This is a genomic window from Natronocella acetinitrilica (assembly GCF_024170285.1).
In the GTDB taxonomy this organism is placed as follows: Bacteria; Pseudomonadota; Gammaproteobacteria; order Nitrococcales; family Aquisalimonadaceae; genus Natronocella; species Natronocella acetinitrilica.
On record NZ_JALJXV010000010.1, the window covers coordinates 112,611 to 169,866 of the forward strand.

52 protein-coding genes (2 of these 52 only partly in view) are annotated in these 57,256 nt (G+C 63.1%); 25 read left to right on the plus strand and 27 right to left on the minus strand.

Going from position 1 to position 57,256, the window contains the following annotated elements; translation table 11 throughout:
• From J2T57_RS18850 to J2T57_RS18860, 3 genes are all read right to left on the minus strand, one after another.
• Positions 1-399, minus strand: partial view of a type II toxin-antitoxin system VapC family toxin gene (locus J2T57_RS18850; protein ID WP_253483392.1) — the 5' portion only. It extends 24 nt beyond the left edge of the window; the window shows 399 of its 423 coding nt (coding positions 1-399); its start codon is at positions 397-399; its stop codon lies off the left edge, out of view.
• Positions 396-638: a DUF6364 family protein gene (locus tag J2T57_RS18855; protein WP_253483395.1), complete on the minus strand. Its 243-nt coding sequence runs from the start codon at positions 636-638 to the stop codon at positions 396-398. Before J2T57_RS18855 ends, J2T57_RS18850 begins: the two co-directional genes overlap by 4 nt.
• Before the next feature lie 400 nt (positions 639-1,038).
• Positions 1,039-2,442 (minus strand): hypothetical protein, encoded by a 1,404-nt coding sequence (locus J2T57_RS18860; RefSeq protein WP_253483397.1) that lies wholly within the window; start codon positions 2,440-2,442, stop codon positions 1,039-1,041.
• Between the two features lie 389 nt (positions 2,443-2,831).
• On the opposite strand from J2T57_RS18860, the gene J2T57_RS18865 reads away from it, so the two are divergent.
• The 5 genes from J2T57_RS18865 to J2T57_RS18885 all read left to right on the plus strand — a co-directional run bounded on the left by J2T57_RS18865 (position 2,832) and on the right by J2T57_RS18885 (position 10,105).
• Positions 2,832-4,970 (plus strand): glycosyltransferase, encoded by a 2,139-nt coding sequence (locus J2T57_RS18865; RefSeq protein ID WP_253483400.1) that lies wholly within the window; start codon positions 2,832-2,834, stop codon positions 4,968-4,970.
• A complete protein-coding gene (gene bcsS / locus J2T57_RS18870) occupies positions 4,949-5,665 on the plus strand; it encodes a cellulose biosynthesis protein BcsS (RefSeq protein ID WP_253483404.1) in 717 nt (238 codons plus the stop codon). The genes J2T57_RS18865 and bcsS overlap by 22 nt, the downstream gene beginning before the upstream one ends.
• A 168-nt stretch (positions 5,666-5,833) precedes the next feature.
• Positions 5,834-8,680 (plus strand): FAD-binding and (Fe-S)-binding domain-containing protein, encoded by a 2,847-nt coding sequence (locus J2T57_RS18875; protein WP_253483407.1) that lies wholly within the window; start codon positions 5,834-5,836, stop codon positions 8,678-8,680.
• A gap of 211 nt (positions 8,681-8,891) precedes the next feature.
• Complete coding sequence (locus tag J2T57_RS18880) at positions 8,892-9,209, plus strand: zinc-binding domain-containing protein (RefSeq protein ID WP_253483410.1); 318 nt, start codon at positions 8,892-8,894, stop codon at positions 9,207-9,209.
• Positions 9,206-10,105, plus strand: coding sequence for an HDOD domain-containing protein (locus J2T57_RS18885; RefSeq protein ID WP_253483413.1), 900 nt, complete (start codon positions 9,206-9,208; stop codon positions 10,103-10,105). The genes J2T57_RS18880 and J2T57_RS18885 overlap by 4 nt, the downstream gene beginning before the upstream one ends.
• Here the strand turns inward: J2T57_RS18885 and nadC are convergent.
• The 9 genes from nadC to J2T57_RS18930 all read right to left on the minus strand — a co-directional run bounded on the left by nadC (position 10,076) and on the right by J2T57_RS18930 (position 18,414).
• The gene (gene nadC, locus J2T57_RS18890; RefSeq protein WP_253483416.1) at positions 10,076-10,924 is read right to left on the minus strand and encodes a carboxylating nicotinate-nucleotide diphosphorylase; all 849 of its coding nucleotides are present in this window, start codon (positions 10,922-10,924) and stop codon (positions 10,076-10,078) included. The genes J2T57_RS18885 and nadC overlap by 30 nt on opposite strands.
• A complete protein-coding gene (mnhG, locus tag J2T57_RS18895) occupies positions 10,924-11,319 on the minus strand; it encodes a monovalent cation/H(+) antiporter subunit G (protein WP_253483419.1) in 396 nt (131 codons plus the stop codon). The genes nadC and mnhG overlap by 1 nt, the downstream gene beginning before the upstream one ends.
• Positions 11,312-11,584, minus strand: coding sequence for an MrpF/PhaF family protein (locus J2T57_RS18900; protein ID WP_253483422.1), 273 nt, complete (start codon positions 11,582-11,584; stop codon positions 11,312-11,314). Before J2T57_RS18900 ends, mnhG begins: the two co-directional genes overlap by 8 nt.
• A 10-nt stretch (positions 11,585-11,594) precedes the next feature.
• On the minus strand, positions 11,595-12,068 hold the full coding sequence (locus J2T57_RS18905) for a Na+/H+ antiporter subunit E (RefSeq protein ID WP_253483425.1): 474 nt from the start codon (positions 12,066-12,068) through the stop codon (positions 11,595-11,597).
• Positions 12,065-13,579 carry a Na+/H+ antiporter subunit D gene (locus J2T57_RS18910; RefSeq protein ID WP_253483427.1) on the minus strand — a complete coding sequence of 505 codons (1,515 nt, stop codon included), beginning with the start codon at positions 13,577-13,579 and terminating at the stop codon, positions 12,065-12,067. The genes J2T57_RS18905 and J2T57_RS18910 overlap by 4 nt, the downstream gene beginning before the upstream one ends.
• Positions 13,576-13,923: a Na+/H+ antiporter subunit C gene (locus J2T57_RS18915; RefSeq protein WP_253483430.1), complete on the minus strand. Its 348-nt coding sequence runs from the start codon at positions 13,921-13,923 to the stop codon at positions 13,576-13,578. The genes J2T57_RS18910 and J2T57_RS18915 overlap by 4 nt, the downstream gene beginning before the upstream one ends.
• Position 13,924: 1 nt before the next feature.
• Entirely contained in the window at positions 13,925-14,353 is a 429-nt protein-coding gene (locus tag J2T57_RS18920) for a Na+/H+ antiporter subunit B (RefSeq protein ID WP_253483433.1), read from the minus strand.
• A complete protein-coding gene (locus J2T57_RS18925; protein WP_253483436.1) occupies positions 14,350-16,650 on the minus strand; it encodes a putative monovalent cation/H+ antiporter subunit A in 2,301 nt (766 codons plus the stop codon). The genes J2T57_RS18920 and J2T57_RS18925 overlap by 4 nt, the downstream gene beginning before the upstream one ends.
• A gap of 714 nt (positions 16,651-17,364) precedes the next feature.
• Entirely contained in the window at positions 17,365-18,414 is a 1,050-nt protein-coding gene (locus J2T57_RS18930) for a class I fructose-bisphosphate aldolase (RefSeq protein WP_253483439.1), read from the minus strand.
• A 286-nt stretch (positions 18,415-18,700) separates the two neighbouring features.
• On the opposite strand from J2T57_RS18930, the gene J2T57_RS18935 reads away from it, so the two are divergent.
• From J2T57_RS18935 to J2T57_RS18980, 10 genes are all read left to right on the plus strand, one after another.
• Positions 18,701-20,878 carry a DUF1631 domain-containing protein gene (locus tag J2T57_RS18935; protein ID WP_253483442.1) on the plus strand — a complete coding sequence of 726 codons (2,178 nt, stop codon included), beginning with the start codon at positions 18,701-18,703 and terminating at the stop codon, positions 20,876-20,878.
• Between the two features lie 113 nt (positions 20,879-20,991).
• A complete protein-coding gene (locus J2T57_RS18940) occupies positions 20,992-21,762 on the plus strand; it encodes a lysophospholipid acyltransferase family protein (protein ID WP_253483445.1) in 771 nt (256 codons plus the stop codon).
• A 203-nt stretch (positions 21,763-21,965) separates the two neighbouring features.
• Positions 21,966-22,655 carry a phosphate regulon transcriptional regulator PhoB gene (gene phoB, locus J2T57_RS18945; protein ID WP_253483448.1) on the plus strand — a complete coding sequence of 230 codons (690 nt, stop codon included), beginning with the start codon at positions 21,966-21,968 and terminating at the stop codon, positions 22,653-22,655.
• Complete coding sequence (phoR, locus tag J2T57_RS18950; protein WP_253483451.1) at positions 22,652-23,989, plus strand: phosphate regulon sensor histidine kinase PhoR; 1,338 nt, start codon at positions 22,652-22,654, stop codon at positions 23,987-23,989. Before phoB ends, phoR begins: the two co-directional genes overlap by 4 nt.
• A gap of 149 nt (positions 23,990-24,138) precedes the next feature.
• The gene (locus J2T57_RS18955; RefSeq protein WP_253483453.1) at positions 24,139-25,125 is read left to right on the plus strand and encodes a PstS family phosphate ABC transporter substrate-binding protein; all 987 of its coding nucleotides are present in this window, start codon (positions 24,139-24,141) and stop codon (positions 25,123-25,125) included.
• Between the two features lie 239 nt (positions 25,126-25,364).
• Positions 25,365-27,686, plus strand: coding sequence for an ABC transporter permease subunit (locus tag J2T57_RS18960; RefSeq protein WP_253483469.1), 2,322 nt, complete (start codon positions 25,365-25,367; stop codon positions 27,684-27,686).
• Positions 27,687-27,720: 34 nt separating this feature from the next.
• Positions 27,721-29,385, plus strand: coding sequence for a phosphate ABC transporter permease PstA (gene pstA, locus J2T57_RS18965; RefSeq protein WP_253483472.1), 1,665 nt, complete (start codon positions 27,721-27,723; stop codon positions 29,383-29,385).
• Between the two features lie 82 nt (positions 29,386-29,467).
• The gene (gene pstB, locus J2T57_RS18970) at positions 29,468-30,277 is read left to right on the plus strand and encodes a phosphate ABC transporter ATP-binding protein PstB (protein ID WP_436262720.1); all 810 of its coding nucleotides are present in this window, start codon (positions 29,468-29,470) and stop codon (positions 30,275-30,277) included.
• Between the two features lie 8 nt (positions 30,278-30,285).
• Positions 30,286-31,008 (plus strand): phosphate signaling complex protein PhoU, encoded by a 723-nt coding sequence (gene phoU / locus J2T57_RS18975; protein WP_253483493.1) that lies wholly within the window; start codon positions 30,286-30,288, stop codon positions 31,006-31,008.
• A gap of 567 nt (positions 31,009-31,575) precedes the next feature.
• Positions 31,576-32,790 carry an MFS transporter gene (locus J2T57_RS18980; protein ID WP_253483496.1) on the plus strand — a complete coding sequence of 405 codons (1,215 nt, stop codon included), beginning with the start codon at positions 31,576-31,578 and terminating at the stop codon, positions 32,788-32,790.
• Positions 32,791-32,909: 119 nt separating this feature from the next.
• Here J2T57_RS18980 and phnE (J2T57_RS18985) read toward each other — a convergent pair whose 3' ends face one another.
• The 4 genes from phnE (J2T57_RS18985) to phnC are packed head-to-tail and all read right to left on the minus strand — an operon-like array spanning position 32,910 to position 36,540.
• The gene (phnE, locus tag J2T57_RS18985; RefSeq protein WP_253483499.1) at positions 32,910-33,806 is read right to left on the minus strand and encodes a phosphonate ABC transporter, permease protein PhnE; all 897 of its coding nucleotides are present in this window, start codon (positions 33,804-33,806) and stop codon (positions 32,910-32,912) included.
• Entirely contained in the window at positions 33,806-34,678 is an 873-nt protein-coding gene (gene phnE, locus J2T57_RS18990; protein ID WP_253483502.1) for a phosphonate ABC transporter, permease protein PhnE, read from the minus strand. The genes phnE (J2T57_RS18985) and phnE (J2T57_RS18990) overlap by 1 nt, the downstream gene beginning before the upstream one ends.
• A gap of 60 nt (positions 34,679-34,738) precedes the next feature.
• Positions 34,739-35,671: a phosphate/phosphite/phosphonate ABC transporter substrate-binding protein gene (gene phnD / locus J2T57_RS18995; RefSeq protein ID WP_253483505.1), complete on the minus strand. Its 933-nt coding sequence runs from the start codon at positions 35,669-35,671 to the stop codon at positions 34,739-34,741.
• 50 nt (positions 35,672-35,721) lie between these two features.
• Positions 35,722-36,540 carry a phosphonate ABC transporter ATP-binding protein gene (gene phnC, locus J2T57_RS19000; RefSeq protein WP_253483509.1) on the minus strand — a complete coding sequence of 273 codons (819 nt, stop codon included), beginning with the start codon at positions 36,538-36,540 and terminating at the stop codon, positions 35,722-35,724.
• A 158-nt stretch (positions 36,541-36,698) separates the two neighbouring features.
• Between phnC and J2T57_RS19005 the strand changes: the two genes are divergently transcribed.
• Positions 36,699-37,547 (plus strand): HAD-IIA family hydrolase, encoded by an 849-nt coding sequence (locus J2T57_RS19005; RefSeq protein WP_253483512.1) that lies wholly within the window; start codon positions 36,699-36,701, stop codon positions 37,545-37,547.
• On the opposite strand, the gene J2T57_RS19010 is transcribed toward J2T57_RS19005, so the two are convergent.
• The 3 genes from J2T57_RS19010 to J2T57_RS19020 all read right to left on the minus strand — a co-directional run bounded on the left by J2T57_RS19010 (position 37,534) and on the right by J2T57_RS19020 (position 39,940).
• Positions 37,534-38,364, minus strand: coding sequence for a MurR/RpiR family transcriptional regulator (locus tag J2T57_RS19010; protein ID WP_253483515.1), 831 nt, complete (start codon positions 38,362-38,364; stop codon positions 37,534-37,536). The genes J2T57_RS19005 and J2T57_RS19010 overlap by 14 nt on opposite strands.
• A 59-nt stretch (positions 38,365-38,423) precedes the next feature.
• Entirely contained in the window at positions 38,424-38,750 is a 327-nt protein-coding gene (locus tag J2T57_RS19015) for a hypothetical protein (RefSeq protein ID WP_253483518.1), read from the minus strand.
• A 116-nt stretch (positions 38,751-38,866) separates the two neighbouring features.
• Entirely contained in the window at positions 38,867-39,940 is a 1,074-nt protein-coding gene (locus J2T57_RS19020) for a porin (RefSeq protein ID WP_253483521.1), read from the minus strand.
• Positions 39,941-40,171: 231 nt separating this feature from the next.
• On the opposite strand from J2T57_RS19020, the gene J2T57_RS19025 reads away from it, so the two are divergent.
• Genes J2T57_RS19025 through arsH form a run of 6 tightly spaced genes read left to right on the plus strand, consistent with a single transcriptional unit; the run spans position 40,172 to position 43,890 of the window.
• Positions 40,172-40,507 carry a metalloregulator ArsR/SmtB family transcription factor gene (locus tag J2T57_RS19025; RefSeq protein ID WP_253483524.1) on the plus strand — a complete coding sequence of 112 codons (336 nt, stop codon included), beginning with the start codon at positions 40,172-40,174 and terminating at the stop codon, positions 40,505-40,507.
• A 6-nt stretch (positions 40,508-40,513) separates the two neighbouring features.
• The gene (gene arsC / locus J2T57_RS19030; RefSeq protein ID WP_253483527.1) at positions 40,514-40,945 is read left to right on the plus strand and encodes an arsenate reductase (thioredoxin); all 432 of its coding nucleotides are present in this window, start codon (positions 40,514-40,516) and stop codon (positions 40,943-40,945) included.
• Complete coding sequence (arsB, locus tag J2T57_RS19035) at positions 40,942-42,048, plus strand: ACR3 family arsenite efflux transporter (RefSeq protein WP_253483530.1); 1,107 nt, start codon at positions 40,942-40,944, stop codon at positions 42,046-42,048. The genes arsC and arsB overlap by 4 nt, the downstream gene beginning before the upstream one ends.
• 3 nt (positions 42,049-42,051) lie before the next feature.
• Complete coding sequence (locus tag J2T57_RS22285; protein WP_264175394.1) at positions 42,052-42,354, plus strand: CC/Se motif family (seleno)protein; 303 nt, start codon at positions 42,052-42,054, stop codon at positions 42,352-42,354.
• Between the two features lie 4 nt (positions 42,355-42,358).
• Positions 42,359-43,171, plus strand: coding sequence for a universal stress protein (locus J2T57_RS19045; protein ID WP_253483536.1), 813 nt, complete (start codon positions 42,359-42,361; stop codon positions 43,169-43,171).
• The gene (gene arsH / locus J2T57_RS19050) at positions 43,168-43,890 is read left to right on the plus strand and encodes an arsenical resistance protein ArsH (protein WP_253483540.1); all 723 of its coding nucleotides are present in this window, start codon (positions 43,168-43,170) and stop codon (positions 43,888-43,890) included. The genes J2T57_RS19045 and arsH overlap by 4 nt, the downstream gene beginning before the upstream one ends.
• Positions 43,891-43,974: 84 nt before the next feature.
• Here arsH and J2T57_RS19055 read toward each other — a convergent pair whose 3' ends face one another.
• The 6 genes from J2T57_RS19055 to J2T57_RS19080 form a co-directional block, all read right to left on the minus strand.
• Positions 43,975-45,156, minus strand: a complete 1,182-nt coding sequence (locus J2T57_RS19055; RefSeq protein ID WP_253483543.1) for an acetyl-CoA C-acetyltransferase — start codon at positions 45,154-45,156, stop codon at positions 43,975-43,977.
• Positions 45,157-45,284: 128 nt separating this feature from the next.
• A complete protein-coding gene (locus J2T57_RS19060) occupies positions 45,285-46,181 on the minus strand; it encodes a TorD/DmsD family molecular chaperone (RefSeq protein WP_253483546.1) in 897 nt (298 codons plus the stop codon).
• A gap of 12 nt (positions 46,182-46,193) precedes the next feature.
• Complete coding sequence (gene nrfD, locus J2T57_RS19065) at positions 46,194-47,369, minus strand: NrfD/PsrC family molybdoenzyme membrane anchor subunit (RefSeq protein ID WP_253483562.1); 1,176 nt, start codon at positions 47,367-47,369, stop codon at positions 46,194-46,196.
• Between the two features lie 15 nt (positions 47,370-47,384).
• A complete protein-coding gene (locus tag J2T57_RS19070; RefSeq protein ID WP_366519133.1) occupies positions 47,385-48,137 on the minus strand; it encodes a 4Fe-4S dicluster domain-containing protein in 753 nt (250 codons plus the stop codon).
• Between the two features lie 31 nt (positions 48,138-48,168).
• Complete coding sequence (locus J2T57_RS19075) at positions 48,169-50,655, minus strand: molybdopterin-dependent oxidoreductase (RefSeq protein ID WP_253483565.1); 2,487 nt, start codon at positions 50,653-50,655, stop codon at positions 48,169-48,171.
• On the minus strand, positions 50,652-51,863 hold the full coding sequence (locus tag J2T57_RS19080; protein ID WP_253483568.1) for a 4Fe-4S dicluster domain-containing protein: 1,212 nt from the start codon (positions 51,861-51,863) through the stop codon (positions 50,652-50,654). Before J2T57_RS19080 ends, J2T57_RS19075 begins: the two co-directional genes overlap by 4 nt.
• Before the next feature lie 118 nt (positions 51,864-51,981).
• Between J2T57_RS19080 and J2T57_RS19085 the strand changes: the two genes are divergently transcribed.
• Genes J2T57_RS19085 through J2T57_RS19095 form a run of 3 tightly spaced genes read left to right on the plus strand, consistent with a single transcriptional unit; the run spans position 51,982 to position 55,686 of the window.
• A complete protein-coding gene (locus J2T57_RS19085; RefSeq protein WP_253483571.1) occupies positions 51,982-52,893 on the plus strand; it encodes a substrate-binding domain-containing protein in 912 nt (303 codons plus the stop codon).
• Positions 52,894-52,895: 2 nt separating this feature from the next.
• Positions 52,896-54,377, plus strand: a complete 1,482-nt coding sequence (locus J2T57_RS19090; protein WP_253483574.1) for a sensor histidine kinase — start codon at positions 52,896-52,898, stop codon at positions 54,375-54,377.
• Positions 54,349-55,686: a sigma-54-dependent transcriptional regulator gene (locus J2T57_RS19095; RefSeq protein ID WP_253483578.1), complete on the plus strand. Its 1,338-nt coding sequence runs from the start codon at positions 54,349-54,351 to the stop codon at positions 55,684-55,686. The genes J2T57_RS19090 and J2T57_RS19095 overlap by 29 nt, the downstream gene beginning before the upstream one ends.
• Here the strand turns inward: J2T57_RS19095 and J2T57_RS22505 are convergent.
• The gene (locus J2T57_RS22505; RefSeq protein WP_253483581.1) at positions 55,678-56,280 is read right to left on the minus strand and encodes a tetratricopeptide repeat protein; all 603 of its coding nucleotides are present in this window, start codon (positions 56,278-56,280) and stop codon (positions 55,678-55,680) included. The genes J2T57_RS19095 and J2T57_RS22505 overlap by 9 nt on opposite strands.
• A 57-nt stretch (positions 56,281-56,337) precedes the next feature.
• On the minus strand, positions 56,338-57,256 hold the 3' portion of the coding sequence (gene chrA / locus J2T57_RS19105; protein ID WP_253483585.1) for a chromate efflux transporter. 281 nt of this gene lie beyond the right edge of the window; only the last 919 of its 1,200 coding nucleotides appear in the window; its start codon lies beyond the right edge, outside the window — the gene reads right to left on this strand; its stop codon occupies positions 56,338-56,340.

Here is a 57,256-nt window from a genome sequence, read left to right on the forward strand (position 1 = left end):
TCCGAGCAAGTATTCCTCAGGTGTTAGCGCTGTAACCGGAGAGGCCCTGAAGTCTTGAACTTTACGCGTGATAATCGTATCGCAGTCTGATGTCTCAGCCGCGGCTGCCACAACCGCGTCTTCAAAATCTGTCCATCTCAGGGCCTGCGCTCGCCTCAGTTCCGGCTTCCCGACGGTTGCTATCGAAAAACGGCCAAGCAACCATTCGACCACTCGGGATGCTGTATCCGCGCTCTGATGGCGACTGACAAGAAAGTGAATCGTGGTGACCACGTGTGCTGGAAGTGCACCCATGACCTCTTTGCGGAGCACCCTGTCCAGCACTAAAGCCGATGCCCGGTAGTGAGGATTACGTTTTTGTACGACATCGAGCACAACATTCGTGTCGAGGAGAATCATGTGTGCTTATTGGTGAGATGGCGCCGATATTCATCTTCAGCATCAAGATCGGCGGGTATCAGACCGGTTATGAAATCCAGATCTGGCGACGGTTGATGTGTTTCCAGGGCACGCATCCGGCGCAGGTACCGATCAATCACCTCAGTCACAGTCAAGCCGTGGGCTTTGGCATAGGTTTTCGCAAACTCCACGTCTTGTCGCGGGAGGCGAATGGTGAGTTTGGTCGTCTCGGTGTCCACGCAATAATCCTTATCGTACGGCAAATGTAGCGACAGTATTCGGCTGTCCAGGGATGGAACAAAGGGATGAACTTCCCGAAGACATTCGTCCATACGATTACACTCTTTACAAGGGCATCTGGGAGTGCGTCCCCCAAATGCTGAATTGTGTAACCTATGTCTCCGGTATACTCCGTTACCTATGTGTCAGGTAGCACAAGGGGTTAGGCTGAATGCCTGCCCCCTTCCTTTTCGAACTCCGGTCACTTGGTGCAAGTTTGGGTGCACATGAGGTGCATACCCTTGGGGCGCGCACGGCCCCAAGGTTGCCATCGCAGGCTGAGCCACGACTACAGAGTAGTGTCGAGGAAGGTTCCTTGTTGAAGCGGGAAATGATCCCAAGGCGGGGGTTCGACTCCCATTACTGCAACAACTCGTCGGTTAACAGTCGACCATGATTCAGGAACCGGTCGTAGAGCCGTTCACTCCGCTCGGCCAACTTTTCGTCGTCCTCCCAGGAGCCGGGACGATCAAACGCAGTCCCGGTGCGGTATCCATTCCCAACCCCTCGGATGAAGGCAGTGACAGCCTGCGTTGTCGCCCGATCGTCCCGCACCGAGCCATCCGTTGCGTCGAGTTCAGCAACCACGATCCCGTCGACAAGCTGATGGTCCAGCGCGCCTGACAGCAAGTCATCGATGCCACCCCCAATGGTCGACGTCAGATTCGGAGACCGCTCGTCCAGGAAGGCGGTTGTACCTTCACGCTCGCGCAAGATTGAGAAACCACCGGTCACCTGATGCACGAGCCGCCACTGAGCGGCCACATCGATACGATCGGATGCAGCAACGGCAGCACCTTCTTCAAATCGTACCTCTGCTGGAAGGCCCCAGGGCGTCGCAGGACCGTCCTCACCCAGCAGTGCATCGCTCATCGCTGCTGCGCGATCGAAGAGTTGCGCGGCCACTTGCCGATCCGATTCTTCACCGAATATATGAAGAATCTCGTAGAGACCCTTATGACCTCGAACCAGGGCGCCCAAGTCATCAATCGCCCAAGTGGTGCCGCCGTCGTCGAAACGGTACACACCCGCGTCTTCGTCCCAGTGCTCATCAAGCGTGGTCGCGACGGCGCGGGCCACACCAAGCAGCTCGCCCCGGTCATGACCCATCCACGCTTCCATGGTTGCTTCATCAAGTTGGCCCATGTCAGACGCCCCGCCGGGTTTGTGCCAGCGCACCCAGGCGTAAGCTGTTGCGTGAAACGCGTCCAGCCCATGCGCCATGGCCGAGGCATCCGGAGCGTTATCCGTCTGACCCGGCTGATGGAATCGGCCGTCAGTGTATCGCTCGCGCAGCAATTGTTGTCCGATTTGACTGAGAAACGGCGAAGGCTCGTGGGTCAGTTCATCAAACAGACCGTGGGCCTCAAAGCGACCGGCACTGTGATGCATGTGGTAGATGTACGCAGCGTCCGCATGTATTCGCATTGCCGCTGGTTCCTCCGGTGACGCCGCATCCCGGAGATCACCGTTGTCGACGTGGCGGTCTCGGGCATCCCGGAGCAGCTCCAGCCATGTTTGACCAATACTGCCCATAGGGTCGCCGGCGAGTGTCGGCTGATAAGCCTCGTGCCCAAGTTCGCTCGAGCGCATGAGTCGCCCTTTCACTGTCAGCGCACCCAGGGCCGCAAAGGTGTCGGCAGCGGAGCCTTCGTACGAATCAACTCCACGCTCTGGTGCGACGGCGGCGGCAAGTGGTACTGCAATGGCGCCCGCACAGGTACCGATGGCGATGGCAAGTGCACGCACGTTAATTCCAGACATTCATTACTCCAGTTCGATGCAAATGGCACCAGGATGAGGTTTCGCCGGCGCAGAGTGGACGTAGACCGTACGTGGAGTCTTCAAGTGGCCGGTTGACCTGAATCAATCAAGCGATGACTGCGCCTCTTACCCGATTGTGGGCGAGACGTAGACCAAGGACGCCAGTACCGCGCGGAGAGAGGGGGAGCTTGCATACAGACGTGTCTACTGGGACTAGAGTCTTAGGGGACGAGCCCATTCGAGCCAAGGGCCTGACGAGGCGGGGGTCAGCGAGGCAGAGCCGACGCTGATATCAAGGCGGCGACATGCAGGTGGATCCGATAACAGGTAATAGGGAAGCTCTGACTGCCAGTAAACCGAAATATCTAGTCGTCGCGATCTATACGATTGTGGCGTTGTCCTATGTGGTGTGGCGTTCCGGCACGCTCAACCCTGACGCAATACTGTTTTCCGCCTCGGTCTTCGCGGCCGAACTCTTTGGCATCGGCACCATGCTGCTGCTGCTGCACATGTGCTGGCGGCTGCCCGACCGGAAAGCGCCTCCGCCACCTCCCGGACTCACCGTGGACGTGTTCATCACCACGTACAATGAACCCGTGGATGTGGTCAGACGGACCCTGCTAGCCGCTGTGGGCATGAAATATCCCCACATGACCTGGCTGCTCGATGACGGGGACCGGGAAGAAATGCGCGCGCTTGCACAGCGGCTCGGCTGCCTTTATCTGGGGCGCTCGGAAAACACGGACGCAAAAGCCGGTAACCTGAACAACGGACTCAAATACGGTACAGGTTCGATTGTGGCCCTGTTCGATGCCGACCACGCACCGCACAAGCGTTTTCTGCTGGAAACGCTGGGCTACTTCCGGGACAGCCAGGTTGCGTTCGTGCAGACGCCGCAGGAGTTCTACAATCTCGACTCCTACCAGCATCGCGTCACGCGCAGGAAAAGAAACCTCTGGACCGAACAGTCACTGTTTTTCAACATCATCCAGCGTGGAAAGGATTACTGGAACGCGGCCTTTTTCTGCGGCAGCTGCGCCGTGTTGCGCCGCCGGGCCCTGGATGAAATCGGCGGCTTTGCAACCGGCTCGGTGACGGAGGATCTCCACACATCGTTGCGGCTTCATGAGAAAGGCTACGAATCGGTCTATCACCCGCACCCCCTGGCCTATGGCATTGCCGTCATCGACGTTGCCGAGTACATGCGTCAGCGGTTGCGTTGGGGCCAGGGGGCCATGCAGGTCTGGCGCCGTGAGCGCCTGTTGAGCAACACAAACCTCACCCTCCCGCAGCGACTGAATTACTTCTCCAGCATCATCACGTACTTCGATGGCTGGCAACGCGCGATCTTCTATACGGTGCCCGCGTTCGCGCTTTTATCGGGCAAGTTGCCGATCAATATCACCGTGCTTGAATTCCTTCTGATCTTTCTGCCTTATCTGGCGGTGACATTCTGGACCTTTGGCGTCATTACGCGGGGCCACAGTCACCTTTTTCTGGGTGAAGAGTACAATTTCGCCCGTTTTGCGGTTTTCTGCCAGTCCACTTTGGCCTTTTTCCGCCGACGCCTGCGCTTCGTGGTTTCCGCGAAGAAACGCAACCCGAGTCCGTCGACGCTCGCCCCGCTGTACCCGCAGATTTTCATCCTCCTGCTCAGTGCCGTAGCGATACCAGTGGGCATTTTCGTGCATTACCGAAGCGGGAATCTTGCGCTGGATGCACTGATCGCCAACATTTTCTGGTGCGGACTGGTCATGAGCATCGCATTCAGCCTTCTGCGCTTTACCCGTGTTAACGCTCGTCATCGCAGGCAGGAGTATCGCTTCAGCATACCGACCTGTGCCCTGATCAAGCTGGAGGGCCATTCCGAAAAGCTTGTGACCGTGGAAGACCTGTCCGCCCAGGGGTTCAGCTTTCATGGGGACTTGTCCGGGCCGGTGGAATCCGGCAAGAAGCTGACCGGATACCTCCACGTGCCCAGTGGGCCAATGCCGTTTCGCGGCTGGATTCGCAGCATTCGGCAGGCACCAACGGACTCGCGGCGGATAGCAGCGACATACGGCTGCGAGTTCGAAGCCCTGCCCGAGGAAGTCGTCAAGCAACTGGAGGCTTTTCTGCATGGCAATGATCTGCAGTGGCATTTCCTCAGGATTTCAGATCACACGCACAAGCTGCTGCGCCCCAACGGGCCGGATGCGCTGGAAGAGAGCAAAGGGGCGCTGTTTGCCAATGTAGGACATTGGCAATGCTGCACTTATTCCCGACCCGTCGAGTTAACTTTGCGCGAATTCCAGGGGGTTGTCTCGTCCGCCGGTGTGGGCCCCGATGAAGACAGGAAAATGGTGCTGATGCAGGAGGTTCCCGAAGGCACCAGCGTCATGATCACAGTAGGAGGCAGCGACGACACGCAGGAACTCTTCGGCGAAGTCACGGAAGACGGGAGAGTCGAGACCGCGGATGGCCCGGTTTATCTCTACACGCTTCAAAACGTCCGGAGCATGACGACATGGAAACGTTCTTCCGCATGACACTGTGCCGAGGGCTTGCCTGTGCACTCGCCGCAGTGGCCGCTCTGGAGGCTAGCCCAGTCAAGGCCGACTGGATGTTGCTTGGTGGAGCGGAGGAGGTGTTCGATGGCCGCTTTGCCCAGGTAACCGCATTGTTTCCGTTCTCGGGGCAGTTGGGAAACGGGTTCGTTCACCGCTACAGCGTCAGCTATATCGGCTACGAGTATCCGGTGGAAGACGACGTCGTAGAGGCGGATAGCTGGGGTGGCTCCGTGGCAATCGGTTACCAAATTCCGGTGCCCAACGGCTGGCTGGGCTTTGGCGCGGGGGCCGCCTACCGCAATACGCATTACACCCCGTCCCAGCCGGACAATCCGCAGGAGGGCTCGAGCATCGTCGCCCAGGTCGATATTGATGCAGGCCTGCTGCACGCAAACCGTTTGCTGTACGCGACGAGTATCAGCTATACGCCGCGTTATCGCGCCTATTGGGGGCGTGCCAGGGTGCTTGTGAGAACCAGCCCGAGGACTTTGCTGGGCCCCGAATTCGTTGCCCATGGCGACCGCGACTATGACGCACGGCAATTCGGCCTTGCGCTGCAGCTCAACCGGGTTGTCGGACCACTGGAGCTCGTGATCAAAGCCGGCACCAAACGCATACGGGATGGCGAGAGTGGCGCTTACGGTGGGGTCGAGTTTCTCCGTCACTTCAATTGAAGTACGCGAAACGCTGTCCTGCCGGTCGGATGCGGCGGCGGGGCGAACGCCGGCGCCTGACGGTTGTCTCGAAGGGACGACAGGCGTCATGCTCAGTAGCGTAGGTTTTCATTTCAGGCCGGTGCCTCAGCGTCACCTCGCTGCGGCATGCACGGCAAGGAGTCGTTCATGCAAGCCCCTTATCCGGATCTGCTCGAAGCGCTCGCAGAAGTCATACCTTCCCAGAGACTGAGTACCGACCCGCTTCGGGTCCTTGCCTACGGCACGGATGCCAGCTTCTACCGCCTGATTCCTAAGGCCGTGGTGCATGTGAATACCGGCGAGGAAGTGCGGAGCGTGCTACGGGAGTGTCGCGAGCGACAGGTGCCGGTGACGTTTCGCGCGGCCGGGACGTCGCTGTCGGGGCAGGCGGTTACCGATTCGATACTGATCAAGCTCGGGCTCACCTGGCGCAGCGCAGACGTCCTCGAGGACGGGCAGGCCATTCGGCTTGACCCGGGTGTGATCGGTGCCGATGCCAATCGAATCCTGGCGCCTTACGGCCGCAAGATCGGACCGGATCCGGCCTCCATCGGTGCCTGCATGGTGGGTGGGATTGCCGCGAACAATGCATCCGGTATGTGCTGCGGAACATCGCAGAACAGCTACCGCACCGTGCGGGATATCCACGTCACCCTGGTGGACGGAACGGTACTCGATACGGCTGATCCGAACAGCGTCGCACGGTTTCGCCGTGACCGGGCCGAGCTGATCTCCGGCCTGGAGCAACTGGGTCGGGAAACGCGCGAGAACAGTGAGCTGGCGGACAGGATTCGTCACAAGTATCGCCTCAAGAACACGGTGGGCTATGCCCTCAACAGCCTGGTGGATTTCGAGGACGGTATCGAGATCCTGAAGCACCTGATGATCGGTTCCGAGGGAACGCTGGGTTTCATCAATTCCATCACCTACGACACCGTGCCGGACGAAGCGCTGAAGGCTGCCGCGCTGATCGTTTTCCCCGACATGGCCGCGGCCTGTCGGGCGACTGCGGCCCTGAAGCAACTGCAGGAGACCCCGGTGGCCGCCGTGGAGCTCATGGATCGGGCATCCATGCGCTCGGTGGAAAACATTCGCGGGCTGGAGAGCCTGCTGCAGGGGCTGCCGGAGGACGCGGCCGCCCTGCTGGTGGACGTGCGCGCCGAGGACGAGACAACGTTGAGCGGCCGGGTCGACGCCGTGAACCGCGCGCTGGCGCAGATCAGCACGATCAACAGCATCGAGTTCACCCGGGATGCCAAGACCTATGCCCTGTACTGGAACATGCGGAAAGGCATGTTTCCGGCCGTCGGTGCCGTGCGTGATGCTGGCACCACGGTGCTGATCGAGGATGTGGCCTTCCCCATGGACAGGCTGGAGGCCGGTGTTGGTGAGCTGATCGCCATGCTTCGCCGCCACGGTTACGACAACGCCATCCTGTTCGGGCATGCCCTTGAAGGTAACCTGCATTTCGTCTTTCCCCAGGGCTTCGACGACCCGGCTGAGGTCGCCCGCTACGACGGCATGATGCGTGATCTGGCGGAGCTGGTGGGGGTGAAGTACGGCGGCTCCCTCAAGGGCGAGCACGGCACCGGCCGGAACATGGCGCCCTTCGTGGAGCTGGAGTGGGGCGCCGACGCCTACGCGCTGATGTGGAAGATCAAGGAAGTGTTCGACCCGGAGAACCTGCTCAACCCCGACGTCATCCTCAGTCGCAATCCGACACTGCACCTGGAAAACCTGAAGCCGCTGCCGGCGGCAGATCCGCTGGTGGACAAGTGCATCGAATGCGGTTTCTGTGAGCCGGTCTGCCCATCGAAGGACCTGACTCTCACTCCACGCCAGCGGATCGTGATCCGCCGGGAGATTGCGCGCCTGGAGCGCAGTGGCGACGATCCGGACCGGCTGCGGGCGCTGTGGGACAGCTATGCCTACGATGGTATCGAGACTTGTGCGGCCACCGGGCTCTGCGCCATGCCGTGCCCCGTGGATATCAACACCGGCGACCTGATCCGCAAGCTGCGCGCCGAGGCTGGCGCCTCAAAGGCGGGCCGGGCCGCTTTTGCCGGCAAACACTTCGCTGGCATGACCGCCACCGCCCGGGGCGCACTGCGGACTGCGAACCTGGTGCATCGTGCGGTGGGAACCGGCGCCATGGGGCGAATCACGGGGATTGTCCGCCGAGTCTCCGGTCATCGCGTTCCCCAGTGGTTGCCGTCCATGCCCAATGCGCCGGCGGTTGGGGTGCTCGCTGGGAAGGGCGAATCCAGCCAATCTGAAGCGCATGCCGGTACCGTTGTCTACCTGCCGTCCTGCGCCACGCGGATGTTCGGCGCGTCGCGCCAGGAACCGGATGACCGCTCGACGCTGGATCTGACGCTCACGGTGCTGCACAAGGCGGGCTATCAGGTGGTCATCCCTGAGGGGGTACATGGCCTTTGCTGCGGCATGGCATTCGAGTCCAAGGGGCAGTTCGCCGAGGCCGACCGCAAGGCCGACGAACTGAACACGGCCCTGCTCAAGGCCTCTGATCAGGGCCGCCTGCCGATTCTCTGTGATACCAGCCCCTGCGCCATGCGCATGGGAAACACGCTGAGTGAAAAGCTGGATCTCCATGAGCCGGTGGTGTTCATCCACGACCACGTGCTGCCGCGACTGGAGATCACCCCGAAGCAGGAGCCCATCGCTGTTCATGTTACCTGCTCGAGCAGCAAGATGGGGCTCGGCCAGACCTTCGTGGCAGTCGCCAGGGCTTGCGCGAAAGAGGTGAGGTTGCCGCCGGATATCCAGTGCTGCGGATTCGCAGGTGACAAGGGCTTTCAGACGCCGGCGTTGAATCAGTCAGCCCTGCGGACACTGGAGCAGCAGGTGCGCGGCTGCGTTGCCGGCTACTCCAACTCCCGGACCTGTGAGATCGGCCTGACGGCGAGCAGCGGGATCCCGTATCGATCCATACTGGCGCTGGTTGACGAGGTCAGTTCGGACCCCCCTCGATGATCGAGCTCTTGTCTCTCATGGGCGACAAGAGCGCATCTTTGTTTCTGATTTGAAACACATTTTGTTTGGCTTTCCGACAAACTTCCATGGGCCTTCCGCCACTGCCTTCGAAGTTGTGGACGGGTTCACGCTTGCCCGATGAAGCGCTGGTTACACTGCGGAGCATCCAAGAAAACATAAACCGCCTGTCGGTTGTTCCATGGAGAAACGGATGCTCAATCGTGTCGTCTACATGCCCCTCGAGTCGGTCTCCGTTGACGCTGCCCTGGCTCGACCGGTGCATGATCCCGCCGGGCATGTGTTGGCCGGCGAAGGGCAGGTACTTTCCAGCCGCCTACGCCAGCGTCTGCAGCAACGCGGCATCACCATGGTGCCGGTGTGTGAGTTGCTCTCCGACGAGGCAGTGGCCCGTCGCCGCGCCGCCCTCGAAGAGTCGTATGACCACCTATTCCGGCATTGGCGGACGACACCATGCATGCGGCAATTACGCCGCCTACTGACAGAGCATCGGGTCGGTAACACGCAGTGAGTCCCATCGTTCTCAGAGACCTCGACCGCGGACTGCGCCAGGTTCCCGCGCTGCCGACGTCGGCAGCGCGGATCATGGAACTCAATGCCGCCGGCGAGATTGATCTCGAGGCCTATGCCAGCGTGATCCGCATGGATTCTGGCCTCGCTGCCAGCGTCGTCCGTGTGGTCAATTCCCCGGCTCTCGGGCTTGATCACCCTGTGCAATCCATCCGGGAGGCGTGTTTCTGTCTCGGGATCAACGCGCTGCAGAGCATCGTCTCCGGTTGTGCGGTGATGGCCCAGTTCCCGCCGGATGCCCAGGGCCAGCGCCGGTTTGACCGTTATGCTTTCTGGGAGCACTGTGCCGCGACGGCCATCCTCTCAGCTGCCATTGCCGACGAGGTTGGTGCCGACAGCGAGGCGGCGTTCACCGCAGGGCTGTTGCATGACATTGGTCGGGTCGTGCTTGATATCCACTTTCCCCGCCAGTTTCGCGCCATTCTGCTGTACCGGGACCGGCACGATGTCTGGATTCGTGATGCGGAAGCCGGCGTGCTGGGGTTCGATCACTGTGTGGTCGGCGAGCGTGTGGCCGAACGCTGGGGGCTGCCCAGGCCGATCATCGAAGCCATTGCACATCACCACCAGCCAGAGATCTCCGGCCTGGAGTACGTGCATGCGGCCATTGTCCACGTTGCCGACATCCTCGCCCGGGGCATGCAGGTGGGTAACCCCGGTGACCACGCAATGCCGCTGCTATCGGAGTCTGCACTGCGTCAACTGGGCCTGAACTGGCCAAGGCTTCGCCTGTGTCTCGAACAGGCCGAGGGTCGCTTGGCGGATGTCGGTGCCCTGGTGGGCGACATGGTGGGAAACGCCCAGGCGTCAGGCCCCGGCGTCGCTGAATCGCATTGACAGGTCGAGCGCCCTGACGTGCTTGGTCAGGGCACCAACCGATATGAAATCCACGCCGGTCTCGGCGATCTCCCGTAGTACGCCCAGCTCCACGTTGCCGGATGCTTCCAGCTTTGCTCGACCACTGGTGCGTTTTACCGCCTGGCGCATGTCGGCAAGGCTGAAGTTATCCAGCATGATGACGTCAGCGCCCGCCGCCAGAGCCTGGTCGAGTTCCTCGAGATTTTCCGTTTCCACTTCCACGCTCACAGCCGGGTGTTGGCGGCGGGCAGCTTCGACAGCTGCGGCGATGGAGCCTGCCGCATGGATATGGTTTTCCTTGATCAGAATGGCGTCGAACAGGCCCTGCCGGTGATTGCTTGCCCCTCCGCAGCGGACTGCGTACTTCTGGGCATGGCGTAGCCCCGGCAAGGTCTTCCGGGTATCGAGTATGCGCGCGCTTGTGCCCTCAATGGCGGTGGCGTAACGGTGGGCCGAGCTTGCGGTGCCGGAGAGAGTCTGCAGGAAGTTGAGTGCGGTGCGTTCGCCCGTTAGCAGGCCACGAGCCGGCCCTTGTAGCGAACACAGTGTTTGCCCAGCCTTCAGGCGTTCTCCATCGCGCACCAGCCAGGAGATCTCGATTGCAGGGTCGATGGCCTTGAAGACCCCGTCGAACCAGGCGCGGCCGCACAATACACCGGACTCGCGGCTGATAACGTCAGCCACCATGCGTTGACCGGCAGGGACAAGCCCGGCGGTGAGGTCGCCGCTGCCCACGTCCTCCTGCAGCGCACGTCGGATATCAGCCTCAACCAGGGTGGCGTCCGGCCCGGAGACCATTAACTCTCCTTCCGCGCCGCGGCCTTTTCCTCGTCGGTCTCCAGCCCGGAGTAGAGCACGTGATTTTCCGTGTCGAGCTTTTCCTTGAGATCATCCTTGACCGTTCGGTCCCAGAGGGGCACGCCCTTGAAGTACCCGGCACGGCCGATGATATGCGCTGCCACAGGCGCAGTCAGCACCACGAAGGCCAGTATGGAGACTGCCCGCACCACCACGGCAGCATCGGCAAAGTGGAAGGCGGAGGCGACGGCAATCAGCCCTGCCCCCAGCGCGCCGGCCTTGGTTGTGGCATGCATGCGCAGCAGCAGATCGGGCATGCGTATCAGGCCAAGGGCGCCGATCAGCGTGAAGGCGCCCCCGATCAGAAGAAAGAAGCCGGTGAGGAAGCTACTCATTGTCCTTGCCTCCACGCTCCAGGTAGCGGGCGAAGCCCACGGCAGCCATGAAACCGGTCAGCGCCAGCACCAGGGCGACATCAAGAAACTGTGGGCGATCCCAGGCAATTGCGTAGGTGACGATGAAGGCCACGGTGATTACTGCGATCAGCTCCAGCGCGACCACGCGGTCGGGGAGCGACGGCCCCTGCGCGAGACGCACGAAGGCGAGAATGATTGCCGCGGAGAGCAGCAAGAATGTCAGTGTGATGACCCAGGCAGACACGTTCGACCCCTCAGCTTAGCAGCTTGATGACGCGGCGTTCCATGTGTTTGAGATCGGCGACGAGCTGCTCCTCGTCGTCGATGTACATGGCGTGGATGAACAGCATACGGCGGTCATTGGACACATCCAGGCTCAGCGTGCCCGGCGTGAACGTCACCAGGTTGGCAAAGATGGTGATGGCAGCGTCGGATTGCGCGTCCAGTGGTAGCCCGATCACCCCCGGCTTCATCGAATGGGTGGGGGTCAGCACTTCGTAGGCGACGCGCATATTGGATTTCAGCAGTTCCCAGATGTAGTAGCACGTGAAGCTGATGATCTGGGGGATTTTCTGGATATAACCCATGCGGCGGCCTGTGCCGGCGGCCACCAGCCAGAGCACCATATAGCCGAAGATGAAGCCCGCGAGCATGCCGGGTGCCGAGAAGTTGCCCGTCAGCGTCAACCAGACCAGGGCCAGCATGATATTCCAGACGAACCAGATCATGGCGTCACCCCCAGCACAGCTTCAATATAGGCCGTTGGGTCAAGCAGTTGTTCCGCCGAGGCGTGGGCCAGCTCGTAGATTGGCTGCGCACCCAGGCCTATGAACAGTGTAATCACCGCCAGACAGAAAATCGGCACAACCATCAGCGCAAGGCTGCGATCGGTGAGTGTTTTCTCGAAGTTCGCCGCGCGTTCGGCGTGCTCCTCTGGTTGCGCCTTCCAGAAGGCCTCGGCCCAGATCTTGATCATGGAATACAGCGTGAGCAGGCCCACCACCAGCGCTACTGCGACGATACCCCAGCTCTCGGCCTCGACGCCGGCGCGGATGATGATGTACTTGCCGAAAAAGCCCGACAGCGGCGGCAGCCCCGCCAGGGATAGCGCCGGCACCAGGAACAGCAGGCCCAGCCACGGCTTGGTGCGCCACAGCCCGCCGATCTCCTTCAGTTCGTAGCTGCCACGCAGGAAGTACACCACGCCGCCCACGAGGAACAGATTCGCCTTCACGATGATGTGGTGCATGATGTAGAACACACCACCCACCAGGGCCAGCGGCGTGTAGATCGCGAGCCCCATGATCATGTAGCCGATCTGGCTGACAATGTGAAATGACAGGATGCGGCGGATCTCGTAGTGGGCCGCGGCACCCAGCACCCCGGTAATCATGGTGAAGCCCGCCATCCACAGCAGTAGTTCGTGGGTGTAGCCCACATCGTGGCTGAACAGCAGGGTGAAGAAGCGATACAGGGCGTAGACACCCACCTTGGTGAGCAGCCCGGCGAACAGGGCCGACACGGCGATGGGCGGCGTGTGGTAGGCCGCCGGCAGCCAGAAGAAAAGCGGGAAGGCCGCCGCCTTGATGCCGAATGACACCAGGTAGAGCATCGCGACCACGGTGACCAGCCCCTGGTTCTCAACCTCCGGCAGTTTCACCGCCAGGTCCGCCATGTTCAGCGTGCCGGTCATGCCGTAGGTCAGGCCCACTGCCACCAGCAACAGAATGGACGAGAGCAGGTTCAGGGTGACGTACTTGATCGCGCCTTCCATCTGGCCGCGCTCGCCACCCAGGATCAGCAGCGCGAATGACGCAACCAGCAGCACTTCCACCCAGACATAGAGGTTGAAGATGTCACCGGTGAGGAAGGCGCCGCAGACGCCGGCCAGCAGCAGGTGCATCAGCGGGTAGTAGCCAAAGGACTCGTGATCCTCGCTGATCGACGCCAGCGAATAGACGGCCACGGCAAAACCCATGATGCCGGCGAGTACCGTCATGATGGCGCCGAGCAGGTCCGACACCAGCACGATGCCGAAGGGTGCCGGCCAGTCGCCCATGGCCATCACCAGCACGCCCTGGGTGGCCGTGTTGTAGAGCAGGACGATGCTGGCCAGCAACAGCGCGCCCGTGCCCACCACACCGATCCAGCGCTGGGCGGTCAGGGACTTGTAGAAGACCAGCGACAGTGAGCCCGCGATGAACGGGATGATGACTGGTAGTGCGACCTCTGGATTCACGTGTCGGTACTCCGCATCTGGTCCAGATCGTCCTCTTTGATGATTTCGTAGGCCCGGTGGATAAGCACCACGGCAAAGGCCAGTACCCCGAAGCCGATGACGATGGCGGTGAGTATCAGCGCCTGGGGCAGCGGGTCAGCCCAGCCCCCTGCGGGCAGGTCCATCCCCTCTGGCACCAGGGGCGGCAGGCCGCGGCTCAGGCCCGAGACCGTGAAAATGAGCAGGTTCGCTGCGTTGCTGAGCAGGATCAGCCCGATCACCAGCTTGACGATCGAGCGGCGCAGCATCATGTAGATCGATGCTGCAAACAGCGCGCCCACGGCGAATGCCATGATGGTTTCCATGTCATTCCTCCGCTTCGGCCAGGGCCAGGACGATGTGCATCACCGAACCCAGCACGACCATGTACACGCCGATGTCGAAAATCAGCGGTGTGGAGAGTTTGATTTCGCCGAGTCCGGGTACGTCGATGGGCCACCAGAGCGCGGTGAAAAAGGCCTGCCCCATGAAGATCGCCGGGATCCCGCTAAGCGTCGCGAACAGCAAGCCGAGTCCCAGCATCACCTGGGGATGCATGGCCATGATCTGGCGGGTGCGCTCGGCGTCGAAGGCGAACAGGTAGAGCGCGAAGCCCACCGCGGCGACCAGGCCGGAGATAAAACCGCCGCCCGGCTCATCGTGTCCACGCAGCAGCACGAAGATCGAGAACAGCAGCAATAGCGGCAGCAGAAACCGCGCCGCGGTGCGTAGTATCAGGGAGCCCATCGCACTCATTTGGCCTTGTCCTCCGCGCGGAAGTGGATCATGGCGTAGATGCCGACAGCCGCCAGACCTACCACAAAGATCTCACCCAGCGTGTCCAGTGCCCGGAAGTCCACCAGGATCACGTTGACGATATTGCGGCCGTAGCCCTCGGGGACGCTCCACTGCACCAGCACATCGGAGATGGGATCGGCCACCTCCACGGCGTTGATCGCGAGGATAAGCACGGTCATCAGACCACCAAAGGACAGCGCGACCGCCGCATCCCGCAGGCGCGAGGCAGTGCTGGAGAGGTTCTGGAAGCCTGGCAGCTTGAACAACACCAGCACCAGGAGGATCACCGTGAGGGTTTCCACCATGATCTGGGTGGTACCGACATCCGCCGCGCTGAAGAACACGTAGATCATTGCAATGCCGAAGCCCACCATACCCAGGGTCGCCACCGCACCCAGCCGGGAGCCGGTAACCGAGGCCACCACGGCGCCCGCCACCACCAGGCCGACGATCACGACTTCGTAGATGCGGAAGTCGATCTCGCCCATCGGGACGCTCTGCCCGGTGTAGGCGAAGAAGGTCCAGCCGACGACCACCACTGTGGTCATCACGATGGTGATCAGGTAATTCCGCATGTAGCCGTTCTGCAGCACGCGGGTCTGCCATTCCGCCAGCCACACCAGGCCGTCCATCATGCGCTCGTAGCCGCGCTCCGGGCCGAAGCGGTCAATGAAGGTCATGCGATCGAACAGGGCCAGTGCCTGGTCCCACTTGAGAAAGAGCACGGCACCCAGTGCAACGGCGATAACGCTCAGGATCAGAGGCAGGTTGATGCCGTGCCAGAGGTAGAGCTGTACATCCACCGGCGCGCCGTACACCGAGGCCGTTGCGCCGCCGACGATGGCAGTGGCCGGGATGAAGCCCATCAGGCCGAAGATGAGACTGAGGCTTGCGAGGATCACCGGCCCGATGAGCATGGATACCGGCGCCTCGTGGGGCTTTTTCGGTGTCTTCTTGAGCTCGCCGGTGAACGGTCGCAGAACGAACACCGCCGCCATGGCCGCGATCATGATGGCAGAGGCCACCGCCAGCACCGTGGTGAACAGCACCAGGCCCGGAGCGGACGTGGTGGCCTCGAACATCAACTCCTTGCCGATAAAGCCGAACAAGGGCGGCAGTCCGGCCAGCGACAGCGCAGCGACGCAGGCGGTAATAAACGTGATGGGCATGAGTTGCCGCAGGCCGCCCATCTCCAGGATGTTCTTGGTGCCGGTCTCGTGGTCCAGCGCACCGGCCAGCATGAACAGCGCCGCCTTGTACAGCGCGTGGGCCAGCAGGAAGGTCATGGCGGCGGTGATGGCCAGTTCGGTGCCAATACCGATCAACATGGTCAGCGTGCCCAGGGCCATCACCGTGGTGTAGGCCAGTACCGCCTTGATCCCGGTGCTGCGCAGGGCCATGAACGAGCCGGTGAACATGGTTACGGCACCGAAAATGCCCAGGGTATAGAGCCAGAAATCGGTGCCGCCGAGGCCGGGGTTCAGGCGGGCCATCAGGTAGACGCCCGCCTTGACCATGGTGGCCGAGTGCAGGAAGGCCGACACCGGCGTGGGCGCAGCCATGGCGTTGGGCAGCCAGAAGTGGAACGGTACCTGCGCCGACTTCGTGAACGTGCCGAGCAGGATGAGCACGACCATGGCGGTGTACAGCGGATATTCACGCAGCACGTCACCGCTGCCGAGAATCTCGGAGAGTTCGAAGCTGCCGGCGGCGTTGCCCAGCATGATCAGGCCGGCGAGCAGGGCCAGCCCACCGCCGACGGTGACAATCAGCCCCTGAAGCGCGCACCAGCGGGCCTTCTTGTCCTCGTGGTGGTAGCCGATGAGCAGGTACGAGGTGATGCTGGTCAGCTCCCAGAACACGAACAGCGTGATCAGGTTGTCCGACAGCACCACGCCCAGCATGGCCGCCATGAAGGAGAACATGATGGCGTAGAAGCGGGGCAGGTATTCCTCGCCGTGTAGATAGCCACCGGCGTAGATGATGATGAAGGTACCGATACCGCTGATCAGCAGGGCGAACAGCAGACTCAGTCCATCGACCAGGAAGGACAGGTTGATGTCCAGACCGGGTATCCAGGGGTAGTAGACCACCACGGCGTCGCCGTGCATCACCGCCGGAATCCAGCTCAGGAAGTAGACGAACAGCAGCGCCGGCAACAGTGCCAGGATCCAGCCCGCCTTGTCCTTGAGTGATCGTGTCAGCCACGGTGCAACCGCGGCCAGGAGAAAACCTGATAAGACGGCGATCAGCATGGTATGAGGAAACCCCGTATCGTGCCCGGGCCGCCCGTCGGGGCGACCGTGCGCAGTACACTCAGGGAAACACCGAGACGGTCACGCAAAGGTGAGTCTTCGAGTGTTTCCGTCAAGGATCCAGTCACCGCGAGATCATGCGGAACCGGGATCGGATGGCGCGTGTGCCTTGTTCGCGGGCAGCGATTCCTGGTGCCCGTTCGCGCTATCGAAGCGGCAAAGGTTAGCGAAGGGGGATCGGCTTGGCAAGCCACAATTCAAGCGGAAGCTTCGGATTTATCTGAGGAAATCTGCTCCGGGACGACAGTGACTCTTATTATATATACGGCGACAGACGGCGACATACGGCGACGGAAGCTGTCGGGGAATAGAGGGCGGCGGTGGCCTCGCCACCGCCGTTGTGGTGCGTTACGCGCTGCGCGCTAACACACCCTACGGTTTGGATCGGGGAACCGCGGTCCGGCACGCCGCTCATGGACACGCCGTAAACCCATCCCTGGGGGCTCGACAGCGACATCCCTGTCGCTGACGGTCCATGAGCGGCGCACCGGACCGCGGTTTGTTCCTGTGGCCTTGGGGGCAACACCACCGCGGTTGTGGTGCGTTACGGCCTTCGGCCTAACACACCCTACGTTTGGCGGTGCCCGCTGTAGGGTGTGTTAGCGCGCAGCGCGTAACGCACCGTGTCGGCGGTGGCCTCGCCACCCTCCGTTGTCAGGCAACGGTCACGTCGGCGCTCAGGTAGACATCCTGAATCGCGTTCAACAACTGCACCCCTTCGGCCATCGGTTTCTGGAACGCCTTGCGCCCCGAGATCAGGCCCATGCCGCCGGCGCGCTTGTTGATCACCGCCGTGCGCACAGCCTGGCCGAGATCGTTCTCGCCGGAGCCACCGCCGGAATTGATCAGCCCGGCACGCCCCATGTAGCAATTGGCGACCTGGTAGCGCACCAGGTCGATGGGGTGATCGGTGGTCAGCTCGTCGTAGACCTTGCGGTGCGTCTTGCCGAACTTGATGGCGTTGTAGCCGCCGTTGTTCTCCGCCATCTTCTGCTTGACGATATCCGCGCCAATGGTTGCCGCCAGGTGATTCGCCTGGCCGGAAAGGTCGGCCGATACGTGATAGTCGGTGCCATCCTTCTTGAAGTCCGGATTACGCAGATAGGCCCAGAGCACGGTGGCCATTCCCAGTTCATGGGCATGGGCAAAGGCCTCGGAAATTTCCTGGATCTGGCGGCGGGATTCCGGCGACCCGTAATAGATGGTCGCGCCGACGGCCACCGCGCCCATGTCGAAGGCCTGATCCACCGAGGCGAACAGCGTCTGATCGTAGATTTCGGGATAGGTCAGCAGTTCGTTGTGGTTGAGCTTCACGATGAACGGAATGCGGTGCGCGAACTGGCGGGAGACCGAAGCCAGTACGCCCAGTGTCGACGCCACTGCGTTGCAGCCGCCTTCGATGGCAAGGCGCACGATGTTTTCCGGGTCGAAGTAGACGGGATTGGGGGCAAACGATGCGCCGCCGGAATGCTCCACGCCCTGATCCACGGGCAGAATGGACAGATAGCCCGTGCCGCCAAGCCGTCCGTTATCGAACAGCGTCTGCATGCTGCGCATCACACCGGGCTTGACTGCCTTCGATCCGACCACCTGGTCGACGTAGTTCGGGCCGGGCAGGTGCAGGCTCTCACGCTTGATGCCCTGGCAGCTGTAGCCGAGCAGCGATTCAGCCTCGCCCCCTAGCAGCGACTGAATATCTGTCATTCCCTATTCTCCTGTTGAATCCGGATGCAAGTGACGCAGCCCACGGCGGGCTGGCTTTTGGCGTGGAGTATAGAGGAACAGGCTTCGGCCTGTCGTCTTGCGTCGATTTGTCTGCATGGCTGCAGGATGTGACATGGGTCACAGTGGACGTGGCGGCAAAATCCTATAAATTACACGTTAGGAAAGCTTTGCGGGGCGGCGCAGCTTTGGCGCACTCCGAATGGGTATCGCTTCAAAGTCCGCCATGGTTTGTGGCGATCTCCGGTGCGCACTGCGCGAGGTTGGTATGACTGCTCAGGACAAGGTCGTCTATCTAGGCTCCCAGGCTCCTGGCGGGCTGCTCCAGCGTGTCCGTCAACTGGCCAGTGGCCGCTTGATGGCGCTGTCGCGCCACATGCTCGATCAGGTGGACGACGCCTTGTTCGAGCGCGCCGAGCGGGCTGAAAACAATGCCATCCAGACGGCTTTCTTCGATGCCATGCGTGAAGTCCGGTTGCAGCGCCGCGAGATCGAGCGGCGCATGGAACAGGAACTCGCCAATCGCCATGATCGCCCGGTGGCCCCCGTCTCCAACGCTACCGGCGACGAGGGTGAATTATCCCTGGTGGACAACGAGCAGCTCGAGGAGCGCCTCGCGGTAGAGGGCATGGTCTCCAAGGCGCGGGCCCGCTACGCGCACCCCCTTGGTAATCTCGTTCAACGGATCAACAAGGCTTCGGCGCGGGATCAATACGACCTGGATCTTGCTCCGGTAGCACCTGCTCAGGTGGCTGGCGCATTCCAGATTGCCACCGAAATCCTGCAGATCGATCTGCGCGCCCGGTTGATCATCTACAAGCTGTTTGACCGTCATGTCATGACCCAGCTCGGCGGATTGTACGACGAGCTGAATCGCCTGCTGATCGACGCCGGTGTTATGCCGGAGATCAAACCCACGGCCCGCACCCAGCCTTCCCGGGAACGGCGTCAGCCTACCCCTGGCGGGCAGCATGCGGCTCCCCACGCGAGGACTTCCCAGCAGCTCAGCGATGGGCAGGCGGATGCGTTGTTCTCCACGCTGCAGCAACTGGTTGCCGCACACAAGGGGGCAGAGTCCAGCGAGTGGTCGGGTACGGGCTACGAGTCAGTTGTCAACGCCGTCGAACTCGGTAGCGTGATTTCTGCGCTATCGGGGCTTCAGAGCGAGGCGGCCCGGGTATCGGTCGAGCTGGATACCACCGCCGAGGTTTGGCATCTGGATGCGGCGGCGCTGAAGCGGCAGTTGCGTCACCAGCTACCCGGTGGCGGGGCGCGTCCCCTCGGACGGGTTGAAGATGACACCATCGACATCGTCAGCCTGCTGTTCGACGCCATACTCGACGATCCGGCCCTGCCGGATGCCATCAAGGCCCAGATTGCCCGACTGCAGATTCCGGTATTGAAAGTCGCGCTGATGGATAGGGCGCTGTTCAGCCAGAAGAAGCACCCGGCCCGCCGTTTGATCAACGAGATGGCACAGGCCGGTATCGGCTGGACGGATGCAGGACAGTCCGGTGGCGATCCCCTGTTCCGACGCATCGAGTCCACGGTGACCTACATCCTCGAGCAGTTCAGCGACGATGTGGGTGTGTTCGAGCGTTGCCTGGATGAATTTCGTCAGTTTCTCGCCGAAGAGCGCGAGCGGACCCGACAGATCGAAGAGCGCACCCGTCAGGCTGCCGAAGGCAAGGCCAAGGTCGAGGGTGCCAAGGAGCATGTCGAGCAGGAACTGCGCCGCCGGATCGGTCACAGCCAGGTGCCGCCGGTGGTTGGCCGCCTGCTGGATGAGGCCTGGTCGAAGGTTCTGTTCATCACCTTGCTCAAGGAAGGCGATGACAGCGAAGCCTGGCGGCACCACCTGGATACCGTCGACCGTCTACTGTGGAGCGTTCAGCCGAAGGGCGATCACGCCGAGCGCAAGCGGCTGGTCTCTGAGATTCCCGGGCTGTTGCACGATCTTCGCGCCGGTTTGAACGCCATCATGTTCAACCCCGTCGAGATGACCCGGCTGTTCAAGGAACTGGAGCGGGAGCACATTCGCGTGTTGTCCACGCCGGCGACGGAACGTCGGGAGGCGGAGCCTGCCGTGGTCGAGGAAGCGGCCGAGCCCGATATCGAATCCGGTGACAAGGGTTGGGTGACTCCCGAATTGCAGCCGTTCTGCCAGAAGCTCGATGAGGCACGCATCGGCACCTGGTTCGAGTTCGAACAGGGCTCCGGCAAACCGATTCGTGCCAAGCTCTCGGCCCGGCTGGCCAACGGTGACAGGCTGATTTTTGTCAATCGGGCCGGTTTCAAGCTGGCTGATCGTCGTCGCGATGAACTGGCCAGCGGCCTGAAGCGTGGACGGGTCATCATGCTTGATGACAACCTGCTGTTCGACAAGGCCCTAGAGTCGGTGGTTGCAAATCTCCGCAGCCTGCGGGAAAGCCAGGGCACAAGCTGAGTCGTCGCCCTGGCGGATACCGGGGCTTCAGTGCTATTGCCCAAGCCACTACAATGCACCAGTTTTTTCATTGTCGGCGCTAGCCGGCGACGTCATTCCGGTTTGCTATTTCAATGGCCTTGATACGACGCTGTATTCGTCTTCCCGTACTGCTGGTCCATACCTGTGTCGGCGTGCTTTGTATCCTGCTCGCGGTGGGCTGGGACAAGGTGCGCGGAACGCAGCCTCATCTTGGGCTTTCCCGTCGGTTCCAGGCATTCTGGTGTCGTAGCCTGTGCTGGTTGTTCGGTGTATCGCTGGAAGTACGCGGCGAGCGCATTCAGTCGCCGGTGTTGCTGGCTGCCAACCATGTTTCATGGCTGGATATCCTCGTGGTCGCGAGCTTCTGGCCCGTGTGCTTTCTCAGCAAGAGCGAAGTCAGGCGCTGGCCGGGCATCGGTGCGGTGGCCACCGCCCTTGGCACCATCTACATCGCACGGGGTGAGCGCAACGGCTCCGGTGAAGCCATAGAGGCCATGTCCGAGCGGCTGGCTGCCGGGCGCCAGGTGCTTTTTTTTCCGGAAGGAACAACCAGCCCCGGCAGCCAGCTGTTACCGTTTCGGCCGCGGTTGTTCCAGGCCGCAATCGCGGTAGGCGCCCCGGTGCAACCCCTGACCATCCAGTATTTCTCCGAGCGTGGCGATTGCAGTACCTACGCCCCCTTCGTGGATGACGAGAAACTGCTCCGGCATGTGATACGTCTGGCGGGGGAGAAAGAGACCCATGCGGTTCTCACCCTGGGTGAAGCGGTGGAGAGCGAGCAGCGCGGTCGCAATGAACTCGCCCTGCTGATGCGCGAGCAGATGGTGGAGGTGATCAACCCCTCCATGCACGAGCGTGCCTGAGCCAGGTGCTACGAACGGATGGGTGGGTACGTCGCTCAGGGACGCGCCGTGGATACATCCCTGTAGGCTCGACAGCGACATCCCTGTCGCTGACGGTCCCTGAGCGACGGACCCACCCATCCGTTCCCTCGGGAGCCCTGTCACGAAACCGTAATACCGTTAAGCTCTAATGACCGCGGTTCAAGAGCACTGCGAGAGCGGGTATGGCGGTCAAGATCCTGATCATTGAAGACGAAGCGGCCATCCGCGAGATGGTGGAAATGGCGCTGGGTGCCGCAGGCTATGAAGTCTTCCAGGCGGAAACGGGCGAGGAGGGCTTCTCCACACTCAACGAGCACGTCCCCGACCTGATCCTGCTGGACTGGATGCTGCCTGGCATGAGCGGTATCGATTTCGCCAAGCGGATCAAGAAAGACCCCCTCTGCAGCAACATCCCCATCATCATGCTCACCGCCCGTGGCGAAGAGGAAGACAAGGTGCGCGGGCTGGATGTGGGTGCCGATGATTTTGTTACCAAGCCGTTCTCGCCCCGGGAACTCGTCTCCCGCATCAAGGCGGTACTGAGGCGTGCGTCTCCCATGAGTAGCGACGAGGTGGTGGAGGTCAATGGCCTGCGACTCGACCCGGTCAGCCATCGCGTGTCCGCCAATGAGGAAAAGGTGGACATGGGTCCCACCGAGTTTCGCCTGCTGCATTTCTTCATGACCCATCCTGAACGGGTGTTCACACGGGGTCAGCTGCTCGATAATGTCTGGGGAACCAACGTTTATGTCGAGGAGCGAACCGTGGATGTGCATATCCGCCGCCTGCGGAAGTCCATTGCCGACACTGGGCACGACAGCCTGATCCAGACTGTCCGCGGTGCCGGCTACCGGTTTTCCGGAAAGTTGTGAGCGAGACCCGTTCGCCATGGCCGGCCGTGATCGGCCGTCTGGCGATCGTGTTGCTTGTGTTTGCCCTGCTGGGCTGGTTGGTCAACCACCTGGTGCTGGGCATGCTTGTTGGCACCACCGCCTATCTGGCGTGGAATCTCTACAACCAGGTGCTGCTTGAGCGCTGGCTGCGCGAGGGCCGTAAGCTGGAGCCCCCCGACTCCCGCGGCCTGTGGGGCGCGATCTTCAACGGGATCTACCGGCTTCAGAAACGCCAGCGGCGTCGGCGCAAGCGCCTCGCGACCATTCTCCAGGGCGTGCGCGAGACCATCAACGCCATGCCGGATGGGGCCGTCATTCTCCACGACAACGGCGAGATCCAATGGTGGAACGGTGCCGCCCGGGATCTGCTGAGCCTCACCTGGCCCCAGGATGAAGGTCAGCGCATCGACAACCTGCTGCGCCAGCCGGAGTTCGGCAACTTCATCCGGGAACACCACGCAGGTGCGAGTTCGATCACGGTGCCGTCACCCGATGACGACTCGCAGATGCTGGAGATCCGCGTGATTCCCTATGGCAACAAACAGCGGCTGATGCTGGTCCGGGACGTGTCGCGGCTTTACCTGCTGGAGCGCATGCGTCGCGACTTCGTGGCCAATATCTCCCACGAGCTACGCACACCGCTGACGGTGATCCATGGGGTCTCCGAAACGCTGAGCGACAGTGTGAAGGCCAAGGCGCCCGATGCGGAACGGCCGCTGGAGCTGATTCAGCAGCAGACCCGCCGCATGCAGCGGCTGGTGGAGGACCTGCTCATGCTCTCGCGGCTCGAGACCGACCAGAAGCCGGTGGAGAGACAGTTGCTCGACATGCCACGCATTCTCTCCGTGATTGTCGACGAGGCCCGTGCGCTGGCGCAGGATCAGGGCCATCACATCGAGTTGGAATGTGATCCCGCCGTCACCCTGTACGGCGACGAATCGGAACTGCGCAGCGCCCTGTCCAACCTTGTCTTCAATGCGGTGAAGTACACACCGAAGAATGGTCGGATCCTGGTGAGTTGGCGTGAGGATGCCGGTGGTGCGCGCTTCACTGTCGAGGACAACGGCATCGGTATTCCCGCGCATCACCTGCCCCGTCTGACCGAGCGCTTCTATCGGGTCGACAGCGGACGCTCCAGTCGTACCGGGGGCACTGGACTCGGCCTTGCCATTGTCAAGCATGTGTTGGGGCGCTATCAGGCCAACCTGGAAGTGCGCTCCGAACCCGGCAAGGGCAGCACCTTCTCGTGCCGATTTCCTCCCGCTGTCACCGCCCGGCGGGTGGTCTCCCTCACGGGTTCCCGCTCGGGCTGATCGGTCAGTTCGCCTGTCATGAATCTGTCATGTGTGATTCACGATGGTGTCACGCAGCACTCCCATACTCGGTCACGTTTTCGGACAACAGATCCGATTACGGCACGCATAAATTGCGACTGGACCCTTGCTTCACGGAGTGACACTCAATGATCAACAAGACACTGACAGGCCTGATTGCCGCTGCGACGGCCTCGGTTTTCCTTGCCAGCGCCCCGGCCCAATCCCAGGTCGAGGTGGATTCCAACCTGCCCGTCTATGAGTCCGTGTCCGGCGTGTCCGGGAACCTGACCTCCATCGGGTCCGACACGCTCAACAACCTCATGACCTTGTGGGCAGAGGAATTCAACGCCTTCTATCCCAACATCAACATCCAGATCCAGGGTGCTGGCACCTCGACTGCGCCGCCAGCGCTGGCCGAGGGCACGGCCAACTTCGGGCCGATGAGCCGGGTGATGCGCGACAGCGAAATCGCCGCTTTCGAGGAGGCCCATGGTTATCCCCCCACCATGGTGCGCGTCGCGATCGACACCATCGCGGTGTTTGTGAATCGGGATAACCCCATTGAAGGCATGACGGTCCCGCAGGTCGATGCGGTATTCTCCGCTACCCGTCGCTGCGGTTACCCTGAAGACATCACCCGCTGGGGGCAACTCGGGCTTGAGGGTGCCTGGGCCAACCGGGATATCACGCTGTACTCGCGTAATGCCGTGTCTGGTACCTACGGCTTCTTCCGCCAGCACGCATTGTGCGATGGAGACTTCAAGGACGGCATGAATGAACAGCCTGGTTCCGCTTCCGTGGTGCAGGGCGTGACCGAGTCGTTGAACGGTATCGGCTATTCGGGCATTGGATATGAGACTTCCGGCGTTCGCGCGATTGCGCTGGCCCGTGATGAGGATGCCCCGATGGCGGCGCCAAATGCCGAGAACGCGGCCTCTGGCGACTATCCGCTGGCTCGCTTTCTGATGCTTGCCGTCAACAAGCACCCGAACGAGGACCTGCAGCCCCGCGAGCGTGAGTTCCTCCGTCTGGTACTGAGCCGTCAGGGCCAGGAAGTGACTGTGCGTGACGGTTTCATTCCGCTGCCGGAACCGGTCGCTGCTCAGGAACGTGAGAATCTGGGTATTCAATAAGCGACTTGTGTTTGTGTAGCCGCCGGCTTGCCGGCGGCTACTCTTTTGGACGCTGCCTGACACACCGCGCAGCACCACCGCCTGCCTGCTGCTTGCGCTTCCTCAAGCCGTTTGTCGCACTGCAAGAAAATAAAAAAATCAATAAATTCAATAAAATATAGCTGTAACATTGGCGTCATATTGGCGGCGTAGCATCCCCGGCAACTGATACCGAACCAACACCTCGGGAACCGGACCTCATGACGGACGTCAGCAACGCATCCGCCGTCGGGCGCGAAAAGCAACGCATACAGGATTTGCTTCCCAGCGGCGAGAAGCGGGCCCGCCTGCGCCGTTGGCGCAGTGCCAAGGATTACAGCGCCAAGTATCTGATCGCCACATTCGGCTTCAGCGTCATCATCGCCCTTGGGCTGATCTTCGTCTATCTGTTCTCCGAAGTCCTGCCTATGCTGAAACCGGCTTCGGTGGGCGAGACGGTGGAATACGATTCACCGGGGGGTAACCCGGCGCAGACCGTGCAGGTGGCGAGTGATCGCCACCGGGAGCTTGGGGTGCGTTTCACCGATGACCGGCGAGCGGTGTTCTTTCGGCCGTTGACGGGTGAGGTGACGCGTGAGTACAACCTGCCGTTCCCCGAGGGCGTTGCCATCACCGCCCGCGGTCGAGCGGAGCCGCGCACGCGCCTTGTTGCCTATGGCCTGGAAAATGGTCAGGCCCTGGTAACACGGCATACGTTCAGCGAGACCTTCAGTGACGGTCGCCGCGACGTGACCGGCAACATCGAATACCCCCTCGGAGACGAAGATACCGCGCTTCTCGACGTAGTCGAGGACGGCACGCCGATCACTCAGATCGCTGTTCAGGAGGGTAGCCGGGGGATTTCCGTGGTGGCCGCGCTGGCCGATGGTCGTTTGCGGTTCGTGCAGTTTGAAACCACCACATCGTTCATGACGGGCGAAACCACGGTTGAGCGGCAGGTCTACGATCTGGAGCGCCCCCCGGGGGATTCCGAGATTACAGCCATCCTGCTGGATATCACCATGCAGAATCTGCTGGTCGGCGACGATGATGGACGGGTGCACTATTACAACGTCCGGCGCCCTTCCCAGGCTCGCATCGTGGATTCACGCCGTGTCACACCCGACGCCGACGCCGCGGTCACCAGCATGGAGTACCTGCTCGGGACCGTGTCGTTGATCGTGGGCGGCTCCGATGGCTCTGTGGGCCAATGGTTTCTGGTACGTGACGCTGACAACGTGCAGCGCATTACCTTTGTTCGCGGCTTCGAGGGCCACGACGCGCCGGTGACCGTGATTGCGCCGGAGTATGCACGTAAGGGCTTTGCCACGGCGGATGAGACCGGGCGGGTGAAGGTGCACTACTCCACATCCCACCGGACCGTGCTGGACACCCAGGTTACCAATGGCCCGATCCGCACCCTGAGCTTTGCCCCCCGGGCCAATGCGCTTTATACCGTGGACGATGAGGAGCGCTTTCGGGTTGTGGCGGTGAATAATCCTCACCCGGAGGTGTCCATGGCCGCCCTGTGGGATCGGGTGTGGTACGAAGGTCGCTCCAGCGAGGAGTTTGTCTGGCAGTCGTCTTCGGCGACTGATGAATTCGAGCCCAAATTCTCCCTGGTGCCTCTGACGGTTGGCACCTTGAAAGCGGCCTTCTACGCCATGCTGTTTGCAACGCCCCTCGCCATTCTCGGGGCCATCTACAGCGCCTACTTCATGGCGCCGCGCATGCGCGGCATGGTGAAGCCCACCATCGAGATCATGGAGGCCCTGCCCACGGTCATTCTGGGCTTTCTCGCCGGCCTCTGGCTGGCGCCTTTCGTGGAGAACCATATCCCGGCAGTTTTCAGCATCGTCATACTGATGCCAGTACTGATGGTGGCCTTTGCCTACCTCTGGACGAGAATGATTCCGGAGGGCCTGCGTCTTCGTGTCCCGCCGGGCTGGGAGGCAGCCCTGCTGATCCCGGTCGTGCTGGCGATCGGCTGGTTCTGCGTAACCATGAGCCCGTTGATCGAGATCTGGTTCTTCAACGGTGATTTGCGGCAGTGGCTGACGGACGTGGGTATTACCTACGACCAGCGCAATGCCCTGGTGGTTGGCGTGGCCATGGGCTTCGCCGTCATTCCGACCATCTATTCCATCTCCGAGGATGCCGTTTTCAACGTGCCCAAGCATCTGACCCAGGGCTCGTTGGCCCTGGGTGCGACGCCTTGGCAAACGGTGACCAAGGTGGTCTTGCTGACAGCAAGCCCCGGCATTTTCTCGGCGGTGATGATCGGTTTCGGCCGGGCCGTGGGGGAGACCATGATTGTACTCATGGCCACCGGCAACAGCCCGGTGGTGAACTTCAACATCTTCGAAGGCATGCGCACCCTGTCGGCGAACATCGCGGTGGAGATGCCCGAGGCCGCAGTCGGCGGCACTCACTTCCGCATCCTCTTCCTCGCGGCGCTAGTGCTCTTCGTTCTCACCTTCATCATGAACACTGCGGCGGAGCTGGTGCGCCAGCGTCTGCGCCGCAAGTACAGCTCGCTGTGACCGGCGCCTATCCGATCAAGCAAGGGAAGATGGCATGAATAACTGGTTCAAGAGTGGCACGCCCTGGGTCTGGTTGAACGCCGGTGCCGTGGCCATATGCCTGGTCATGGTGGTGGGGCTGCTGCTGCTGATTGCCACCCGTGGGCTTGGGCACTTCTGGCCGTCCAACGTGATGGAGTTCGACTACGCAGCCCCTGGTGATGAGCCCGTGCGTGTGCTCGGCGAACTCAGCCGATCGGAAACCATGACCGCCCAGGCAATGCGGGAAGCGGGATACGAGGTCCCCGAAGGCCAGGATGTGGTCACGCGCCATCTGATCAAGCGCGGCAACCGGGATGTGACCAACCGGGACTTCGTCTGGTATGTCGGCGAGAACATGTCCGAGTGGCGCTTTCCGCAAGACGCCATGGTCATCGAGCGCCTCACCTGGGGCGACTTCATTGGTTACCTGGTGGATTACCGGGAAGACGGTGAGGTGATCGCCTCCGGGCGTGAGGCCCGGGAAGCCTTCCAGGATCGTCTCGCCCAGACCCGTGAACTGGTGCGAGAGCGGGAGCGTATCGAACGCTTTGATATCGGCAACGTCAACTTCCAGATCGAGCAGGTGCGGCTGCAGCAGCGTGCGCTGGACATGAATCCCCAGCTGGGCGACGACGAACGTGCCGCCCGGGAAGCAGAGCTGGCGGAAGAGCGCGAGCGCCTCGAGCTTGCTTACGCCGAACTGGAGGAGCGTCGCAATGAGATCCGTTCGGAGGTGGCCCGCTTCACCATCACCGGGGAGTTGATGGACGGGGAGACCCGGGAAATTGCCCTGTCCGGCATCGTCAAGGCCTGGTGGCCCAATGACATGACGGTCATGCAGAAGACTGGTCACTACGTACAGACCTTCTGGGAGTTCGTCAGTGGTTTCCCGCGGGAGGCCAACACCGAAGGCGGAATTCTGCCGGCGATCTTCGGCACCGTGCTGATGGTGATGATCATGTCCATCGTGGTCACGCCTTTTGGCGTGATGGCCGCGATCTACCTGCGGGAGTATGCCAAGCAGGGGCCACTGGTGCGTACCATTCGCATTTCGGTGAACAACCTGGCTGGTGTGCCATCCATCGTTTTCGGCGTATTCGGTCTGGGCTTCTTCGTTTATGCGGTGGGCGGTTCGATTGACCGGGCGTTCTTCCCGGAGGCGCTGCCGGCCCCAACCTTCGGTGGTCCGGCGATCATCTGGGCCTCGTTGACCCTGGCGCTGCTGACGCTGCCGGTGGTGATCGTCTCCACGGAGGAGGGGCTGACCCGCATTCCCAGCACCATTCGCCAGGGCAGCCTGGCTCTCGGTGCGACCAAGGCCGAAACGCTGTGGCGCCTGGTGATTCCGCTGTCCGCCCCCGCCATGATGACCGGCCTTATTCTGGCCGTTGCCCGGGCGGCCGGCGAGGTGGCACCGCTGATGCTGGTGGGTGTGGTGAAGCTCGCTCCCAGTCTGCCCATGGACGGAAACTTTCCGTTCCTGCACCTGGACCGGGCCTTCATGCACCTGGGGTTCCATATCTACGACGTTGGCTTCCAGAGCCCCAACGTTGAGGCCGGTCGGCCGCTGGTCTACGCCACGGCGCTGATCCTGGTGCTGTTGATCATCGTGCTCAACGTCACCGCCATCACCATTCGCAACCACTTGCGCGAGAAGTATCGCAGCGAGAGCGATTAGCCATGTCCGTGGCCGCTTTCACAAAGCATCGACACACAGGGAATTTGCCATGAATGATCAATCCCAGACCCTGACCCGCGGCATGAGCAGCGGTGCGCTTGCCAGCAACCGCGGCGAGAAGCTCCGCCTGGCTAACGAGAAGCCCTGCATGGAGATGCGGGATCTCAAGCTCTTCTACGGCAACGACGAGGCCCTGAAGGGCATCAACATGACGATCCCCAAGGGCCGGATCACCGCCTTCATCGGCCCCAGCGGCTGTGGCAAGTCCACGCTGCTGCGCTGCATGAACCGCATGAACGACCTCATCGACATTGCCCGCATCGAGGGCGAAGTGCTGCTCGATGGCAACAACATCTACGATCCGAAGGTGGATGTGGCCGAACTGCGGCGGCGGGTCGGGATGGTGTTCCAGAAGCCCAATCCCTTTCCGAAGTCCATCTACGAAAACGTGGCCTATGGTCTGCGCCTGCAGGGTGTGAAAAACCGCCGGGCGCTGGACGAGGTGGTTGAAAAGTCGCTGCGCCGTGCCGCGCTCTGGGACGAGGTCAAGGACCGTCTGAACGAGAACGCCTTCGGCCTCTCCGGTGGTCAGCAGCAGCGACTGGTGATTGCCCGCGCCATCGCCATCGACCCGGAGGTGTTGCTGCTGGACGAGCCCGCCTCGGCGCTGGACCCGCTAGCCACCCTCAAGATCGAGGAGCTCATGTTCGAGCTGAAGGACGACTACACCATCGCTATCGTCACTCACAACATGCAGCAGGCGGCCCGCGTATCCGATTACACCGCCTTCATGTACATGGGTGAACTGATCGAGTACGCCGATACCGACACGCTGTTCACCACGCCGTCGAAAAAGCAGACGGAAGACTACATCACGGGCCGCTACGGCTGAGGTACCTCATGGACAAGTCGATCTTCACGCAGCACATTTCCCGCCAGTTCAATGAAGAGCTGGAGGATATCGTCAACCGGGTCATGACCATGGGTGGCCTGGTGGAGCAGCAGCTTCAGGATGCGGTGACGGCCCTGTCCGAGGGAGATACCGAACTGGCCGAGCGCGTGGTGACGCGGGATTACCAGGTCAATGCCATGGAGGTGGATCTGGATGACGAGTGCACCCATATCCTCGCTCGTCGCCAACCCACGGCCAGCGACCTGCGGCTGGTGATGGCGGTGATCAAGACCATCACCGACCTGGAGCGCATCGGCGACGAGGCGGAGCGGGTGGGCAAGATGGCCCTGCACCTGCTGGAGCAGGATCGTCAGGCCAGCCCCATGGCGGAAATCGGCCAGCTTGGCGAGTACGTCAACCGCATGCTGCACAACGCCCTGGATGCCTTCACCCGCATGGATCCGGAGGCGGCCGTGAAAACCGCGCAAATGGATATCAACGCGGACAGCCAGTACGAATTGATCATGCGACAGCTGTTGAAACAGATGAAGGAGGATCCAGAGTCGATTCCGAGGATGATGGACATCATCTGGGCGGTGCGGTCCATGGAGCGTATCGGCGACCGTTCCCGAAACATCTGCGAGTACGTGATCTATTTCGTCAAGGGCAAGGACGTCCGACATACAAGCTTCGAGAAAATGGCGGAAGAGGCCACCGGCGACCGGCGCTAGCTTGCAAGCATGGTGCTATGTCGACTGCCGCTGTGGTGCGTTACGCGCTGCGCGCTAACACACCCTACGGGTTGGATCGGGGAACCGCGGTCCGGCACGCCGCTCATGGACACGCCGTAAACCCATCCCTGGGGCTCGTATGCGAGGTCCCTCGCGCATACGGTCTCCGAGCGGCGCACCCGCACCCCGTTTGTGCCCTTGGCATAGGGGTGGCCCGGCTACCGCTGTTGTGGTGCGTTACGCGCTGCGCGCTAGCACACCCTACGAAAGGTATCGGGGAACGGGGTACGGGTACGCCGCCCGGAGACACGCCGTGGACCCATCCCTGGGGGCTCGTATGCGAGGTCCCTGTCGCATACGGTCTCCGAGCGGCGCACCGGACTGCGGTTTGTGCCTGTGCCCTTGGGGGCAACACCACCGCTGCTGCGGTGCGTTACGGCCTTCGGCCTAACACACCCTACATTTGACCTTGCCCGCCGTAGGGTGCCGTTAGCGCGCAGCGCGTAACGCACCGCTTGTGCCTGATCGGACGCCACACATCTGACCGTTGCCGTACAATCCCACGCCATGCGCGAGCGTCTCATCATACGGCCCTGGGTGGGCGGAGCCCTGTTCGGTTTCATCGCGGCCTATGCCTCGGGCTTCGGGCAGACATTCTTCATTGGCTTTGCCGGTGCGCCGCTGCAGGCGCAGCATGGCCTGAGCGATGGCCAGTTCGGCCTGATCTACGGGCTGGCCACCCTGGCGAGCGGGCTGCTGATGGCCTGGGCGGGCGGTCTCGCCGACCGTATCAACGCAAAGCCGTTGGCCGTCGCCATCGTCTGCACCCTCGCCGCAGGTTGCGTGCTTGTCAGCCTCTCCGGCGGCTTGCTGGCTCTGTTGCTGGGGTTCTTTCTGCTGCGCTTCGGCGGCCAGGGCATGCTGGGTCATCTGGCAGTGGTGGTGGCGGCGCGGTCTGGCAGCGCCCATCGCGGTCGTGCCGTTTCCTTCGCCACGCTCGGTTTCCCGGCAGCGGAGGCGACGCTGCCCCTCGCCGCTTCCCTGGTGCTGATGGCGCTAGCCGTGTGGCAGGGTGTGTGGTGGCTTGGCGCCTTGGTTCTCCTGCTGGTGGCACTGCCTCTGCTACTCTGGGTTCCGCTGCCTTCTTCCGCCCGGCCTTCGGCGCAAACAGGACGTGAAGAGTCCGCCTGGACGCGACGGGCGCTGATTGCCAACCCCGCGTTCCTGCGGCTGCTGCCCCTGATCTGCGCCCCGCCGATCATCGTCACCGCCCTGTTCTTTCATGCCGGTGCCGTCTCACGCGAATTCGATTGGTCGCAACTGCATCTTGGCGTCGGGCTGTCCGTTTTCGCACTGGGGCAGGTCGCGGGGATGCTCCTGGGCGGTCGGCTGGTGGATCGGTTTAGCGGCTATCGCTTGCTGGGTGCTTTCCTGCTTCCAATGCTGGTTGGGCTGCTGGCGCTTGGCCTGCTGGACGGCGGGACGGCACGCTGGGCCTACTTCATCGGCATGGGGGTGTCGGCCGGGCTGAATGCCGTATTGGCGGGCGTGATCTGGGTTGAAGCTTTCGGCACCGCTTCCCTGGGGACGGTGCGGGGGCTCTATGCGTCGATCATGGTGGTCTGCACCGCAGCGGCGCCGGTGCTGGTGGGGTTGCTGCTGGACGTCGGCCTGGGCGTGTCCGGGGTGGCGTTACTGTTCGCCGCTTATGTGCTCGCCGTGACGGTCACACTGGGTTGGCCGTTGTGTCTGCGTGGGGTGGAGGCCTCGGCTGTACGCTGATGCGGTGCGTTACGGCCTTCGGCCTAACACACCCTACATTTGACCTTGCCCGCCGTAGGGTGCCGTTAGCGCGCAGCGCGTAACGCACCGCGACAGGGGTACGTTGACAGACCAAGCCCTCATGCCGATGCCGCCGCCACGCCTTTACCCTTCCTTTCGCGCTGCGTCCCCGCATGGATCAGCCGCGACCTGAGATACCGCGAAATCAGGTCGATCACAAACACCGCCACCACGATCATGATGATGATGAAGCCCACCTCGTCCCATCGATGTGCGCGGATGCGGTCGGACAGGTGAAAACCGATGCCGCCGGCGCCGACAATGCCGAGTATGGTGGCCGAGCGGGTGTTGGATTCGAACATGTACAGCGCGTTCGACAGCATGATGGGCAGCACCTGGGGCAGCACGCCGAAGCGGATGACCTGTAGCCGGTTGCCGCCGCTCGCCTTCACCCCCTCGGCCTGTTTTTTCTCCGCATTCTCGATGGCCTCGGCATAAAGCTTGGAGAGCGTTCCGATGTCGCTGGTGGCGATGGCCAGCACACCCGCCAGCGGCCCCAGGCCGACAGCGCGCACATAGACCAGTGCCCAGACGAGGGAGTCCACGCCGCGGAGAAAGTCGAAGGAACGGCGAATGGAAAAGCGGAACACCCAGGACGGGATGATGTTGCGCGCGCCGAGAAAACCCAGCCCCAATGCCAGAATGCTGGCGATCAGTGTGCCGAGGAAAGCCATGCCGATACTTTCCATCAGCGCCTTGAACAGTTCCGGAAAGGCGCCACCGCTGCTCGGTGGAAACATGCCTCCGGCAATGACACCGATCCGATCCATGCCGTTGATGATGCGTGCAAGGCTGACGTTGAGGTAGTCCAGCGTTACCAGCAGGGCGATGATGGCGGCCACCCAGGCAGCCGCCAGGCCCAGGCGCTGCAATGGTGTGCGCCCGAAGGCCCGTGGGTACCGTGCTGCCAGGGCGGCCATGCGCTCCGGGGTCAGCTTGTTGGCCGTGGCAGCCATCAGAAGTTCTCCTTGCCGATCATGCGGTGGCGTAGCCGCTCGCAAAGCAGGTCGATCAGGGTCACGGTCAGCACCACCATCAGCACGATGGCGCTGATGTCCTCGTAGTAGTTGAAGCTGATGGCGTGGTAGAGCTCCTGGCCGATACCGCCGGCGCCGACGAAGCCGATGATGGCGGCGGCGCGGATATTCAGTTCCAGGCGCCACAGCGTGTAGGTGGTGAGATTGGGCAGCACCTGGGGCAGCACCGCGAAGCGAATCACCTCGAACCAGTTGGCGCCGGATGCGCGAAGTCCCTCCATGGGCCGCTCGTCGATGTTCTCGTTCACCTCCGAATACAGCTTGGCGAGAGCACCGATGCTGTGCACCGTCAGCGCGAGCAGTCCCGCCATGGGGCCGATGCCGAAGGCAACAACGAAAATGAGCGCGTAGACGACTTCCGGCACCGTGCGGGCGATTTCGGCGAAGCGCCGACAGACGAAGTACACCGCGTAGTTGTCCATCAGGTTGCGCGAGGCCGGGAAGCAGAGCAGCAATCCGCCGATGGCGCCGAACAGGGTTGCCAGCAGGGCGATGAGTATCGTGTCGAACAGCAGCTTCAACCAGCGTAGGAACCCGTAATACCAGTAGGCAATATCACCGAAGAATGTGGTCAGACCGATTTCCGGCAGGGTGCGAAACAGGTAATCACCCAGCCTGGGCAGCGCGCGACTCAGGCGATCGAAGGTGAACTGGCTGATGTCCGCCGACAGGTGCACGGCGATGGCGAACAGCACGCCGAAAACCACCAGTTGCAGGCGCTGGCGATTCCGATGGCGACGGAAGTCGGCCTCGAAGTTCACCACGGTTGGGTTCTGGTTGATCACTGACATGGTTTGTCCGCGCCGCATCCGGGGGTTGCGGGCCGGCACGAGGCCGGCCCGCAGACTGGTCTAGCGACGCCCCCGACGTTCGGCGGCCAGCTGTTGCCGCAACTCGATGGCGATCTCGTAGACTTCATGGTCCACTTCCACGTAACCCGGCGAATTGCCACGGGCCACTTCACGGAACACTTCCGGATTGTCCTCGTGCATGTTCAGGAACAGGTTGCGCAGATCATCTTTCATCTGTTGCGGCACATCGGAGCGAATGGCGATCACCGGGTTGGGGATGAGGTCGGACACCCAGATGATGCGGATGTCGTCGGCGTCCAGCACACCGCGCTCCAGCATCATGTGGATGCCGCCGCGAGTATGGGCCTCGACATCGTTGGTCCAGGTCACGGCGGCATCGTAGGCGCCGTCGAGCACGCCGATGATGCTCTGCTCGTGGCCACCGGAGAACACCACGTTGCCAAAGTGATCCTCGGGCTCGATGCCCATGCCGCGCAGGCTTACCAGCGGGAACAGGTAACCCGAGGCGGAGTTGGGGTCTGCCCAGGCGAAGTTGGCGCCGGCGAGGTCTTCGATGCTCTCGTAGTCGCTGTCGGCCCGGACGAACATCACCGCGTAGTACCCAATGGAGCCGTCCTCTTCCTGCGGCACTACCAGCGGCTCGACGTTGCCGTTGGTCTCGATCCAGGCGGCGGCATAGCCGCTGGCGCCCATGTCCATGACTTCGATCTGTCCCGAGGCAATGGCCTGGATGACGCCGGCGTACTCGGATGAGAGGTAAAGATCCAGGTCGACACCGAGCTTTTCCTGCACGTAGGCGTCAAAGCCCTGGTAGCGGGTGAGGGCGGCCCCCTGGGTTTCCACGCTTTGCACGCCGTAGCGGAAACTGGGGTATTCATCCTGCCACGCGGAGGCCGACGTTGCCGCGGTCAGCAGTGCCGTGCCGAGGGCAACGCCCAGGCAGGAGTGGGTGATGCGTAATTGCATGCTCATGATCGAATCTCCGTTCCAGGTTTCAGGGTCAAGTCATGGCGCGGCCGATCTCAGCCGACCTTGCGCTGGGCCTCCCCGGCGGGCAGCCGGGACGGGATACTTGTAGAAGTGACGCCTTCGTCGAAATCGGCGTCGTCTTCCGCGCCGTAGATGGCGCGGACGGTGGCGTTATCCAGGCCGTCCGGCGCGCCGTCGTAAACCACGCTGCCCGCGCGCATGCCCACCACCCGGTCGCAGTACTGGCGCGCCGTGTCCAGCGTGTGCAGGTTGCAGAGTACGGTGATGCCGTCCTCCTGATTGATGGCACGCAGAATTTCCATGACTCTGCGAGCACTGCGCGGGTCCAGTGAGGCGATAGGCTCGTCGGCCAGCAAGAGCGATGGTTGCTGCACCAGCGCCCGGGCAATGGCAACGCGCTGCTGCTGCCCACCGGATAGGGTGTCGGCGCGCTGCAGGGCAAAGGCGGCCATTTCGACGCGCTCCAGCGTCATGATGGCCATGGCCCGGTCTTCGCGGGTGAAGAGCTTGAGCACGGTCATGGCGGTATTGCGGTAGCTCAGCCGGCCCATCAATACATTGGTGAGCACATCGAGCCGCGGCACCAGATTGAACTGCTGAAAGATCATGCCGCACTGGCGCTGCCAGGCGCGCAGGGCACTGCCTTTCACGCCGGTGACGGTTTCGCCCTGCCAGAGTATTTCGCCGCCACTGGGATCGTTCAGGCGGTTGATGCTTCGCAGCAGCGTGGACTTGCCCGCCCCCGATCGACCGATGATGCCCACCATCTCGCCTTCGCGGATGGTCAACGAGATCCTGTCCAGCGCCGTGGTGTCGCCGAAGCGCTTTTCGAGGTCGCGAATTTCCAGCATGACGGGCCTCCGTCGGCGTGTGCCTACTGCTCAGGCCCTGCACTCTACCCAGCTGTTGTGACAGGAATATGAACTTTCGTCAGACGAAAATAAAAATAAATGAGAAATTTTCAATCGCGATTAAATTCGCTATAGTCCCGCGAACTCAGGGGGTTGCGATGGTATCTAGAACGGCAATGAATGTGGCGGCAACAGAATTCCGGCGACCGGCCTGGCTGGATGCGGCAGACGGCTTCCTGCTGGACATGGACGGCACACTGGTAGCCGCCGGCCGTCCACTGCCTGGCGCGGCCGAACTCCTTGCCGCCGTGGAGGGGCGCTTTGTTATCGTCTCCAACAACTCCACCGACGTTGCCAGCGGGCTGGCCCGCAAGCTCAATCGCATGGGGTTACCGGTATCCCCGGAACAGATCCTGCTGGCAGGGGAGACCGCCGTGCGCTGGCTGGCCGAACACCGGCCGGGGCTGCGTATTCTCCTACTCGGGAGTACATCACTGCATCGCCTCGCGCGTAATCTGGGCTTGCAGTTGGGAGAGGATTCACCTGATCTGGTGTTGCTGGCCCGGGACGTCCGGTTTGGTTATCGCCGACTGTGTCAGGTGGCGAACATGCTGCGCCATGGCGCGGAGTTGATGGTGACAAACCCTGACCTGACGCATCCTGGTGCGATGCCCCCCGAGATCGTGCCGGAAACCGGTGCCCTGATGCAGGCGGTGGTGGCCTGCTCTGGCGTCGAGCCGAGCATGATATTCGGCAAGCCGGAAACGCCATTGCTCGAGGAAGGGTTGCGTCGCCTGGGCATTTCGGCGGCCGCCGCAACCATGATCGGTGATAACGCCGACACGGATTTTCGTGGCGCGGCGCGGCTTGGTATCCCTTGTCTGCTGGTGGGCAGCGGCGCCTGTGTGCATGCCTCAACGCCGGCGGGACTGCTGCGCTATCCGGGCCTGGCGACAGCCCCGACGGAGGCCACCAATACGCCGGGGCGGTTCATCAATAGCGCTTGATGGACAGCACTTCCGATGTCCGCCGAATGGTGTCGGCGGCACCTTCATAGTCACGTAGCGCAAGCGCTGCGATCAATGCGTCGACGACTGCAAGCTGGGCAATGCGGCTGGTCATGGCCTCGGTGCGGAACTGCGTTTCCCGGGCCATGGTGTAGAGCACGATGTCGGCGTAGGCCTGAATCGGCGATTTGCCGAAATTGGTAATGCAGATGGTCGTGGCTCCCGCCTCCTTGGCAAGCCGCGTAGCTGCGAGAGTTTCGTGGGTGCTGCCGGAGTGGGAGACGGTGAGCGTGGCGACCCGCGGATTGGTGAGCGCTGCGCTGATGCTCTGGACGTGGGAATCCACCACCACCTTGCAGTTCAGGCCGATCCGCAACATGCGATAGCCAGCATCCTCGACGATGGGGGCCGCGCTGCCGATGCCGTAGAGTTCCACCCGTTCCGCTGCGACGATGGCGTCCACCGCCCGGGCCAGGGCGTCGGCATCCAGCGCCTCCATGGTGTCCCGCAGCGCCTGGATGTCGCTGCTGAATATCTTCTCGATTACCGCCTGGGGTTGATCCGACGGATCCAGGTCCTCGTGGATAAACTGCACCGGCTGGACCAGTTCCTGTGCCAGGATGATCTTCATCTGCTGAAAACCGCTGGCGCCCAGTTGCTTGCAGAGCGCTACCACGCTGCCTTCGCTGGCGCCCGATGCCTGTGCCAGTTCGGTCACGGACATGTGGATGACGTCCTGGGGGTGGCCGATGATGTAATCGGCAATACGCTGACCGGTGCGCCGCAGGCTCTCGCGCATGCTCTGTAGACGGGCCACGATTCCGCCCACTGGAGGGTGGCCATTACGTGGAGGGGATGGCGCCTTGCGGGGGGTCTTCATCGTGCCGTGCGCTGCTCCCGCCACTCTCGCCAGAGCTGGAATTCCCGGTGTTCGTCACTATTGGCGTTGTTATCTTTCCAGTCCCGAAACGCCTGGTACTCAAGGAATTCGGAATAGTCGCCCGGCGGATCGCTGTCACCGGCCGTACCGGCCCCCGGCTCGCGGCGCAGGCTGAAGATTGCCTCGCCGGATTCGCCGGTAAACATGCCCGGGCCTTCCTGCATTTCGCCAACCGGCGTGTATTCGAAACGGTCGCCGGCGCAGCCGGCAAGGAGCAGGGCCAGGCACGGTAGCAGGCCGGCAGTACACAGTTTGCTTGTCACTGGTGGTTCTCCGTCATGCGTGGAATGTTACGCGCATCGGTGCATGCGATAAACGAAAACGCCATGCCCCGGGATGACATCCCGAGCCATGGCGTTGATCAGTGAGAGGGTTGCGGTCAGAAGCGCAGCCGGGTGCCGGTGGTCACCATGGTGATGTCGTCGAAGCTCTGATCGCCGACATCGTCGTGGCTGTGGATCTTGGCACCAGCGTAAAGTTCTGCCCAGCCAATGGGACGCCAGACATAGCCAAGGCCGAACCATTCCGAATCGCCCTCGGCGCCCAGGTCGCTGGTGACGCCATAGTCCAGCGCCACCGAGTGCACACCCGTGGTGTAGCCGATCTTGATGTAGGTGTTATCGGCGTCCAGTTCGTTGTCATCCTCGATCTGCGCATAGGCGAGGGTGACGTTGAAACCGGTGTCATGCAGGAAGGAAACCGACCCGCCGACTGTTTCCACCGAGCCGATGTCGCCACCAATGGAGCGGTTGGAATAACCCAGCGCGGCGCCGAGCCTGCCGACGCCGGCGAAGTCGGCGTTGTAGCGCAATGCCAACTCCGTGGTGTCGTCACCGGCACCGCCCTTCTTGCCGAAGGAGCCGGCCAGGCTCAGCGGGCCGAAAGCCGGTGAATCGTAGCGGATGCGCTGATAGCGGCTTTCAAAGTCGAAGGAGTTGGTGACGGCGCCGATGGTGGGGCCAAAACCGCCATCCTCGTCGCGGAAGTTCACCCCGCCACCGATGTCCGCTGCGCCGACCCATTGCACAACACTGGTGCCGGACAGGTCGACTTCCACGCCGCCATCGGCGGCGCCGGAACCCTGGCCAAGACGCACTGCACCAAAGTCGCCACTGAAGAAGGCATCCATATGACGGCGACCGAAGCCGAAGCCGTCGTCCTGCTCTTCGATGGAGAATGCGGACGAGCTACCGGTCACCATGCTGAATTCGGCCAGGATGCCGGCGCGGATACCGGGCACCATTTCCGCCGAACCGGTGAAGCGGAAGCGGGAGTTGCTGTTCTGGTTGTCGACGAAGGCCGAGTTGGTGTCTTCGCCGTCATCGGCGTAGACAATGGCCCGGTTAACCTGTCCGGACACGGATGCCTCGATGGCCTGGGCATTCCCGGCGGCAAGCAGCGCCGCCAACGCCAGTGCGGAGCCGGCGGTCGTTGTGTAAGGGCGAATCTTCATGTTAATCGTTCTCCAGCGAAGTCTGCGGTCGGCAATAGGAGCCAGACAAGCCCGTTCGCTGTTGTGCAAAAGCGACATGGCGTTGTTTGACCGCCGCAATCATCACATCCGTATGTTGCAGTTCCATTTCGGGCGGGCACGGTCATCAAAAATTCATGAAACGGAAGTCACCAATTCACCCGGAAGCGAAAATCTGGTAATTTGAATAATCGGATATACGGATAAACAGATATGTTTGTGCCAGAGCAATTCTTCAAAGCCTTGTCGGATGGCACGCGTCTGCGCTGCCTGCTGCTCCTGCTCGCCGAACAGCGTCTGTGCGTCTGCGAGTTTGTGCACGCACTGGATCTGTCCCAGCCCCGCGTTTCCCGGCACCTCGGCCAGCTACGTGACATGGGAATCGTGCAGGATGAGCGGCGCGGCCAATGGGTGCATTACCGCCTGCATCCGGCGTTGCCGCAGTGGACCATTGAAGTTCTTGAGGCTGCTTACCACGCAGATGCGTTGGCGGATATCCGCCAACGTCTGGCCGCCATGCCCAATCGCCCATCCATCTCCTGTGAGTGAGGCAATATGTCTGACACCCCCCTGAACGTGCTCTTCCTGTGCACCGGCAATTCCTGCCGGTCACAGATGGCCGAGGGTTTCGCCCGGGCAATCGCCGGATCTGCCGCCACTGTGCAGTCCGCTGGCATCGAGGCCCACGGCAAGAATCCTCGGGCTATCGCCGCCATGGACGAGGTGGGAATCGATATCAGCCACCAGGACTCCACCAGACTGACGGATGAGATGCTGGGTGCCGCGACTCTTGTCGTGACGGTTTGTGGCCACGCCGACGAGCACTGTCCGGTGTTGCCGCCGGGTGTGCGTCGTGTGCATTGGCCGCTGCCGGATCCGGCCAGGGCAACCGGGACAGAGGAGGAGATCACCGCACAGTTCCGGGCGGTTCGAGATGATATAAGCGCGCGAGTACGCGATCTGCTGCAGGAAGAGTTACGCTCATGACCAACCAGACCAACACTGCCAGCGCCGCCGTTGACGAGCCGGACATCAAGAAGGGCATGGGCCTGTTCGAGCGCTACCTGTCCGTCTGGGTCGGGCTCGCCATCGTGCTCGGTATCGCACTCGGGCAGTTCGCCCCCGCGGTGCCCGAGGCCCTGGCGCAATTCGAGTACGCCCAGGTCTCCATACCGGTGGCGATCCTCATCTGGGCCATGATCTTTCCGATGATGGTGCAGATCGACTTCAGCTCCATCCTTGGCGTTGGCCGTCAGCCCAAGGGGCTTATCATCACCACCACGGTGAACTGGTTGATCAAGCCGTTCACCATGTTCGCCATCGCCTGGCTGTTCCTCATGGTGATCTTCGCGCCACTGATTCCTGAGGGGCTTGCTCGGGAGTACCTTGCCGGCGCCATCCTGCTGGGTGCTGCCCCGTGTACCGCCATGGTGTTCGTCTGGAGTTACCTCACCCGGGGTGACGCCGCCTACACGTTGGTGCAGGTCTCGGTGAACGACATCATCATGCTGTTCGCCTTCGCCCCCATCGTGATGCTGCTGCTGGGCCTGTCGGACATCATCGTACCCTGGGATACAGTGGCCCTGTCGGTGTTTCTCTACATCGTCATTCCCCTGACTGCAGGTTACCTGACCCGGGTGCTGTTGATCCGCAAGCGCGGCATCGAGTGGTTCGATAACGTCTTCATGAAGCGGATCGGACTGGTCACACCGGTGGGGCTCATCCTGACCCTGGTGCTGCTGTTCGCCTTTCAGGGCGAGGTGATCCTCAACAATCCGCTCCACATCGTGTTGATCGCCATACCGCTGATCATCCAGACCTTCCTGATTTTCTTTATCGCCTATGGTTGGGCCAAGGCCTGGAAAGTGCCCCATAACGTAGCCGCGCCTGGTGCCATGATCGGCGCCAGCAACTTCTTCGAGTTGGCCGTGGCGGCGGCCATAGCGTTGTTCGGTCTGCAGTCGGGCGCGGCGTTGGCGACGGTGGTCGGTGTGCTGGTCGAGGTGCCACTGATGCTGGCCCTGGTGCGCATCGCCAATCGCACGCGGCACCACTTTCCAGCTGCCGAACCCGAGCCGGCGAGCGGCTAGGCCATGGGCGTAATCCGCTTGTCAACCGAGGCCAGGACGTGGCTTGTCGACAGAGGTGGTGCGGTGACACTGCGGATCTCGCCGCGCCACGGCTGTTGTGGCGGTACCGCTGGTGTCCCGATGGCGGAGCCGGGGGCGCCAGGCGCTAACGCGGATTGTACCAGGCAGGTCGTCGACGGGGTTGCTGTTTACCTGCCGAGGGCGCTGCAGATCGAGGAAGCGATTATTATCCGACTGCAAGGTTTTTTTGGCATGAAACGCCTGTTCGTCGAGGGCGTGGGGCTTTCGGCGGGCAAGGAGAAATAGCCAAATGTTCAGACATGCACTGGTTGCCGTTGATTTTTCTCCTGCCTGGCCCGTATTGAAGGCCAGGCTGGAAGACCTGCGCGCTTTGGGCGCGGAACAAGCGACTCTCGTTTACGTACTCAGCTCGCGCTATCCGGCGGTGCCGGAAGTTGGGCACCGCGAGCACTATGAAGAACGACTGCGCGGCGAGGCCGCCATGCTCGCGGAAATGGGTTATTCAGTGGACACCCAGGTGCGCGTTGGCGAGCCCGGCATGGAGGTGGTCGCTGCAGCCAGGGAAGTGGATGCCGACCTCATCCTCCTCGGCAGCCAGGGTCATACCCGGGTGTATCGCTTTTTTCTCGGCAGTACGGCCATGGACGCCGCGAGGTTGACTTCCATGCCCCTGTGGCTTGAGCCGGTTGGCGAGGGCAGTGCTGCCGACCGTTCCGGAATCCTCTTGCTGGCCACGGACGGTTCCCCCGCGGCCGAGGCGGCGGAGCAGTATTCTCGCGCCATTGCGCCACGCATGAGGCAAGCGATCGCCGCGACTGCAACTTGCGCCAGTGAGGGCTGCGACCGGGAGATCGCTGATGCCAGGGCCCACCTCGCGACAGTGACCGAAGGCATCACCAATGCGGAACCCCGTGTTCTGGATGGTGATCCACGCACAGTTATTGTAGAACTCGCCCGACATCTGCCGGCGGAACTCACCATCATCGGCAAGCGTGGTCGCGGTGCTATTCCGGATCTACTCCTGGGTAGCACCGCCGAAGCCGTCTGTCATGGGGCGCACCGGCCGGTGCTGCTCGTGCCAATGCGGAAAGGAGCAATATGAACAACGAGATACCCAATCTTCTCGAGCAGTATGTGGATACTCCGGACCTGAGCCGTTTACGTCCGCCTGCGTCCAGTCATGCTCCACGCATACTGCTGCTGTATGGATCCCTGCGTGATCGCTCCTACAGCCGGTTTCTCACTGAAGAGGCCGCCCGGTTGCTGGGACGCTTTGGTGCGGAGACCCGTATCTACAACCCATCCGGATTACCGCTGCCGGACGATGTGTCCGCCGACCATCCCAAGGTCGTTGAACTGCGTGAACTCTCTGAATGGTCGGAAGGCCATGTCTGGTGCAGCCCGGAACGCCACGGCAACATGACAGGTATCCTCAAGAGCCAGATTGACTGGCTGCCGCTCGCTTACCGCGGTATCCGGCCCACCCAGGGGCGCACCCTGGCCGTCATGCAGGTCTGCGGAGGCTCGCAGTCCTTCAATGCCGTGAACAACATGCGCATCCTCGGTCGCTGGATGCGCATGATCACTATTCCCAATCAGTCGTCGGTACCCAAGGCATACGAGGAGTTCGATGAGGCGGGGCGCATGAAGCCCTCCCCGTACTACAACCGGATGGTGGACGTGATGCAGGAATTGCTGAGATTCACCCTGCTGACGCGGGACTGCGCCGACTATCTCGTGGACCGTTACAGTGAGCGGGTGGACGACGATCGGCCGGTGTCATCTGGCGAGGTGCCACTGGACCGGGCCGCAAGCCCCTAGTCTTGCGGCCTCGACGGGAGCGGGCTGGTAGATGGTGCGGGTAAAGCGGTCCCGCACCATCGCCAGCCCGCGTGGCGAATCCGGTTACAACCGCTCCAGTGCCAGCGCGATGCCCTGGCCACCGCCGATGCATAGCGTCACGATGCCCTTGCGCTCGCCACTCCTGCGCATGGCGTGTAGCAGGCGCACAGTGAGCACGGCGCCAGTGGCGCCAATGGGGTGGCCGTGGGCGATGGCGCCGCCCTCGACGTTGACGATGTCCTCGGGGAAGCCCACTTCCCGCAGCACCACCAGGGCGATGGCTGCAAACGCCTCGTTGATCTCCACCCGGTCGACGTCGGAGACGCGCCAGTTGGCCCGTTCCAGCGCCTGGTGTACCGCGGGGACGGGGCCGATGCCGAACATTCCCGGCTCCACTGCCCCGATACCCCAGGACACCAGCCGTGCCACCGGTTGCAGACCGTGTTCCTCCGCCGATGCGCGATCGGCCACCAGCATGGCGGCGGCACCGGTATTCAGGCCCGGGGCGTTGCCGGCGGTGACCGTGCCATCTTCACGGAAGGCGCCGCGCAGCCGTGCCAGGCTCTCGACGGTGGTGTCCGCCCGGTTGTGCTCGTCCTTGGCGAACACTGTCGGGCCCTTGCGCCCGGGCACCTCCACCGGCGTGATCTCGGTATCGAAGTGGCCCTCGGCCTGGGCCTTCGAGAAGCGTTGCTGGGAGCGGGCCGCCCAGGCGTCCTGATCCTCCCGGCTGATCCTGTACTCCTTGACCAGATCCTCCGTGTGCCAACCGGAATGCTTGCCGGAGAAGGCATCATGCAGGCCGTCGTAGAGCATGGAGTCGAGCATTTTCGCATCGCCCATGCGGTAGCCCCAGCGAGCCTTCTCAAGCAGATAGGGCGCGCGATCCATGTTCTCGAAGCCGCCGGCAAGAACGCAGTGCGCGTGGCCGACAAGCACCTCCTGGGCCGCCGAGGCGATAGCCTGGGCGCCGGACCCGCAGACCCGGTTGACGGTGAGCGCCGGGACCGACACCGGCACGCCGCCGTGAATGGCCGCCTGCCGTGCGGGGTTCATGCGGTTGCCGGCCTGGATCACGTTACCCATGATCACCGAATCCAGCCGCTCACCGCTGATGCCGCCGCGGTTCAGCGCCTCCCTGGCAACAATCCCGCCCAGGTCGGCGGCGGGCATGTCCTTGAGCGTGCCGGCATAGGTGCCGATGGGCGTGCGCACGGGCGCACAGATCACTACATCCGTTGCCATGGGTATCGCCTCTGTTGACGTGATGAACAGTACTTACTGCACTAGGGTAAGCCATGATGGGGTAACGTGGCCTTGATCCTTGGCAAGTTGCCGCCGAATCGTCCGGGAGCGCCAGTTGGACCGCGCCCTCAGCCCGTGCCGCAACGCTTGCAGATGGCGACATGGGAAGCGTCCAGTCCGGCCTCCTCAAGCCGGGCGTGAATGGCGGCCCGCTCCCCCTGAAGCGTAAATGGCTCCCCGCAGCCGCCGCACACGGCCTGTCTCGGCGGAACCGGGGGTAATTCCTGACGCACCATCGCCTGCGGTGTCGGGCCTGTGTCCTCCGCTGCCAGCAGGTGCCGGATGTCGGCGAATTCCAGTTCCGCGATGGCCGTGACCAGTGCCGTCAGCCCGGCGTAAACCGTTGCGCCGGTGCGCCCTTCGCCGACGGCATCAATGCGCGTGGCGAGGGTGGACATCCAGCCCAGGTAGTGACGGGCCAGCAGCCAGGCCTGGTCGCGCAGCATGGACTCCGCCTGCGTCCTGTCCCCGCCCTGCAGCGATTCGGCGGCTTTCGCCCACAGCATGGCAGAGAACTCAAGCAGCAGGGCGATGTGATCCGGCAGGTCATGGAAGGCGCTCCCTTTCTCGACGCCGTGTCGCCGGTAGAGCTGCACCAGTTGCTGGACGCTCGGCCCCATCAGGGCGCCGTCCAGGTAGAGCCCGGCGTTGAGGTCCACCCGGTAGGGTGGCGTCAGGAAAAGCCAGGTGTAGTCCCGCAGCAGACGATCACCGGCACCCGGTTCCGCCAGGGCCTGCTCAAGCCGCCGGACCGACTCGCGCAGCTCGGGTGGGTCGCCGAGCGTGACCAGCGCCTCCCGCAGGTCCGGGACCAGGTCGCTGCCCATGGCCGCAACCAGCGCCGGGTCGTGGGGTGGGCGCAGGCACTGCGCCAGGTTCAGGTAGCATGCCGCCCGGGCCTGCGCCCGCTGTGCGGGGGCGGCGGGAGGCCGCGTGCTGGTGCGCTTGAGTGCGGTTGCCGCCATGATGTTGCTCCCTCAGTCGCCCGCGTGGGGGCCGGTGTTGAAGAACCGGTCACCGGCGGCGTAGACGGTAATGGACAGGAAGACCCCGATCAGGAACATGCCCCATTCCACGCTGTTGGGGCTGTATTCCACCAGGGCCGGGACCCAGCTGCCCTTCCACAGGGGCACCAGCTGTCCACCGATGATGAACTCGTAGCGGGCAATGAAAATGCCGATGATTGCGAGGGCGCCGGCGGCGGCCTGCACCAGGGGGTTGCCCCGAAGTTTGGCCATGCTCATCAGTGCAAGGGGCAGGGCCAGGCAGACCAGCACCTCGAACCAGAACAGCGGCGAGCCCACCATGTACTGGTAGACGATCTGCACGCCTTCAGCACTGGACCAGAGCCCTGCGGTGGTGCGGCTTGCGACCACGATGGCGTAGCCGATCAGCGCCACCAGGAAGATCACCGGCAGATGCTGTTGCATGACCCGCTGCTTGGCCTCCGACAGACCGTCATGGCTGAATCGGTGGGTGATGTTGAGGAAGAGCAGCGCCATGGCAAGGCCGGTGACGACGGAACCCACCCAGTAGTAGAGCGGCGTTGCCGCGCCGTACCAGACCGGGCGCATGATCATCATTCCGTAGACCAGGCCCTGGGTGAAAAGCGCGCCGACGCAAGTCAGCACGATGGCGATGGAGAGCAGCCGCACCGTATTGTCGCGGATGTCCACCTCCCGCAGCCGGAACAGCAGCCAGCCCAGGAACACCACGTAGGCACCCCAGAAGGCCCCCATCCACAGCATCGGCGAGCGCACCTGCATGTTCAGCGGGATGGCCCAGAGGGTGCGGAAGGCGTGACCCAGCTCCAGCGCCAGCGCTGCCAGGGCGCCGATGCTGAGGCCAAGAGCCAGGGTAAAGAGCCGGGGCGCGATACGATCCCAGCCCTCAATGCGGAACACGGAGCCGACGCCAGCAACCATGCTCACACCGAAGGACGACAGGGCCAGGAAGGCGTAGGTCACCACTGGCAGGCCCCACATCATGTCGCTGCCCTGGGAGAGGGCGGCGCCACCGTGGATGAACTTGGGCCAGGCGGCGATCAGGCCGATGATCAGGCCGATCACGCCGACCGCCAGCATCATGGTGGCGGTCAGGGTGTTGCCCGAGTAGCGCGGCCCACCGGGAATCTGTTCTGCTGTGACGCTCATGGGTCAGTCTCCTCGTCAGGCTTGGTCGTCGAACTGGGGTTCGAACTTGGGCACGGTGCCGTGCTCACCCAGGTAATAGACCTGCGGCTTGTTGCCGGTATGCTCGAAAACCCGGGTGCCGCGCTTGTTGGCGATCAGCTCGTTGACCTTGCTCTCGGGGTTGTCCAGGTCGCCGAAGTAGCGTGCCTTGGGGGCGCAGGTGCGCACACAGGCGGGCACGTACTCGACCAGATCGGGATTATCCTCGTCGAGATCGGCGACCCCGGCCGGCGCCTTGCTTATCTTGTGGTAGCAGAAGGTGCACTTGGAGACGACGCCCCTGGGCTGAATGCCGATACCCTTGCTCCAGTCCGATTCCGGGTTCTGGAAGGGCGGGCTCCACATCTGGCCGTCGCTGCCCGGGAAGGCCTGGCGGATGTCTGGCTCCAGCAGCGGTTTTTCGTCGGCGTAGAATCGCACGCCGTAGGGGCAGGCGATCATGCAGTACTTGCAGCCGATGCACTTGTTCCAGTCGATCAGCACCACGCCGTCGTCGGTCTTGTAGGTGGCCCGGGTCGGGCAGACGTGGACGCAGGACGGGTTCTCGCACTGCATGCAGGGCCGCGGGAACCACTTGATCGAGGTATTGGGGTATTTCCCCTCGTGGTAGAAAAGCACGTCCTGCCAGGATTCACCCGGCAGGGTGTTGTTCTCCATGGCGCAGGCCGTGGTGCAGGCCTGACAGCCGGTGCACTTGTCCAGGTCGATGACCATTCCCCACTTTGGCATTGTCTCTACTCCTGTGTTTGGGGCGGTGCGCCTAGGCGCGCTCCACGCTGACCTTGGTGGTGTAGTAACTGGCGAGACCGGAAATGCGGTCCGAGCGGTTCACCGTGATTTCGCCGGAGTGGCCGGGCTTACGGCTCTCGGCCCAGCGGCCCTGGGCCCAGTGGCCATGCTCCATGGGCAGCACCACGGTGTCCGGGCGGGTGCCCTCGAAATAGCGGCAATAGGCCTCGATCTCGCCAAGCTCGGAGCGGATCTTCACCCGGTCTCCGCTGCGGATGCCCCGGGCGCGGGCGGTCTCCGGATGAATCTCCAGGTAGACGGTGCGCCGACCGCCCATCACCGGCTGCAGCAGGGAGATGGCGTGGGGAATGTTTGCCCCGCGCCCCTCGGCATGCATGGCGGTCTTGGGGGTGGAGAAGTACAGGTCACCACCACCGGGATGTTCCGGTGCCACCCATTGGATGATGCCGGCCCGCTCTGCCGGGATGCCGAACTCCTGCGCCACGTAGTCGGCATACTGTTCCAGCTTGCCGGAGACGAACTCGAAGCGGCCGCTGGGCGTGCGCAGCAGTTTTTCCCTGACCTCCGACGGCGACATGCGGCGGTTGTAGCCTTCCCCGTCCCACTCGTAGAAAACGCCGCGGCGCTGGCGCCAGTGGTAGGGCTTTTTGTACCAGACGCCCTCACGCTTCCATGACTCGAAGTCATTGACGCCGTTGCTGCCCGGGTTGTCCCGGAACCCCTCGGCCAGATGGCGGAGTACGTTTTCCGTGTTGTCCAGCGCCTGGTAGTACTCGCTCATGGAGCCGTTGATGCGCTTGCCGATCTCGATCAGCGTGTCGCCGAACACCTTGGTGTCGTAGAGCGGGTCCACCGCCGGCGTGCGCAGCGTGGTAATTGGCCAGCCCTCGAAGGGGTAGCTCGGCGCATCCTGCAGCCGCTCCAGGTAGGTATGGTCCGGCAGGATGATGTCCGCGTATTTGGCGGATTCGCTGGGGAAGGGTGACGTCTCGATGACGAAGATGTCCTTGAAGGCTTCCTCCCAGGCCTTGCTGTCCGGCGCGGTCCAGATGGGGTTGTTGAGGTAGAACATCACCGTGTCGAGCTTGTAGGGGTCGCCCTTGTGATGGTTCGGGCCGATCTCCTGCATCATGTTTCGCGCCAGGGGCCAGCGATCTGTGCCCTTCATGTCGATCCGGGGCAACTCGCCGCTGGCGATGCGCTCGCGGACGCGCTGGGCGTGGTCGTCCATGTAGTCGCCGGCACTCGCCGGCAGCGGGCCGTAGCTCGGTCCCATCTGGTAGAACATGCCGCCCTCGGCGAACAGCGCGCCGACCAGGGCGTTCAGGGCGTGGATGGCCATGCCGTTCCAGGTGCCGTTGGAGTGCGCCGTTGGCCCGCGCTCGAAGATCGCCATGGCCGGGCGGGTGGTGCCGAACTCCCGGGCCACCTCGCGGATGTGACGCGCCGGGATGGAAGTGACCTCCTCGGCCCACTCCGGGGTGCGGTCCTTGAGTTCCTCGTTCCACCAGACGTCCAGGCCGTGGACCCAGCGCTGGTTGAAGGTGTCACCGTCGATGACCTCGCCGCTCTCGAAGCGGTTGCGCCCGTCGCGGAAATCACCGACGAATTCCTTGTCCCAGAGGCCTTCGGTGAGGATCACGTGGGCGATGGCAAGCGCCATGGCGCCGTCGGTGCCGGGGCGTATCAGCAGCTTGCGGTCGGCCGCCGCGTTGGTGGCATTGGCATGCACGTCGATGGCGGTGACGCGGGTCTTCGGGCTCTTGGTGCGGATGTGCCCCCACACCTGCATCAGATAGTTATAGGGGCGGAACGCCTCCAGGAAGCCGGCACCGAAGTTCAGCAGATAGTTGACGTTCTTGTAGTCGTAGGCGTTGTATGCCTCGTTGCCGTCGGTCAGCCCCTTGGCCACCATGGAGCCGTCGGAGCACATGCTGGAGTGGCCAAGGGCGGTGTTGGGTGAGCCGTAGAGCTGGCCGAAGGTGCCCAGCAGCCCGGCGCAGGAAGCACCCCAGCCGCGCCCGTAGAGGATGGCGAAGCGGTGGGATTCATCGTTGTCCCGCAGGTTGTTGAGGCGCCCGGCGACGATATCCAGTGCCTCCTCCCAGGAGATTGACTCGAACTGCGGATCCTCGTCCCGGCCCTTGTTGGGGTTGGTCCGGCGCATGGGCCCCTTGTAGCGGTCCGGATCGTAGAGGATGTAAGTCCCCAGGTGGCCCTTGGGGCAGAGCTTGCCGTTGGCGATGGGGCTGTTCATGGAACCGTAGATGCCATGAACGCGGCCATCCGTTGTGTAGACGTCGATGCCGCAGCGCGCCGGGCACTGATGGCAGACGTTCTTGGTCACCACGGTCTCGCCGGCGCTGCGCCGCTGGGCCTGGCTCTGGGAGATCGGGGCAAGCCCCTGCAGACCGATGCCGCCGGCGGCCAGGGCTCCGGCGGCGCCGGAGGCCTGCAGGAAGCGGCGACGGGTAATCAGGCTTTCGAGTACGTTCATCCGGATTGTCCTCCGTGGTTCTGGTCCGAGACCGCCGGGTTGCCTTGCGTGAGAAAGGCGAAGCCGGCGGCGGCAAAGCGTCGGGACTTGCGACAGGGGTGGCAGATCTCTTCGTTGCTGTTCCGCGCCGTGAACGGGCGGCCGCAGTCCAGGCACTCCCGCTGTTCCATGTGCTGGAGTTCCGTCAGCGCCTGGCCGCCGCCCTGGCTTGCCAGGCGGATGGCCTGCTCCGGGCAGTGCGACTGGCACAAGCCGCAGGCGATACAGGCGGTGGCATCCAGCACGAGGCGGCTGGCGGTGTTTTCTTCCTCCCGTACGAGCGCGCCAGTCGGGCAGACGGCGGTGCAGATGCCGTGCCCTTCGCAATCCGCGTTGACGGTGAGTCGCGGCAGAATTGATGAGGGCAGTGATCCGACCGCCAGCATGAGTTCCCCGGAGAGGCGACGGCGTGCCCGCGGAACGCGCTTGTCCACCAGTGCGCGCGGTTCGGGTGGCGCATCGGAAGTCGTCGTGGCGGCGGCGTGGGAAACTGCCGCATGCCCACCGAGGCGACGGAAGAAGTGGCGCCGGCCCACGCGGGCCTCCATATCCCGGCCGGGTATGGTCCGGCAGGCCATGCGCTGCGGCAGTGGTTCCCGGCTCAGGCGCGGCCGATGCGGCGTGTCGGCGTTGCCCTCGTCCAGCAGCCTGTGGGCATGGGCGATCGCGGCCTGCGCCGGGTGGCCGGGGCGGTCGCCATGGGCCGGGCAGTCGGAGCACCAGCCGCGGTCAACCAGGGCGAGATGCTCGCCACCGGCCAGACGCTGCAGGGTCAGAAGCTGACCGGTGTCCAGGCCCCCGAGGCAAGGTACACGAAGCGTTCCCGGCCGGGTCTCACCGTCGGGCACGCGCCAGCACTCCACGCGGGTGATGGACGGCGCCGGTTGCCCCGGTGCGGGCAACGCCGGAAAGCCCTCGACCTGCAGGGCGTCGGTGGGGCAGACGGGGACACACTGGCCGCAGCCCAGGCAATCACCGGTCAGGGATGGCCCCGCGCCGGTGACCGTCAGTACGGATGCCGGGCACGCCGTGACGCAAGCGCTACAGCCGCTGCGGGTGTCTCGGGCCGGGAGGCAGCTCGCCGCGTCCAGCCGCAGGCGCGGTTCGGATGCGTCGATGGGTTGATACTCCTCCAGGCCCGGATTTGCATTATTGTCTCGACGTGTCATGTTCACCGGGCCGGTTGACGTCGGCTCTCGGGCCGATTCCATTGAGCTGGAGCAAGAACGGGGCCAGCCGCATGGATTAGCCTTCAATCATCGAAGAGGCGGTTCGTGGAGGCGGGTGATGTTTCCAACCGGTAACGCAGCGGAGAGAGAATGTTACGGCTCGGTAACGCGACCGAAAAAACGGGCTCGCCTCTGGGCTCTCCTCCTTTGCCTGGCCCTGAGCGTCGTGGTGCAACCGGTAACGGCCTCGGAACGCCCACTACGGATCGGGCTGACGCCGGTGATGCTCGAGGATCAGGTGCGCTTTCTCGACCGCTGGCGGGGTTACCTGGAACAGCGGCTTGGCCGCGAGGTGCAGTTCCTGCGGCGTAACAGTTACGGCGAGGTGATCGAGTTGGCGCTGCGCGGCCGCATTGACTTCGCCTGGCTATGCGGCTTTCCCTACTATCAGCACCGGGATGCGCTGGATCTGCTGTTGACGCCGCTCTACAACGGGGAGCCCTTGTACCGCTCGTACCTCATCGTACCGGCGAGCGACCTTGAGACCGGCAGCCTGCTTGATCTGCAGGGTGGCATTTTCGCCTATGCCGATCCCAATTCGAATTCTGGCTGGCTGTACCCCGAGTACGTTCTGCGGCAGGCGGGCAGCAGTGGCGAACAGCATTTCCAGCGCACGTTCTACACCTGGGGGCACCAGCGGGTGGTGGAGGCGGTGGCCGGCGGGTTGGCCGAGGGCGGTGCTGTGGACGGCTACGTCTGGGACACGCTGTCCCGGATCGATCCCGAGCTGACCGCACGAACGCGGATTGTCAGCCGATCCGAGCCCTTCGGCTTTCCGCCCATCGTCGCCACCTCGGCCGCGGACACCAGCATGCGCGATGACCTGCGTGCGGTGCTGTTGGGCATGGGTGATGATCCGGTGGGCCGGGAATTGCTAGAGCGACTCAACCTGGATGGTTTCACCCAGGTGAACTCCGATCTCTACGACGCCATCGGCGCGCTAAGCCGTGAGGTGGCAGGACATCGCTAATCATGCTCGAGGCGTTGAGTTACCGGGTCAGGGTCCCGCTGAACATCTCCCTGGTGGTGATGGTGACCGTCGTGGTCATCACCGTGACCCTGCTCGGCTACAACTACCGGCAAATGGATCGCGAGATGCAGCAGAGCGGTGAAAGCCTTGGCCGGGTCCTGGCCAAGGGCGTTGCGGTGCCGATGTTGCGCGACGACCTGTGGACGGTCTGGGATACCTTGCGTGCCCCCATGGACGTGGCCGGTGGCGAGGGGCTTCGTCCGTACGTGATTACGGTCACCGACGCCGTGGGGCGGGTTTTCGCCTCCACCCGGCCGGAGGTTTTTCGCGTGCTCAGCGAGCCGGCGGTGGTGGATTCCCGTTATCCCTCCGCGGATTGGCTCACCGGCGCATCCGGCAACGACGCAACCCGGGCCGGCTGGTTGGACGATAACAGCCTGCTGGTCGCCGTTCCCGTTCTGGTCGACGGCAGTACGGTGGGCAGCGTGCTGCTGGAATACCAGCGGCCAGCATTTCTCGACCGCTTCGGCGGTGCCGTTCAACAGGTGGTCGCGACTACGGTGATGATCCTGTTGCTGATCCTGCCCATTGGCTGGTGGCTGGGGATGCGCGTGGCGCGCCCGCTGCAGGAACTGGCCGGTGTCCTGGACAGGATCGGCAACGAACCGCCAAGCCGGCTGCGGCAGGGTCTGAGCGTGGAGACGCGCCCCGGGCGGGACGAGATCGCCCGCCTCCGCGGCCGTTTTCACGACATGCTGGGGCAGCTTGCGGACAAGGAAGCCCTGGAGCAGGAAATGGTGCGCGCGGACCGGTTGGCTGCGTTGGGCCGCTTGACTGCCGGAATCGCCCACGAGATCAACAACCCCCTGGGCGGTATGCTCAATGCGCTGTCCACACAGCGCCGCCACGGTCATGCCGACCCGGTGACCGAACGTACGCTCTCCCTGGTCGAGCGCGGGCTGGAGCAGGTTCGGGATATCGTCGGCGCCCTCCTGGTGGAGGCGCGGTTCCAGGGCCATGACCTGCGTCCGGAGGATGTCGCCGACGTCATGACCCTGGTGCAGAGTGACCCACGGGCCGCCGATGTCCGGATGGACTGGGAGGCGGATCTGTCCGGCTCGGTGCCATTACCGTCCACGCCGGTGCGCCAGATTCTGATCAATCTCATGCTCAATGCCGTGCGTGCCGCCGGCCCGTCCGGCGAGGTCGGCTGCTGGCTGCAGCGGGAAGCCACCGCGCTGCGCATCACCGTGTGCAACGACGGCGCGCACATTCCCGAGCACCGCATGGAACACCTGTTCGAGCCGTTCTCCAGCAGTGCCGGTGATGACGGCGTCGGCCTGGGCCTGTGGGTCTGTTACCAGATCGTGCAGCAACTGCGCGGCCGGATCGATGTGCGCAGTGAACCGGGGCGGACCTGCTTCCGGGTGGAACTCCCCCTGACCCAGCAACGGGATGTTGATCGTGAAGCTCTGCCTGCTTGAGGATGACGCCATAATGGGCGAGTCCCTGCGGGACCGCTTCGAGATGGAAGGCTACGGGGTCGACTGGTTCCGTCGCGCCGGTGATGCCGAACGGGCGCTGGCTGCCGGAGGCTACCAGGTCTTCATCAGCGACATTCGGCTGCCGGACGAGACCGGCGACAACCTGTTCCGGCGTCTGCAGCGGGCGCTGGGCACCTCACTGCCGCCGGTGATCTTCATCACTGGCTACGGCTCCATCGAGACGGCGGTGACGTTGCTCAAGGCGGGGGCGGCCGACTATGTGGTCAAGCCGTTTGATCTCGACGAACTGGTGCGCAAGGTCCGGGAACTGGCGCAGCCCGACGACCGGGACCCCGCCGCGCTCGCCGACGATTCGCCGCGGCTCGGCGTCGCACCCGCCATGCGCCGGGTTGAGGCGCAGTTGCGCCGTCTGGCCGTTGCCGGCGCCAGCGTGCTGATCGTTGGTGAATCGGGTGTCGGCAAGGAGTATGCGGCCCGGTATTTCCATGAACACGGTGCCGGCGCTGCCCGGCCATTCGTGGCGGTGAACTGCGGCGCCCTCACCGAGTCGCTGCTTGAGGCGGAACTGTTCGGTCACGAGCGCGGCGCGTTCACCGGCGCCCAGCGCATGAAGCGAGGCGTGTTCGAGCAGGCCGCCGGTGGCACCCTGTTCCTGGATGAAATCGGCGACATGCCCCTGCCCATGCAGGTGCGCCTGCTGCGGGCGATCCAGGAGCGGCAGATCACCCGGGTGGGTGGCGAGACCCCCATCGATATCTCCCTGACGCTGGTGTCCGCCACCCATCGCGACCTGCGGGCGCTGGTCGCGGCGGGCGAGTTCCGTGAGGACCTCTACTACCGGGTGAACACAGTACAGGTTCGCCTGCCGCCGCTGCGCGAGCGCCCGGAGGACATTCTCTGGTTTGCCCGCCGATTCCTGGACGAGCTGGCGGCAGGCTCGCCGCCCCGGGGGCTCTCCCGGAAGGCCGAGCAGGCCCTGTTGCGCCAGCCCTGGCCGGGCAATCTGCGTGAACTGCGCCACTGTCTGGAGCGCGCCATCCTGCTTGCCGATGTCGAGATACTTGATGCCGGCGATCTGTTTGATGCCGAGGTCGTCGAGACCGGCGAGGCGATCAGCGAGGGTCTCAGTGACTATCTGCAACACTGTGAGCGCGACCACATCCGCCGGGCGCTGGCCCGGCATGCTGGTCGTATCACCAGCACTGCGGAGAGTCTCGGCATCAGCCGCAAGAACCTGTGGGAGAAAATGCGCAAGCTGGGGATCAGCGCCGACGGCTCCTCAGGATGAAGCCATCAATCCCTGCAACCACTCCAGCGCCTCGCGGGATTGCTGATGGCCCTGGCTCGCTGCTGCCGCGAACCACTGGCAGGCGGCGTTCTGATCACGCTCGGTGCCCAGTCCCTCGGCCAGCATGATGGCGAGATTGTACTGCGCGACGACAAACCCGCGCTCGGCGGCATGGCGATAGCAGCGGCAAGCTGTGGCCGGGTCCGGCGGCACCGTCTGGCCCTGATCGTACATCACGCCCAGGTTGGTCATTGCCTCAAGGTTGCCCGCCCGCGCCGCGGTCACGTACTGGTTCCAGGAGGCGTGGAGATCCTGCGGCACACCGTCACCGCGACGATAGCGGTTGCCGAGTTCAAGCTGCGCCTCGTGACTGCCGGCGGCTGCCGCCAGCTTGAGCACCCGGATCGCCTCCCCCGGGGTGTCGCCCACCGATGTTTCCGTTTGGTAACGCTGGTAGAGCGCCCAGGGATCGGCGTGGTCAGGGGCACGGCCGCAGGTATCCGCCAGGCCTCGTCGCTGGGGTGTCCCGCTGCCGCCTTGCCTACCAAGACTCTGCAGCAGCGCTGCGGTGATGTCCTTTGCCCGTTCGGTCACGCCGCCTCTCCTACCCATGCATCGGTGGTCGACATCACCAAGCAAGCAGCGTGCCGATCAGAGAATAAGCCACCCGGCCAGGGCGCACAGCGGCACCAGCAGGTAGACCGGGAGGCGTCCGCTCCACAGCGCGGCGAAGGCCAGTGCGGCAATCACCACGTCCAGCCAGCCGGTGATGCCGTAGACGGCGATGGGATTCCAGAGCACGGCGGCGAGTAGTCCGACGACCCCGGCGTTGATACCGAACACCCCGCGCTGCAGCACGTGGTTGCGACCCACGGTCAGCCACCAGGGCAGCGCGGCGAGCAGGAGCAGGGTGCCCGGCAGGAAGATGGCGACCACGGCGATCAGGCCGGCGGCAATGGGCATGTGGGGCAGGGCCTCGGCCCCCAGGTAGCCGGCGAAGCTGAACAGCGGGCCGGGCAGGGCCTGCGCGACACCGTAACCGGCCAGGAAGGTCTGGCTGTCAATGCCGCTTGGCGCGGCAATCTCCCGGTCGAGTAACGGCAGCATGACGTGGCCACCGCCGAACACCAGTGCCCCGACGCGATAGAAGCTGTCCACGAATCCGAGCAGGCCGCCGGGGGAAAGTAGTACCAGCAGGGGCAACCCCAGCAACCCGGCGACAAAGACTCCCAGCGCCACAACCCCGCCCCGCCGACTGATGGGGCTTTTTAGTGTGGCGTCCACGTTAGCGGGAGCTGGCATGGGCAGGAGAAACGCCAGTACCGCGCCTGCCAGCAGTGCGCTGACCTGTCCCAGTGGATTGGGCCAGACGAGCGCGACGCCAGTGGCAACCACGGCGATGGTGGCGCGGGGCAGGTCGGGGCAGAGGCTGCGGGCCATGCTCAAGACTGCATGGGCCACAACGGCGACGGCGGCGAGTTTGAGGCCATGCAGCCAGCCGGCCTGTTGCAGGGTTTCCGGGTCCACCCAGTTCAGCCCCAGGGCGAGCCCGATCATGATGGTGGCGGAG

Coding starts and splice junctions, on each gene's coding strand:
- J2T57_RS19060 (WP_253483546.1), bottom strand. CDS start 46,181: ATGGCGGCAACCGCACTCAAGCGCACCAGCACGCGGCCTCCCGCCGCC.
- arsC (WP_253483527.1), top strand. CDS start 40,514: ATGTCTGACACCCCCCTGAACGTGCTCTTCCTGTGCACCGGCAATTCC.
- J2T57_RS19055 (WP_253483543.1), bottom strand. CDS start 45,156: ATGGCAACGGATGTAGTGATCTGTGCGCCCGTGCGCACGCCCATCGGC.
- J2T57_RS19005 (WP_253483512.1), top strand. CDS start 36,699: ATGGTATCTAGAACGGCAATGAATGTGGCGGCAACAGAATTCCGGCGA.
- pstB (WP_436262720.1), top strand. CDS start 29,468: ATGAGCAGCGGTGCGCTTGCCAGCAACCGCGGCGAGAAGCTCCGCCTG.
- J2T57_RS18940 (WP_253483445.1), top strand. CDS start 20,992: ATGGCCTTGATACGACGCTGTATTCGTCTTCCCGTACTGCTGGTCCAT.
- J2T57_RS19080 (WP_253483568.1), bottom strand. CDS start 51,863: ATGACACGTCGAGACAATAATGCAAATCCGGGCCTGGAGGAGTATCAA.
- J2T57_RS18860 (WP_253483397.1), bottom strand. CDS start 2,442: ATGTCTGGAATTAACGTGCGTGCACTTGCCATCGCCATCGGTACCTGT.
- J2T57_RS18980 (WP_253483496.1), top strand. CDS start 31,576: ATGCGCGAGCGTCTCATCATACGGCCCTGGGTGGGCGGAGCCCTGTTC.
- bcsS (WP_253483404.1), top strand. CDS start 4,949: ATGGAAACGTTCTTCCGCATGACACTGTGCCGAGGGCTTGCCTGTGCA.
- J2T57_RS18880 (WP_253483410.1), top strand. CDS start 8,892: ATGCTCAATCGTGTCGTCTACATGCCCCTCGAGTCGGTCTCCGTTGAC.
- arsB (WP_253483530.1), top strand. CDS start 40,942: ATGACCAACCAGACCAACACTGCCAGCGCCGCCGTTGACGAGCCGGAC.
- J2T57_RS18905 (WP_253483425.1), bottom strand. CDS start 12,068: ATGATCTGGTTCGTCTGGAATATCATGCTGGCCCTGGTCTGGTTGACG.
- J2T57_RS19070 (WP_366519133.1), bottom strand. CDS start 48,137: ATGCCAAAGTGGGGAATGGTCATCGACCTGGACAAGTGCACCGGCTGT.
- phoB (WP_253483448.1), top strand. CDS start 21,966: ATGGCGGTCAAGATCCTGATCATTGAAGACGAAGCGGCCATCCGCGAG.
- pstA (WP_253483472.1), top strand. CDS start 27,721: ATGAATAACTGGTTCAAGAGTGGCACGCCCTGGGTCTGGTTGAACGCC.
- phoU (WP_253483493.1), top strand. CDS start 30,286: ATGGACAAGTCGATCTTCACGCAGCACATTTCCCGCCAGTTCAATGAA.
- J2T57_RS19045 (WP_253483536.1), top strand. CDS start 42,359: ATGTTCAGACATGCACTGGTTGCCGTTGATTTTTCTCCTGCCTGGCCC.
- J2T57_RS22285 (WP_264175394.1), top strand. CDS start 42,052: ATGGGCGTAATCCGCTTGTCAACCGAGGCCAGGACGTGGCTTGTCGAC.
- J2T57_RS18915 (WP_253483430.1), bottom strand. CDS start 13,923: ATGGAAACCATCATGGCATTCGCCGTGGGCGCGCTGTTTGCAGCATCG.
- J2T57_RS18960 (WP_253483469.1), top strand. CDS start 25,365: ATGACGGACGTCAGCAACGCATCCGCCGTCGGGCGCGAAAAGCAACGC.
- J2T57_RS19090 (WP_253483574.1), top strand. CDS start 52,896: ATGCTCGAGGCGTTGAGTTACCGGGTCAGGGTCCCGCTGAACATCTCC.
- J2T57_RS18930 (WP_253483439.1), bottom strand. CDS start 18,414: ATGACAGATATTCAGTCGCTGCTAGGGGGCGAGGCTGAATCGCTGCTC.
- nrfD (WP_253483562.1), bottom strand. CDS start 47,369: ATGAGCGTCACAGCAGAACAGATTCCCGGTGGGCCGCGCTACTCGGGC.
- phnC (WP_253483509.1), bottom strand. CDS start 36,540: ATGCTGGAAATTCGCGACCTCGAAAAGCGCTTCGGCGACACCACGGCG.
- J2T57_RS19025 (WP_253483524.1), top strand. CDS start 40,172: ATGTTTGTGCCAGAGCAATTCTTCAAAGCCTTGTCGGATGGCACGCGT.
- nadC (WP_253483416.1), bottom strand. CDS start 10,924: ATGGTCTCCGGGCCGGACGCCACCCTGGTTGAGGCTGATATCCGACGT.
- mnhG (WP_253483419.1), bottom strand. CDS start 11,319: ATGAGTAGCTTCCTCACCGGCTTCTTTCTTCTGATCGGGGGCGCCTTC.
- J2T57_RS18935 (WP_253483442.1), top strand. CDS start 18,701: ATGACTGCTCAGGACAAGGTCGTCTATCTAGGCTCCCAGGCTCCTGGC.
- J2T57_RS18920 (WP_253483433.1), bottom strand. CDS start 14,353: ATGAGTGCGATGGGCTCCCTGATACTACGCACCGCGGCGCGGTTTCTG.
- J2T57_RS18875 (WP_253483407.1), top strand. CDS start 5,834: ATGCAAGCCCCTTATCCGGATCTGCTCGAAGCGCTCGCAGAAGTCATA.
- J2T57_RS18955 (WP_253483453.1), top strand. CDS start 24,139: ATGATCAACAAGACACTGACAGGCCTGATTGCCGCTGCGACGGCCTCG.
- J2T57_RS18925 (WP_253483436.1), bottom strand. CDS start 16,650: ATGCTGATCGCCGTCTTATCAGGTTTTCTCCTGGCCGCGGTTGCACCG.
- J2T57_RS19085 (WP_253483571.1), top strand. CDS start 51,982: ATGTTTCCAACCGGTAACGCAGCGGAGAGAGAATGTTACGGCTCGGTA.
- phnD (WP_253483505.1), bottom strand. CDS start 35,671: ATGAGCATGCAATTACGCATCACCCACTCCTGCCTGGGCGTTGCCCTC.
- phnE (WP_253483502.1), bottom strand. CDS start 34,678: ATGTCAGTGATCAACCAGAACCCAACCGTGGTGAACTTCGAGGCCGAC.
- J2T57_RS19075 (WP_253483565.1), bottom strand. CDS start 50,655: ATGAACGTACTCGAAAGCCTGATTACCCGTCGCCGCTTCCTGCAGGCC.
- arsH (WP_253483540.1), top strand. CDS start 43,168: ATGAACAACGAGATACCCAATCTTCTCGAGCAGTATGTGGATACTCCG.
- phnE (WP_253483499.1), bottom strand. CDS start 33,806: ATGGCTGCCACGGCCAACAAGCTGACCCCGGAGCGCATGGCCGCCCTG.
- J2T57_RS19095 (WP_253483578.1), top strand. CDS start 54,349: ATGTTGATCGTGAAGCTCTGCCTGCTTGAGGATGACGCCATAATGGGC.
- J2T57_RS19020 (WP_253483521.1), bottom strand. CDS start 39,940: ATGAAGATTCGCCCTTACACAACGACCGCCGGCTCCGCACTGGCGTTG.